Source organism: Bacillus cereus group sp. MYBK222-1 (genome assembly GCF_051916425.1).
Taxonomy (GTDB): Bacteria; Bacillota; Bacilli; order Bacillales; family Bacillaceae_G; genus Bacillus_A; species Bacillus_A paranthracis.
On record NZ_JBQAGP010000012.1, the window covers coordinates 1 to 47757 of the forward strand.

Sequence of the window (47757 nt, forward strand, 5' to 3'; positions counted from 1 at the left end):
AGGTGTCGTCCACAATTCAACACGTAGTACCGACGTATTCATTCCTTTAGGAGAACGTTGTAATATTGCTAATCGTTATGGAGCGTCATTCTTTGCTTCAATTCATGTGGATGATGCCAGTGAAGTGGGAAAGAGGTTTACAACGTATATCCATCCAAACGCTCCAAAAAGAACAAGAGATTTATCTCAAAAGCTTCATAATGAAATGTGGAATAATTTCTATTCTAAATTTGGTGTATTCACAAACGGTGAAGTACGTGAAGCAGATTATGCAGTATTACGTGGTACAAGCATGGATGCATGTCTGTTTGAGAATGGCTTTATGAATAATATGGAACATGTAAAACTTCTTTCTCAATTCAATGAAGGTGGCTTCTTAGATCAATTGGCAGCAGCGTATGCAAGGGCATTTGCGAAAGTATTCGGATTTACAGTAAGCGGAAGCGCAAATAATAATCAAGGAGTTGGAATTACAGTGAATAAATTTAGCAAAGTAGTTACTTATGAGTTCGGTACAGCGTTAGTACCTGAGATGTTAGGAATGATGGATGCTCTTGGGTATGAATCTCGTATTATCTCATATGGAGATAAACAAGGATTAGTTAGATTTGAAACAGCATATCGCCAAGGGAATGAACTAGATCGAGCAACAGCGTGGTTAGATGCGAAAGGACTTAAATACTTCTATACAAAAGAATAGTTTAATAAAAACGAAAGCCGTCCTATTGGGCGGCCTTTTTTTATTTGAATTCAACATAATATTTATTATTAATAATTCCAAACGCCACTTTTCTTGGGAAGGGTTTGTATCCTTCTAACACTGCGTTCATACAGTGCTGAACCCATTTTTCTAATTCTATTGGTAAGCGATACGCTTTAACGCTCCCATCACTATTTTTAATTGTTGCTACTTGTATGACAGTCCTTGACATTGTAATTCTATTCATTGAAACTGCTGCAACGTCGTCCTTTCCGGCAGTACCAACACTAAGAACTTCATATACTGGCGCGTCTTCTTCTTTAAGAATCATAGGTATGTTCAAATACTCAAAATCATTGATATCATCATAAATAATAGCTCCAGCTTGGTTTCTTCTTACTATATCCTTCGCCATATTCATCCCTCCTTTTTCTAATCATATCGGAATGTATTTGTTAATGCTATTCCGTTTTTTTGTTCTTATCACACAGAATATACGTTCTTTTGAAAGAATGAAAATAGCCCCGTTTTTCACGAAGCTACATCCAAAAATCATCGTAATGAACATCTTTATTTGTTATCTTTTTCAAAGCTCTCACAATCTTTTGTGCGTTCTTCATTGTTGGTGCAAATGCATCTCCCTGGCATATGCGACTTATTGTAGATTTACTTACCCCACTTTTTTCGGCTAGTTCTTGCTGAGTAACGCCGTTTTTATCTAAAAAGCGAGCTATCTTTGAACGTCTGCCTTTCCCTAAGTTAAGCCAATTCATTTTGATCACTCCTGTATTTAATCCATTAGTACAAGAATGTCCAAAAGTTTTATTTTTAAAACCTCCAGAAAATTGGAATGTTAATCAAGCAGTATGAAATACCTTTTACCATACCAAACAAATTACGATTCTCAGTTCCGAATTGATAGCCTTTTAAAACTTCGTTTTATCTATTCCTAATAGAATTCGCTCACAGAATACTGTTTCAGACATTACAAGTTTAGTATTTTCAATGATTCATAGCTGTTTTTTATCTCTTCTAATCTTCAGGGACTATTCTTGCAGAATACATAAAGAATGGTGGTGTTTGAGCATTGATATTTGAGTTAGTAAGTTCAGCTGCAGTTGGTGGTGTAGTCTTTCTATCAAAAATGCATCAAAAAGGAGCAACAAATGATGCCTCTAAGATTCAAAGGATTTGTGCGAACTGCGGATTAAAAGTAAAAGAAGGAAAAGAGACCAGGACTATACAACTGCTTCGCAAAACAAGAAATGATTGGGGAGTTGAATATGCGTATAGGATCCCTCTTGGACTTAGCTTCTCCGATTTCGAACAAAAGATGCAACATTTAGAGGATGGATTAAATCATAAGAGCAAAGTTTACGATTTTAAGCTAGCAGACTTCAAATCTCTTCGTTTACGAAAAGATATCTTTAAACAAATACAAAACATCATAAACAAGAAAAAACTCGTTAGAAAGGAAATTGAGCTGTCTTACGATGGGTTACTTAAAATACGAGTTTATGAAAGAGGGATTCCTGATTTCGTTAAATTCGAGGAAGACATGATGAAGCAATGTAAGGGGTGGGAGGTACCTATCGGTTATACAAGGGATGGGTTAGTAAAACATGACTTTGACCAGCTATCTCATATGATCTCTGCCGGTATGACGGATATGGGGAAATCAAATGTACTAAAACTCATCATTACATCTTTGGTACGCAACCAATCAGAAAATACAAAGCTATTCCTTATCGATTTGAAGGGTGGTCTCTCTTTCAACCGATACCGATTCCTAAATCAAGTCGAATCAATTGCGAAGAATCCAGAGGAAGCCCTTGAGACTCTAAGGGAATTGCAAGATAAACTGAATGCTAGAAATGAATACTTACTAGAAAAAGGATACGAAGATATAAAAGAAGCTGGGGATCCAGTCCGATACTTTGTCATTGTAGATGAAGCGGCCGACATGACGCCATATCAGGAGTGCAGGGACATCATTGTAGATATAGGTCGTCGTGGCAGGGCAGCGGGATTCCGTTTGGTATATGCGACACAGTACCCAACAAATGAAGCATTGCCATCTCAACTAAGACAAAATATTGGCGCTCGTGTTTGCTTTAGATTGCAGACAGAAGCCGGGAGCCGTGCTGTGCTAGACGAGGGCGGCGCAGAGAGTCTTCCTAACATAAAAGGAAGGGCAATATACCAAACGAATGAGAAGAAGGTCTTACAGACGGTTTATATCGATAATAAGCAAATAGATAACATCATAAAGCCACATATCAACATAAGAGCGAGGAAGGAGCATGAAGATGCAAAAACTAGCCATGAAGGAAGCAAGAACAGAAAGTATACTCTTGAGCTTGAAGAAACTCGGCTTTCTTAGTAGAAAGCAAATTCAGGTACTTCATGATCTTGGTGGTGACAGGAATGCTTCCCGTGTGATGAAAACACTAGAAGAATATGTTTCTAGCTTTAGAGCTGGGGAGAAAGTGTATTATCTCAACAAAGAAGGGCGTGAACGTATTGGAAGTAAGAAGATACTCAAGCGTTCGAATCAATTCCGTCACTATATTATGAGGAATGACATCTACATTGCTTACGAATGCCCAAAAACATGGAAGCAGGAAGTAAAGATGAATGTGAAAGGTATTGTTTCTATAATTGCAGATGCACTATTCACTGATAATGGCCGTTATCACATTGTAGAGGTGGATCACGAGCAAAAGATGAGTGCAAATCGTATCAAGATGCAGAAATATCGCAAGTTAATGGAATGCAATGTATTTGAAAAACCACCTAAATTTATTTGGTACACCACGACGGAATATAGAAGGAAGCAACTCCAGAAACTTTGTGAAGGGTTGGATTGCAACATATTTACGGTTACTGATTTCCATTAAAAATAGGGAGATGATCCATATGGCAACAGAGACAATGAGCATCAAAGATTTTATGGATGGTAACTACGGGGCAAAGAAAAAGTGGAGCTTGTTCAAAAAGAAAGCAAAAAAATACGCACCTGTCGCAGTGCGAGTGAGTATAGTAATCGGTAGTGCTATTATATTCAGCAACATTATAGATATTCCTCACGTATTTGCTGATGGAAATAATCCAGATGTGAATGAAGTATTTAAAGATGTGCAGTCCAACGATGGGAAGATAAAAAATTATATAGATGGCCAACTGTACAATCGTATTGTAAATGCGTTTGAGCCGGTTATTTTCTTGATTAAAGCAGTTTCCTATCCAATTGCATCCGTTGTAGCGTTATGCGGCGGGTTATTCATTATGGTTGGTAGCCAGGAACGAGGATTCTCGCTAATAAGTCGTGCAGGGATTGGCTATATAGTTGTTCAAATGATTCCGTTGTTTATGAGGTTGCTTGTCGAGATTGCTAAAGCTATATAAGTGTAACTCCTTATGTCATAATACAAAGTGGATTAAAATGATTAATAAAAAACATTGGATTCGTGCAGATATCATTGGTTGTAATAATCGACTGTGGATTAATGGTGATAGTGGGGCTGTATATAGAAGTATAGACAAGAAACGATGGATGTGGAGAAATAATATAGTTAATGCAAATAGCATAAATGACGCTGAGAATACCATGAGATTACTTGATTTATGTCCAACGAAGCAGAATAGAATGTTTTTATGTTTGATGAAGAAGTAACTATTCCCTAACTAAACTGCACACCCAATTGTACGGTCGAAGTTGGGAAGAGTTACAGGGGTAACAGGCAATATCTATGTTATGTGCTAGTATAAGAATATAGAATAAAAAGCCTTGTAATAGGCTTTTTTCTTTGTTTTACAAATATAACTTTAATATTATAAATACATTTAAATAACATTACGTTAACATTAATATTAACGTAATTATAACGTTTTAATAATAAAAAAATAAACCCTACAAAATGTAGAGTTTATAGCAATCCTCTCTTTTCAAAGAAATCACGGAAAATTCTATTCGCAAGTTCTGATTGTGCCCCACGTTGAGGTTTCTTACCTAATACCTTTTGGAAGGCTTGTCTTACATCTTTATCTAAATGGAACCCAACCACTTTCTTCTCTTGCTCTTCTTTCAGGAATCCAAGGATATCGTCATTCTCGATAACATCATTAATTTTATGTTTTGTTTCTGTTTTGTTATCATTATGTTTTTGTTTCTCTAACATTTCGTTAACATTATCATTAATATTAACATTAACGTTGTTTATTTCTTCTAATGTCACTTCTTCGTTTTGTTTTGGTGTATTGTTATCATCATCATTTCTAACTGCACTATCACCAAATAAATCAGCTATATTGCGGTTGCTCATGTTCATTCAGCTCCTTAAATAAACTCTTGTAGTAAAATGCAAATTCAGTATCTTTTTTTGCTAAAGTAAGAGGCAGTTTGTTATAAGCGATTGAGTTTGCGAATGAAATACTTCTCGGAATATTAGCGTTAAAGAAATGCACTTTTTCTTTAACACAGAATTGTCTCGCTTGTTTAATTGCTTCTGTATGTAGCTTCGTGTTTTTTTGAACAAGTGTAGCAACTACTCCTGCGATATCTAAATTCGGGTTATGTTTCTGTTTGAATTGATTAATTACATCAATAATCTTAATTAAAGAACGTACGCTATACTGTTCCGGTTGGAAAGGAATGATAATTCTGTCCGTGCAGCAAATAACATTACTTTGGATTAAACCTGAACTTGGTGGGCTATCGAATAGAATTACGTCGTATTCATCTTCAACAGACATTAACGCTACTTTTAGAAGCAAAAACGGATTTATGTATTTATCTAAGTTTGGTAGGATGTCGAAATCTAAGAAACTCATCATTTCGTTAGAAGGAAGAATATCAATATTTTTATAGACGTTTACAATAGCTTCCCTAGCAGGAGCAAAGTTAACTAATACATCATGTAAAGTCGTGCGATACTTATCTGGATTCTTACCGAAAGAAAGAAGAGAGTTACCTTGTTGATCGGCATCTACGATTAATACTCGCTTACCTTGTTTTGCAAAAAGACCAGCTAAGTTTACTGTCATTGAAGACTTCAAAACACCGCCTTTATTCTGTACAAAAGCTAATTTATAAGCCATTCAGGCACCTCCGTTATTTTTACGTTAATATTAACATTAACATTAATATTAACATTAATATTAACATTAATATTAACGTAATGTAATTTATACATTATTTTTATGTAGTTGTAATAATAACAAAATGAAAACATATCATTTTGTTTTTGTCAATTTAACATATTGCTTATCAATTCTGTAACAACAAGTGTTTACCTGCTATTAAAATAAAAAAAGACAAGCGCTAGGCATGTCGTCTGTCCTTGTAAGTATATGAATCTTGCGTTACAATAATTGTAGAAAAAACGGAATAAAAGACGAAAGGACCCATTCTCTCCCCGACCAAAGTTTGAGAATGGATCCTTCAAATAGTTACACAAGAAAATTCTTGGTGTTTATTAACTTCTGTCTATATAATATCAAAAACTATTAGACAGGTAAAGTGTAATATATTCTTGTGTAGCTTCCTTTTATTTGTATAAGGAGGCTATTTGTATGTCGGTGGCAATTCGGAAGCCGCAAGAGGAAACATTCATTGATTCCTGGTATGAATGTTACTTATCAGAACGGAAGAAATCAGGATATGTTGTTACGATTGATTTAAGTAACGAGCAACATAAACAAATTTGGTATGGGTTACGTGATTTGAAGCATTTGTTAAAAGCTTCAGAACGTGGTCTAAAAGATGTCTATCTATCTCTTAATGCATTTGAACACGGAAGTCGTAAAACGGCTGATTTGAAGCAAATAAGAAATATAGGCGTAGACTTGGACTTTTATAAAATAGGACTCTCAAAAGAGTATGTGATAAAACAATTGCATGATTTCGTATTCAGTGGATCATTGCCGTGCCCAAATATCATTATGAATGGTCGAGGGGTGCAATTAGTTTATAGCATAAGTGGGGGCGCTGCTCCACAAATGGCATATTTAACTCAATACATAACAAATCACTTTGTAAAAATGCTTATGCCGTTAGGTGCAGACGGATCATGTTCTGATTTATCCCGTGTATTCCGTTTGCCATATAGCACTCATGGTAAAACAGGACAACAAATTACAGTGGATCTATGGACGGAAAGAGAGTATTCGCTGCAAGAACTATATGAATATGTACCGCCACTAGAGAAAAAGCGTAAGACGAAGCGTAAAGGTACTTTAACGACGTTACCAGCACGTAAAGGGGTAATGGACCTCTACAGTTTAAATACGAAGCGTAAAGCTGATTTAGAAATGATTGTAGAGCTTAGAAACGGCGTTATAGAGAATCGAAACGATTTAACATACATTTACTCATTTACGACGGCTTTAATCGTTAAGAACCAAGCAGCGACGTTAGAAATGACGTTCCAGTTAAATGCAAAGCTTGCTGATCCGCAACCAAAAAAAGAAGTAGAGCGAACAGCAAAGAATGCGTATAAGGATGCTATGACTTTCTTCGATGAATTCGCGAAAAATGATTATAAGCGTACGGGATTACCGCCGAACATTATTAAACCAATGCGAAATGATACGGTAATTCGTAAACTTAATATTGATTTCACACAAGATGAAAAAGAAAAAATGAGTACTTTAATAGATAAAGTGGAGAAACAACGACGTGACACGGAAAGGAAACGTGCGAAGCGACGTGCTGAAGGTGTTGCCACTCGTGAAGAATACTTAGCTAAAGAACAAAAGAAAACAGAGGACAAGCTAAGTATTCTTAAAAGAGCTAAGGAACTTTATCCTGGTGCATCTATTCGTAAGTTAGTCGAGTATACAGGGTTATCCAAATCAGTTATAGGTCGACTAATGAAACAACTTTAGTAAGTGTCCCACCCTATGTCTTCTTAAACCGTAATATATGTCTGTCGTTGTGATAATTTAATTGATTTACAAAAGTGTCCCACGGTGTGTCTGCTTAAACCTGTTATTATCTGGACTACTTATATATTGTTTGTAGAACCTCCTATTTAGGGGGTTTTTATTATGGTGGGGGATGATAGAATAGGCTTTATTGTAGAATTAGGTTTTACAAATCGGATATAGTACGTGAAATTTTATGAGGGGGGATTGTTTATGGGTGCTTTTAGAACGGCTGTTTACCGTTATGCAGTATACTTGGCTGTTTTATTTATAGGAGGACCATTGTTATTATTGTTATTTGTTTATGGTGCAGATATTTTTGTTTCTTATATGAGTTACGGATTGGATAAACTTCATTTAGAGGGTTTTATGATAATCGTATATTTAATGTTTCCTTTAATTTTTTTTGGAGGATTGTTGATGATAGTCTGTAAATACTTAGAATATCTTCTAGATAAAAATAAGAAAAAAGAAAAGACACCTTTATGAGTGTCTTTTTATTATTAGAGTGCTATTACAAAAAGAACATTTTATTTCTTTTTGTTTGAATGCAAGGTGTTGTCTGTTACAAGTAGGGCAAATAACACCAACAGGAGTCAAGCTTAATCTATAACTTATAAAGCCAACTACTCCAAATATTATAGCGAATAAAATTTTTACGAACGATATTGAAGCAATAAATGCAATTATCATTATTAAGTAAAGTGGTTTAGCTATTTTTCGTGTATTAATAGTAGCTTGACTATCCCTTATCGTTATAGCGTCTACTTCCACCGTTTGAGGAGTATATGTAGGATTTTGGTAATTTAATTCTTCTATGTTTCTTGATTTATTACTTATTTGTTTTTGATAAGAAATACCTGTACCAGGAATTGAAGTGGTAACTCGTGTTCCTGAGGGGCCAAAGCTAACACGAGCACCTTTTACACCAATGCTAATTCCTATGCCTTTTTTACTTGCGTTCAACCTAATACCAGGAGCTATTTTTTTACTCTTACGAAATCTAAATCCCATAGTAATAAGTCCCTTCTATTTATAAATGCATCATTGAAAATATCATAACAAAATGTTAGAGATTATATTGTTGTATTTTGTAAATTTCATAAAGAAAAGACACCCTAAGGCGTCTTCCTCCGACTTGAACTACATTAATTTTATAAATATGTATTGGAATCCCATCCAAATATTATTTTACCATGTTAAATTATATTGTTCATTGAGAAATGTTGCTTAAATCTATATTTTAAACAAAAAGAAAAGACCTAAATACTGGAACTTTTATGTTATACTGTAATTACCTAAGTTATTATTGCACATGGGATTCCCTTTCCCTGTGCTTTTTTATTTTAAAGATTAATGATGATCTTTTTCTTACTCCAGAAATTAGGTGTGAATTGTAATTTTAATTTCTCACCGATAGGTTGTTCAAATACAATAGTTCCTGCCACTTGTCCTTTGGGCGCTAATTGGCCAGAATTAAGTGCGGTATTTTGATTGATCATTGATAAGGTCGGTCTAGTGATATTACCTTGGCTATTTCTCATTTCGAAGTCAAGAGTATTGTATGAGATATCCTCTTTTCCACCATTATAGATGTTTACTGCTACCAATATGTATTCATGCCCTTGTCTTGGTTTATCGAATTCTCCACCAGGAGATTTTTTTACTTCGGTTACAGTTAGTCTGTGATCACCTAATTTAATAGTCTCGCCAATCGAATATTCTTTTTTTGAATCTTTTTCAGCATCTTTAACTTCTTGCCCTTGGGCTGTAACCTCTTGAGCTTGGTATTTAGTTTTCGGATCACCAAATACTAATATCAAAGCACAAAAAAATAAGAAAGAACCAACTAAAATGAAGCTCCCCCATCCAATATACTCCCAAACCTTTGATTTCTTTTCAACTTCCACCCGTATTTCTCCCCTTATATATTAGATTTTTATAATAAAATAGTATCAAAATTACCAGTATTTGAGTACAAGATATTTAGAATATACAAAAAAAGAGAGCTTTGCCCTCTAATTTTGATTAACATAACGTATGATTAAGCAGATACAGCTGCTTTATCTTTACGGAAGATGCCCATTAATCCACCAATTAATAATAATACTCCTGGTAATAAGTAAATCAGAGAAATACAAATAAATCCACCAATAGCAGCAACAGTCATCATGATACCACCAACTTTAGCTTTACTTCTCACCATCACAGAACCAACGATTCCTAATACAGATAGAGCGACAGCTCCCCACCCTAAACCGATAACAGTGTTTGCACCATCAGCCTCTAAAGCAGAACCAAGCCCACCGATAAATAATGCAATAAATGCACATAGAATTCCAAAAATACCACCAATAAGTCCTAATACAAATTCAGCTGTTCGTTTCATTTTAAATTCTCCTACGTATGTATTTATTGAAGATTAACTCTAATCTCTTTTGAAGATAAGAAGTTAGGTTTAAATATTAATTGAAGTTTCGGATCGCCTTGTTTCGCTTCAAAGGCAATGCTTCCTGTAACTTTCCCGTTCGGAGCAAGTTGACCAGCATTTAATTGTGTATTTTGATTTACAGTAGTAAATGTTTCGTTCACAATATTACCTTCACTATTTTGCAAAGTGAAATCGAAGGGATTATAACTAATTTCTTCTTTACCACCATTTTCAATAGTTAAGTTAGCTATGATAAATTCATGGCCCTCTTTAGGTTTATCGAACTCTCCACCTTGAGACTTTTCAATGTTAGAAACAGTTAATTTGTGATCACCCAATTGAATTGTTTCTCCAACTTTAAATTCTTTTTTTTCTTCTTTCTTCTCACTTGTTTGCCCTGTTTTCTTTTCATTAGTAGAGACTTTCTTTGCTGATTCGCTCGTATCTCCACATGCAGCCAAGCTAAGAGCTAACGCTCCTGTTAAAGCGATTGTACCTAGTTTTTTGTACATCTCAGTTCCTCCAATAATATAAAATGTAAGATTTCCGTGATTATCATAACAAATTCAGTTATAACTATATTGTCATATTTTGTCGAATGAAAATAAAAAAAAGAGAGCCGAAGCCCTCATTGGTAAGAATGGTAAAAATATGTAAATTTTTACCTCTTTATTTTGGAAATGATTTCTTTTATTATGGATTCAAATACAATATCTTTAATTTGAAATATTGAGCGCTGCAACGCTCCGTATTTTGTTTTAGAATCTTCAATAGAGGATTCATATTACCTTGATGTTTAAAGGTGTTTATACGTTAAAATAAGGAGTGTGGAGCCTACATAAAATACTTTTTCACCAAGTATGTATATTCCACTAAGAGGTTTAGCGCTTTCTTTTGTGGTTCTGTGTCTAGTTTAGAAATTTGATCTAATATGACTTCGACTTGTGGTGGAATTCTATATTCCCTGCCAACCAAGTTGTCTAGACTAATGTTATATAGGTCAGAAAGCTTAATAAGAGTTGAAACATCAGGTTCGGATCTACCAGCTTCCCAATTGGTATATGTTGAACGAACAACATTTAAATAGTGAGCAACATCATTTTGAGTTAATTTATTTTTCTTGCGAAAATATACTAGCCGTTCATTAAGCAATGACTATTCACCGCCCTTTTTTATCTGTGACAATTATAAGCGAACGAGGGAAGTGGATGGTATATATTTGGATAAAACGATTAATTTTGTGACATTAATTCAATTAAATGACTTATTTTGAGTCTCTGTAAAATTAATTAGAACAAAAGTTCGGTTTTGTGGTAAAATATGCATGTGAGATCTTCATACGTTATATGTATAATTGCATATTCTGTTTTTTAATCAATTGAGAAACGTTGATATATCGCGATTTTAAAACTTTCTCAACAATTTTCTGATAACCACACGACTGAATTTTGGAAAAAATGTGATATTATGAAAATAATAAAATAAACGGACGTAAAAAAGACCCATGACTGTGCAAGTGGTGCTACCAACACCCTTACACCGTCCTCCCTAATGCGAGTAGGGAAAACACTTGTCATAAGTCTCATACATAATTATAACACACATCTTAGATATAGTGACGCGTTTTCCTTAAATGTAACAAATTGGGTATAACGTGTCTTTTGTTCCGGAAAAAGGGGAGCAATTTTATGCAAAAAGTGTTGAGCAAGATATCTGATGATATGGATAGTAAAAACATCAATAGAACCCAACTTGTAAAAAGAATAGACATTGATGGTGCTACACTATCAAGGTTCTTAAAAGGAAAGCATCAACTCGTTTTTAATAAGTATGGAATAATTTTAAAAGAAGTGTATCCTGATGATGTTAATGCGAGAAGGAGTTTTTGCCGTAAATATTCTAGCGTCTTGAAGAGACAGGGTAATAAAAAGATAGCTGTATATTATTTGTTAGCGCACGGAGAGTTAGATACCGTAGCAGAACTGTTAAACGAAACAACAATTAAGCACGATTGGGAAAAGGTTTGTAGATTAATATATCTACGTTACAAAGGCGATTTATCCGGGGATGGACTATTAAAGGTTTATAAAGAAAAAGTAGAGGGTATTAAATCAAAAAATGTTGAATTTGAGATTCTCAAGGGCATTGTACTTCTTCATATTAGATATGATCAGAAAAACTATAAGTCGATGATTAGGCTTTCTGAAGAATTACATGAGAAGGTCGAAGAGTTGGAAGATAACTACGCTAAGGAATTTTTGAAATTCAAAATACAAGAAGCTACTATTTACGGATTGTTAACGTGTAATGAGATTCCAAGATTAAGAAGTGTATGCCATGAAATAATCAACGATGAAAGTTCGGATATGTTATTTCCTATCTTTAAAGCAACAGCATACGGTGTGCTGGGAGAATCGTATATCTTTACGGATTACCATAAATCATTAAGATATTTAAATGCTGCTGCGAGTATCATAACGAATGGTCCTGGTAATCAAATGATGAAGAGGAAAAACATGATATTGAATACGATTGATTTCTTGAAAATCCATTGGAAGAAAGATCTGGATAATATCAACCCTAAGGATGAAGTTGAAAAAGCTTATTTAGAAATACAAAAAGGCAATTGTGAAAAGGCAATAAGTATACTAGAGAATGTAATTAAAAATAAAGGAAAACTTAGCGCTTTCGGTTTAACTTATCTGGGTATAGCGAAGGGGAATGATCCGCAGATATTAAGTGATGCCTTGGATTTATTTGAGCGATCTTCGGATATTTTTTATTCCTATTTAGCGAAGAAAAACCTAGGCATAATGTCCCAAAAATGCTATAATTTAGTTGGGTGATGCTAAATGAAAAAAGTACTATCGCTAATCACAAGCGTAGCATTAGCTGGCGGTTTTTTATTCGCTCCAGCTGATAATAAAGAGCAACCAAAACAAGTTGCTAAAGAAACACAAAACGTAATTTTATATGCAGAGGATCCTGGAACAGGGATTTAATTTTATAGATATATAAGAATGACGTCTTCTCTTGCGGAAGACGTCATTCGTCATTTTTGGGGTCATTGAACTTTTGGTAAAAAATACAGTAAAGTTCAATGAATGTGAATTAATTCACAAACTACTATGAAGATACTGGAGGATGTTGGGGATGGAAAAGTATACAGAATTAGAAGTGTTAATTATTGCAGCAAAGAGTGGGGATCAAGGGGCAATTTCAGCGTTAAATGCAATCATGGAGCAAATGAATCAATTCCAATCAGAAGGGTAAATAAAAAAATAGACGATTGTCAGCTGAATTTCGCCATCAATCGTCTAAACTGTTTACTGCACCTTTAATCATATTTAGTATCATTTTCTGTTGGTCTTCACTAAGTTTTTCGATTTTATTAATCATGTTGTTTAATTCTACTTTAACTTCTGAAGATTGATTTTCATCTAAATTTCTGTGATCAGATAGACCTAATAGATAATCTGTAGAAACGTTAAATACTTTAGCAATCTTAGTAACCGACTCTCTTGATGGAGTCTTCTTATTACCCTCGAATCGAGAAATTGTTGGTTTTGATAGTTCAGTTAAATCAGCTAATTCTTGCTGAGTGTAGTTATTTTCAATTCGTAATTGTTTCAATCGTTCATTGAACATTTTAATTTTTCCCCCTTAAGAAAAGTTACCCCTTGGGTCACCTTCTTCTATATATTAATATGAAAGTTACCTTTAAGTAAACGAAAAACAGAATATTTATATCAAACTTTTTATATTTTTCGGTGTTTTTTAATTTTAGTTATTCCCTAAAAAACAAATTAAAAACTTTTTTAAAAATATATGTTGCCTTTAGGGTAACATAGGTGTATAATCAAAATTGTAAACGAGGTGATGACAAATGAAACCAAATAAAGTCAACAACGAGTTATTACATAAACTTCGTATTCAACATAAATTGTCACAGAGTGAACTAGGAGAAAGGCTTGGCAGAGCGAAAGCAACGATTTCTAGGTATGAAACAGGAAAGAAGAACCCAAGCTTACCTACACTATGTGCATATGCAGAATATTTTGGAGTAACAGTGGATCACTTGTTGAGTAAATAGATTTTTTTTGAAACTAAGTTACCCTGAGAGTAACAAGGAGGAATAAAAATGAATCAATTACAAATCATTGGACAACAATATATCGCTGGTTATCAATTCACTGGAATAGAAGGTGGGTTCGGCGAGGATAAAAAAGCAATGCTAGTTAAGGATATCGCTGTAATTCATGGACAAGCACTGAAAGAAGTGAATAGACGAATCAATGATAACAGAAAAAGATTTAAAGATGGCGTAGATATTATCGATTTAAAAGTGAGTGGGTTTGAGCCACTGAGTTTTACGGACTTAGGATTCAGCAGACAATCTGTTGCTAATTCAAATAATATCTACCTCCTATCAGAACGAGGATACGCAAAACTTTTAAAAATCCTCGAAGATGATACAGCTTGGGAATTATACGATCAATTTGTTGACGGATACTTCAATATGAGGAAACAACAAATAGACACAACTCAACTAAGCCCAGAGCTTCAAATGTTCCAAACGCTTTTCACAACATTAGCTACTCAAGAATTAAACCAGAAGAAGTTGGAACAGAAGGTAGACAACATTAGTGAAATTGTAGCTTTGAACTCTACGGATTGGCGAAAAGATACAACGTTAATTTTAAACAAAATTGCTCGTAAACAAGGTGGTTTCGAAATGTACAGAAAGATTCGAAACGAAAGTTACGAGATCTTAGAGCAAAGAGCCAGCGCTAAATTGAGTATTCGTGTAAACAACAAGAAAAAAATCATGGCATTAGAGGGCGTTTCAAAATCCAAAATCGATAAGGTATCTAATTTAGACATCATAGGTGAAGATAAGCGGTTACTAGAGATTTACCTAGCTATTGTGAAAGAAATGGCAATTCGTTATCAAGTAAACATTAACGAGGCTATATAAAGGAGGAACAATAATGGCAAACGTAAGCATGAACTCAGTATTGAAAGCAAAACTTTTTAGCGACTTACTAAAACATTTAGATGATGTATCAACGTCATTAATGATTCAACGTGATGACATGTTAGAAAGTGATGAAAACGAGTTAAATATGGAATCTGTTGAAGAGATAAATATTTTGTTAGATAAAAATGAAGAATTTGAGTGTGATATTAAAGCACTGTTAATTACAGAAGTAGACAAAATCCATGAAGAAGTAATGGCAATCTCTTAGAACAGGAGGCGGTTTAAATGATGGAAGAAAGCACATTATCACTAGGAATCGTAGCAGCGGCAATATGTGTATTCGTATACCTGGTACATCGAATTGATGTTGTAGCAAAGAGAGCAGGATGGCTTGAAGATGACAAATAAAGAACAGCGTGATGAATACGAACAAAAGAAACTCTTGTGGATCATAAAGGATTTAAGAGCTAGAGGGATACATAACAGCGCAGATAAGGTTGAGGAAATGCATAAGGAGTTTATCACTCTGGATAAATAGAGAGGGGAATAAAAATGAATGGTAAACAGTTCTTCGGAACATATTGGGCACTTTACTTAATCATTATGTTCATAAATTTCAGCAATGCAAAAAGCTTTATACAAGCAACGATTATTTTAATCCTAGTTATCTTCATTTCAGAAGCTGATCATCGATATGGATTTTATAAAGGAAGTCAGAAAGCTAACAAGATGAAATAAGACAAGCTCTCGCTTGTCGGAATATTCAGGAATCTAATGTTAGTCCCCACCTAATTTAAAGGTTCCTGGATATTCCGATGCGTGAAAGCATCAAAACAAAATAAAACCAGCCGATTACCCCTAATCGACTGGTTCATGAAACGACGCAATAAATTGTACCTCTATTATAACACAGTCGTTTCTTCTAAGTAAATAAGGAGGAATGTGGAAATGAAAGATGTTTTAGACAAGCAAAAAGAACGTGCAATCGAAACTTTAAAACAAATGTCTGAAAAGGAACAAGACATCGTGAAGAAGTTAGATCTCGACTATGCAATCACGGTTTTAACAAATAAACCATATGGCGAAATGCCGTTCTAGGAGGATATGAAAATGAAATTATATGAACTTACTTCTAATTATAGAGAGTTGCAAATGATGATTGAGGATGGTGTAGATCCATCAGCGTTAGCAGACACATTACAAGCGATTGAAGAAAGCATTCAAGATAAAGTGCAAAACACAGCGTTAGTGATTCGCAACCTTGAAGCTGATGTAGATGCTATTAAAGCAGAAGAAAATCGCCTAGCGGAGCGCAGAAAAGCAATAGAAAACAATTGTAAGGGATTAAAAGATTACTTGTATCAACAAATGGTAGCAACTGATTTGAAACGTATCAAAGGAACAATCGTAACAGTAGGGATTCAAAAGAATCCAGCAAGCTTAGACATCGCAGAAGATGCAGTTGTACCACCAGAATACATGATTCCTCAGCCACCTAAGGTTGATAAGAAGTTATTACTTGCAGCAGTTAAAGATGGAATGCAATGGGATGGAATTACGTTGAAGCAATCTGAAGGAATTAGGATTCGTTAACCATGAGAGACGTTAAAGGATATGAAGGTCTTTATGAAATAACAGATGATGGAATTGTTTTTAGGAAAGAACGAATTACGAAAACAATCAATGGCTACGAACTTAAATTGCAAAGAAAACAAATGAAACAGTCTGATTTAAAAGGGTATCCATCTGTTGGGCTAATCAAAAACAAGGTAAAAAAAAGAGTACATGTTCACAGGATAGTTGCAGAAACATTCATTCCCAATCCTGATAACAAATTGCAAGTTAATCATATAAACGGCATAAAAACAGACAATCGTGTTTGCAATTTAGAATGGACTACTCCGAAAGAGAATACACAGCACGCGGTAAAAAACAAATTGCGTGGAGATTCTAAAGGGATGAAAAACGGGATGAGTAAAGTGAATGAATCTGATGTTAAAAGAATGAGAGAAATGTATATGAGTGGATTAAGCCAAATTAAAATTTCAAAAATATTCAATCTTAATAAGGATACGGTTTGGAAAATTATTAACAGAAAGCTTTGGGATCACGTGGAATGACAGGGGGAATGAAAAATGAATAAGAGTGAAACTATCACCGAATTAGCTAAAGCATTAGTGAAATTCAACTCAGAGGTTAACAAAATAGCAAAGGATGCAGATAATCCTTTCTTTAAAAACAATTACGCAACGCTAGACACGATTATAGATGAAATTAGACCAATCCTTTCTAAACACGGATTAAGTATTATGCAAATACCAAGTGGAGACGGTCAAAACGTAACGTTAAAAACACTTCTCTTACATGAGAGTGGCGAATGGCTTGAGTCGGACGAACTAACAATGAAACCAGTAAAGAACGATCCGCAAGCAGTAGGAAGTTGCATAACATACGCAAGACGATATTCACTAGCAGCATTCCTTAGCTTAAACACAGGTGAAGATGATGATGGTAACGGTGCTACTTATGGAAAGGACAAGCCTAAATCTAAAGGTAACAACGGACACAATCCAAGCAAACCACAAGGAAGTGGTAACGGTAAAGCATCCGAGAAACAAATGAAAATGATACATGCAAAAATAGCGCATGTAGCGACATTAACACAAACAGATAAACAAACAGTTGAAGATACTTTAAAAGGTAATATCAATGCTGAAAATTTAAGTGATTTAAGCTCACAGTTAGCATCTAAAGCGATACAAGTACTATCTGGTTGGGAAACACAATATAGCCAAGCGGGATAAGGAGTGAAAACCTATGTTAGATAAAAGCCAATCAAAAGTCGTCCTTCCGGCGTGGGTGTGGAAGGGCGCACGGAATGAAAAAGAAGCAAAGGCAAAGGCGATTGAGTACATTACTCCCGATCGCTACCCAGGATATAAAATAATCAAAATTCAAGGCGACATAGCGGTATGCGAAAGGGACGTGATGTGATGAGTTTTCAATGGAATAAGCATAATCGAGATACAAGAAAACCAATTCCGGTAAGAGGTTACAACCTCGCTAAATTACTTAAACGTGTTAGGGAATTAGAAAAAGACGGATATGAACATGTAAAGCCATATCAAAAGATTTATAAGCAAAGAAAAAGTTTTGATTATGATATGAGCCGCAACTTCGGGAACGGTGGATATAAATTTAACGGGTATACAGATACAGTTGAGTATTTGTTTGTGATGAAGAAGGTGAACTAAATGGCAGATGTTAAATGGATAAAACTCTCTACTAGCATGTTTGAAGATGAAAAGATTCGATTGATTGAAAGTTTACCAGATGCAGATACATTACTAATCATTTGGATTAAATTGTTGTCTCAAGCGGGCAGAACAAATGCTAATGGTTACATTTTCTTGAGCGAAAACATTCCTTTCACAGAAGAAATGCTCTCAACACTTTTTAATAGACCGATAGCAACAGTAAGACTTGCACTACAAACGTTCAAACAGTTTGGAATGATTGATATCACTGATGATCAGTACATTTGCATTTCGAATTGGGAAAAGCATCAAAACGTTGATGGTCTAGAGAAAATACGTGAACAAAACCGATTACGTAAGCAAAAACAAAGAGAAAAACTTAGATTAGATATGTCACGTGACAGTCACGGGACAGTCACGCAGAGTCACGCAACAGATATAGAAGAAGATAAAGAAATAGATAAAGAAATAGATAAAGAAATAGATAAAGAAAAGAATAAAAAACCTTCTTGTCAAAAGTTTTCAACTTCCGACCTGGAGAATGCGAAATTGTTATTTGAATTAATGTTACTAAACAATCCATCAGCAAAAGAACCTAACTTCGATAAATGGGCTAATGACTTCCGTTTAATGAGAGAAAAAGACGATAGAACGGATGAACAAATTAAATACCTTATCAACTGGACACAAAAGGATGACTTCTGGAGCACTAACATTCTTTCGCCAGCTAAGTTAAGAAAACAGTTTGATGCATTAGTAGTGAAGATTAAGAAAGAGAAAGCAAAAACTCAGCCTAAAGTGGTTAAAGGTAAGAAAGAGTTAAGAGAGGAGGACTTTGACCTTGAATAAGAAGCAGACGTTTGAATTATTAAAGGCAATTAGTGCGCTATATCCGATATTTGAAGTAACACAAATGAAAATTGACTTATGGACTACTATTCTATCAGAACAAGAATACGAGGAAATGCTAAAGAACCTTTCTAACTATGCGAAATACAATCAATTTCCTCCTAAACCAGCTGACTTATTAAAAGAAAATCATGAAGTGAAATATACAGGACCAACTGTTGCGGAGACAAAATCAATGTTCAATCAGTGGGATGAAAATAGCAAAGACGTGGCGCCGCCAGAGGAACGGGAAAAGCATCTAAAAGAAATAGCAAAGATATTGGGGATTAAACGGAGGGGAAGACAGTGAACCACACTTTAGATTATGAGGGATTATATAGCATTCAAGCGGAACAAGGTCTTCTGGGAGGACTGTTATTAGATCCAGACAAGATAAAAGATATCAATTTACAACCCGAGCAGATGTATCGTCCTCAGCACGTCCATATCTTCCGTACAATGCTTGAAATTGATAGCGGGAACGAACCAGTAGACTTTGTAACTTTAACCGCTAGATTGGCTGAAAAAGGGCTTATAGAGGATGTCGGTGGAATTGGATATCTCGCTCAATTATCAGAAACTACGCCAGGTACTTCTAATATTAAATACTATGAAAAAATCGTGTGGAGTAAGTGGCGAGATCGAGAAGTTGTTAGAAATACAGAAGCATTAAAACAGGCGGTTCACAGTGGGAACGATACGGAACTTGCTATACAAACTCAAATGGCAGCACTACTGAATTTAAGTAGGGAAGACAAGAACAGTGACGGGCGAATCAAGGACGGACTTATAGAAGTTTTTGGCGAGTTAGAAAATCCGGTTCGCGGATTGGCTGGAATGGATACGGGATTCACTGAACTAAACCGCATGACGGCAGGATTCAAACCGCAGGAGCTAATCATCGTAGCAGCAAGACCATCGGTAGGTAAGACGGCATTCTGTTTAAACGTAGGAAGTAATGCAGCGGGTGAGCAAGGTGAAGGTGATGTAGTTGCTATCTTCTCACTTGAGATGGGACAAAAGGAACTCCTAAAAAGAATGGTTAGCATTAACGGGAATATCGATGGGAATCGCATGAAAACAGGTGAGTTAAACCCAGAAGATTGGACAAAGTTAACGCAAGCTATGGGAGCGTTGAATAACAAAAACATTCGTATCTTTGATGATGCAGGGATTACAACGAACTTTATCTGGTCAAAAGTTAAAAAGTTATGCGATGAGTTCCCAGGCAGACAAATCATGGTGATTATCGACTACTTACAGCTTATAACAGGCAATCCGGTACATAAAGGAAACAGACAAGCAGAGATAGCGGAAATTAGCCGGACGCTGAAAACAATGGCTCGCCAATTAAATGTATGTGTAGTCGCTCTATCTCAGTTGAGCCGTGGTGTAGAACAGCGCCAAGACAAAAGACCTATGATGTCCGATTTACGCGAGAGCGGGCAAATAGAGCAGGATGCAGACGTCATAGCGTTCCTTTACCGAGAAGATTATTACGATAGAGAAACAGAAAACAAAAACACAATTGAAATCATTATAGGGAAGCAAAGGAATGGCCCGGTCGGATCAGTAGAATTGGCATTCATTAAGGAGTATGGAAAGTTCGTTAACTTGGAAAGAAGGTTTGAACAGTGAGAAGTCAACTAAGTTTTGACGACATATTGGGAACTTTTGATTACAAAGCAAAAAGTACGGCCGAGCAATTCCTAGCGAAGCCTAGCGTCATAACGTCATACGAGGTTCACTTCTTCGACCAAGACGAAAGGCAAAAGATGGACTGCTTTGATACTGATACAGAAAGTGAAGCGTGGAATGCAGCGTTAGAAGAACACGGAAAGGGTATTCAGAAGATTGAGATAAAACATTCAAATCGTACAAGGGCTGAATTTTTAGCGCTAGATTAGGAGGGAGAATATGCCGAGCTGGATAAGCGAAGAGAATTTACAAAAAGCATTAAACAACGGGATTAACTACCACACATTGTACAACAGAATTAAAAGTGGTTGGACGATAAAAGAAGCGATAACAATACCTCCTTCGCGAGGGGGAATATTCACAAAAGAAGAAAGAGAAATTTCAGAATCAAATGGAATATCTTACAAAACTGCATACGCAAGAATTGTTGTTATGGGGATGAGTGTAGAAGAAGCGATAACGACTCCATTAAGACCGCATAGAGGACGTAATCGTAAACATGGACAATGGAAGGAAATTGCATTAGAGAATGGCATTCCGGAACATAATTTTTATAACAGATTGGGATTAGGTTGGACATATCAAAATGCAGCAACTAAACCAGTGAGACGAAAAGGTGAAATAGAGAAAAAGTGGTTAGATATCGCAAAGAACAACGGCATTGGATATCATACGTTCCTTTCACGGATTTGCACTCAAAAATGGGACATTGAACGAGCGGCGACAACACCAGTAATTAATACAGGAAGACGTTGTTCTGTGAAAGATAAGGAGGGAGTATCGTGAAGCATTACGGACCTGTTATCACTGACGAAGATTATGAGAAGGCGGCTAAGAACGGCATTAGTAAGTCAAATGTATATCAACGTGTTAATGAGTACGGATGGGAGTTAGAACGCGCTATAACAGTACCGATCAGAAAGCGTAAGGGTGGAATTAACGCCGGGATGATAACTCTCGCTGAACGGAATGGGATTAGCAAGCCAACACTATTCAAAAGAATAAAAAATGGTATGGATCCATATGAAGCGGCGACGAAACCGAAAGGGTATGCAGCACACCTGGAATTAGCAAGAAAGAACGGTATTAAGGACGTTACTTTTTATCAAAGAGTTAAAAGAGGAATGAATCCTTACGAAGCAGCTACGAAGCCAGTAATGAGTCGTAAGGAAGTACAGCAGATAAGCTAGGAGGCAACATGGACAGGCAAGACGTTTTAATCAACAAATTAATTGATAATCACATATTCAAGCTACCGGATGGGCGCGACTTATTTGAAGGGAGTTGCGAGGAACTGGCGGGGCTGCTGGAAAGGGATGGGGAGAATGAGACATACAAGGAATAGACAATTATACAAGCTTACAGGTGACAAGCACTGGCAGGATACCTATAACGTTACTATTGAGTTTAATCGAAAGTGGGCCCCTTTAGATTTAGATCCTACATTCAAATGGCATCGAGAGTATAACAATGTGAGTTTTGATGTTATCCATTATTATCCGCATAAGGTGACAGTACCCTTATACGTTGACCTATACAAAGAAGATTCAGTTTATTACTAAGGAGAAAAAACAATGAAATATACAGAGCATGGCACGTTTGAAGTAACTCAACTATTAGCAGAAGCGAAGGAGACTGAAGAGAATGGCAACTAAGATCATTGTTTACACGAAAAATAATTGTCCTAACTGCATGCATGTGAAATTTGGATTAAAGGCAGCAGAGGTGGAATTTGAAGAGAGAAACATAGAGGAAAAGGAAGAATACAGAAAAGAGTTTGATACTTACGGATACAGCGCAGCGCCAGTAACGGTATTCCCAAGTGGTAATGTACTTGCGGGGTTCGAAAGGAAAGAGTTTGAGGATGAATTGGGATTCTAGGAGGGATCGCATGAAGAAAGAAACAATCGTACAAGTCAAAAGCGAAATTATAACTAATCAAGAAGAAATAAATAAGTATGAATATCATCTAGTGATGATGGATATTGAAAGAGAAAAGACAAAGAAAAAGATAGAAGAATTAAAAGAACGTAGAGAAACATTATTAAATTGCCTATAAGGAGTGGGACGGAATGAATTTAAGAGTGAAGATTAAGCGAGTAAAAGATGTGGAGTTGCCACGATATGCGAAGCCAGGAGATAGCGGTTTTGATCTTGTGGCAGCGGAAGACACGATTATCTGGCCAGGTGAAACGAAGGTTGTACAAACCGGATTAGCTTTCGAGATTCCGCCAGGATATGAATTGCAGGTGCGCCCGCGTAGCGGTATGACGCGTAATACAAAGTTGAGAGTTGTTCTTGGAACGGTGGATAGTGGATATAGATCAGAGGTAGGTATTATTGCAGAAAATATGGGAGAAGAAGCTTATGAAGTGACGCGTGGAGACAGAATCGCTCAAGGGGTAATCGCTCCAGTAATGACAGCTTGTTTTGTTGAATCAAATGAATTGAGTGAATCAGAAAGAGGGGGAAGTGGTTTTGGGAGTACAGGGATCCGATAAAAGATTTAAAGAGTGTTGCGTATGCGGGGAGGTTTTCAAGACCAAACCGAGTCATTGGGAGAGAAGGAAAGCTTGTAGTAGAAAATGTGATAACAAACGAAGAGAAACGATGTATCTAGGTAAAGATAATCCTAATTTTGAAAATAGAGGAGAAAAAAATCCGTTATTTAAAGGTGGAAGAAGAATAAATTCTCGTGGTTATGTACTGGTTTATCACCCAGAACATCCTAACTGTGATCAGGACGGATATGTGATGGAGCATCGTTACATAATGTCCCTGCATTTAGGAAGACCCTTAGAAGCTTGGGAAGTTGTACACCATAAGGATCATAACAAACAAAATAATAAAATATCTAACTTAGAAGTTATGAGTTTAGCAGATCATACAAGACTTCACAATGAAGAAAAAGAGATTATCAGGTGTGAAAAGACAGGAAGAATATTGGGTATAAACGTCATAGCGCCAGTAATAACAGCGCATTTTGAAGAAGTAGACGAGTTATCGCATAGCGAGCGTGGAACAAATGGATACGGATCTACCGGTACCAAATAAAAAAGGCTAGGATTTCACCTAGCACTCAAGCATAAGTCGCATGGAAAGCAAGTATTGTGCAAATCGGGTATTTGCAAGTTCATTATATAACGATTATTGGGTAGATAGGCTGAATCAACGTAATCTTTACGCAGGTTTTACATGATATTGAAGTTTTTGATAAAGACCAAATTTGAATTTTGTATAAAAATGAGGTGATGAAATTGGATAAAGCAAAATTGATAAAACAATTAGATAAAGAAAACGTGAATAGATGGTTCGGTAAGCCTGAATATTCTTGTTTAACATGTTCTCATTCTATGTCAAAAGATGGGCATCAACTCGTTTGTGTAGAAAATGAAAACCATAAAGATGTAGAGAACGAACATTTGTGCAAAGCGTGGAATTAATAAGTGTCATTTGAATAGAAAGCGAGGTGGTGATATGAGTCTTACTTTTATAGACTTATTCGCCGGGATTGGCGGATTTAGATTAGGAATGGAACGAGCGGGTCATAAATGTATAGGTTATGTAGAGTGGGACAAATTCGCTAGAAAATCGTACGAGGCAATCCATAACACTGAAGGAGAGTGGACAGTAAATGACATTAACGATGTTAACCCAGGAGAAATCCCAGCAGCTGACGTTTGGTGTTTTGGATTTCCTTGCACCGATATATCAATCGCAGGACCACAAAAAGGATTGTCCGGAGCAAGATCAGGATTATTTTATAAAACGATTGAGCTCCTCAAAAGCCAAAAAGAAAAAGATAAACCTAAATACCTTTTCATTGAAAACGTTAAAAACTTGTTTTCAGTTAATGGAGGATGGGACTTTGCCAGAATTCTCATTAGCCTGGACGAAGCAGGGTACGATGCAGAATGGCAATTGCTCAATTCTAAAGACTTCGGAGTCCCACAAAACAGAGAAAGAGTCTTTATTATTGGACATTCTCGAAACAAATGTGGACGAGAAGTATTTCCTATCGGAGGAAACAACAAAGAGATTAATAATGTACCCGGACAACAAATTTACGCCAATACACTCACAGCAAGATACGGATCAGCATTGGGGTCAGGAGCGTATATTCTTGAACGTGAACAGCATTAAGAAACCGAAAGTATTGGTGAAGGAAGCTACAAAGCAAGGATATGCAGTGGCAGAAGTAGGAGATAGCATTAATTTTTCGGTCCCAAATTCAAAAACGAGAAGGGGAAGAGTCGGAAAGCAAATCGCACAAACATTAGATACGGCATGTAATCAGGCAACGTTGCTAACTGATTATCGAATCAGAAAATTAACACCAAGAGAATGTTGGAGACTCCAGGGCTTTCCGGATTGGGCTTTTGATAAGGCACAGGAAGTAAACTCAGATTCTCAGCTTTATAAACAATCCGGAAACTCAGTGACTGAGACAGTCATCCATGAGATAGCAAAGAGATTAGTATAAAAATTTCATTTTGTTGAAAGGGGAATGGATATGAATTTATTAGAGCAATACATTGAAGAAGTGATCAGCGAGGAACCATACGCTGAGGAATGGACGAAAAAGTATGATAAAGAATTTGTAAAAGTTAAATTGGTTACTAATTGCTATGGTCGGAAACGCAATGAAGAACAAATCTTTGATACTGATAAATGGGAAAAGGTAAAAGAACAAGGGTATTACATGGGATAAGTAAAAGAGCAGCTAGCAAAAGCTAACTGCTCATCTCCAAGGGGGAACAAGGAGAAAAGATTATCATGGTATCTACATTATTGACGGAATATTGAGTTTTATTCAGGGAGGAAGAGAAATGGATAAGAAAATTATAATTCCTAGAGCAGTTGCTGAAGAGCTATCAAAAAAGGCTGAGAAGTACGGGAGAGAAGGATCAGCATACATGATGCTTGAAATGTGCGACATAAATAACAATTCAACTTATGAATGGTTAAGAGGAGAAGGGAATCTTGTTAAATTAGCATCTGCTATTGAGTTTGGATATGAGATTCAAGAAGATAAGTTATTAAATCGTTATCAATGGAGCAAAGGTATAGCTAAGACATCAAAAGATAATGAAGAGGTTGATACATCTTGGCATATAGGACATTACGTAGGAATAGAAGATGCGCTTGATATCTTAGGTATCACGATTAAGGGAATTAATGATCAAAACTCAACAAAATAATCCTTTTAATAGAAAGTGAGAAAAATATGCTAAGAAACAATAAGATTTACAAAGATTTATTTTCATTATTAATTGCTCTTAATATCGGATTGGCAATAATAGCGACAATAAAACAAGACTGGTGGAGTGTAGCAGAATTATTAGGTGGTGCAACGCTTTTAATAGCTATCGTAATTGTAATGTCGAACGGACAAGTGAATAAATGGGCAGCGATACTATTTACGTTTACTGCTGTAGAAAACGGATTAGAAGTTGCTAATCAATTTTTATCGCATGATTACTTAGGATCTCTTTGGGATATTGCGACAATAGTAATTTGTGTTTATTGGATGAGACAGTATTACGTTGAGGAATAGAAAGTGAGGTTAAAAGAATGGAAGGTAACGTAAAGCTATTAGGCGTAGACGGAATGTGCGGAATGGAGTTCACAGGAAGTAAGGTTAATGTCTATAACGATGAAGGACATGTGATAGAGAGTATGACAACAAGGGAGCATGTTCAGGAAGTTATTGATTTTCTTGAAGAGTGTAAAGGACAAATGGAATAGGAAGCGAGGTTAAGATAATGGCACATTGGGTAGATACATATCCTCATGATGTACATGCAAGCGTATTGCTACTAGATGGAGAGATTTATAACTGGAAGATCGGACAAAGGTATTGGAAAAGTCCTTGGGATATGACTTGGAGATTCCCGTTACCAGATAACATGGATAAATTCACTGTAGAAACAAATAAATGGACGGTTAATACCCCGGAAGAACACAGTGAAGTATTCCAAAAGCATGCAAGAGAATGGTTCAAGCAATGGGAAGTTGCTGACGATTATGTAGGAAGTAAACCATATTAAATGAAAGTGAGGTTACTAGGTGGTTAGAAGAAAGGCTGTAACCAAGAAGAAGAAAGCGCCGCGGATTAAACAAAAGAAAGTAACTTATGAGGGAATAGATTTTGATTCGCAGTCGGAAATGAACTATTACAAGTACTTAAAGGGACGGGAGGATGTTGCTCACATCGAGTGTCATCCACCTTACACCTTAGTACCATCTTTTGAGATTAAGAGCAGTATAACCAAGTCAGGGAAGTCGAAAAAAACAGCTATGAAGTTTACACCAGACTTTAAAGTAACATACTCAGATGGTCGTGTAGAGGTTGTGGATGTGAAAGGAAGTAAGAAGGCTATTAATGAAGGATTTCCGTTACGTAAAAAGTTATAGGAGTACCTAAACAAACAGGAGTTAATCGTTGTGATATGGGACAAGAAGTTAGGTGAATGGACAAGATCATGAAGGGGTGAGTGTCATTAAAAGATACGAAGGTACAAGAGAGTATACATTGTTCCGAAAAGAGCCAGGGTTTGGAGATAATCAGTACGTTACGATATTCGATGTATTTAAGTATCAGGAGTTAATAGACCATTTTAATGATGGCTGGAGAATTCATGATGAGGACAAGAAGAAAGCAGCCATAAGCAAAAGAGTACCAGCATAATGGATAACGGAACCATGCAGAGTAGATTGGTGGGGGCTACTTTACTAAGCATGTTTCCCTTATTCAACAAAGAGATAGTAAAATTTCACGTACCTGATGTGAATGTAAAAAGATAAATTCAGAAATAGGGGGATTCCTTCATGGAAACACAATTAACATTATTACCGGCTATCGATGATAAGAAGGTACAAAAGGAAGTAGTAAGCATTTTAAAAGAATATAGAGCGCTTAAGATGCGGTTTAGTAATGAAGTGGAGCAAGAAGGAATCAGTTTATTCCCTGAATTACGTGATTCAAGGGTAACAAGTAGGATGAAGGTACAACAAATTGAAAAAGCATTACACAACATCCTGGATGAAGACGAAAGAAACATCATTACTATGAAGTTCTTAGATAACAAACCAATTAAAGATTCATTCGTACAAAACGAATTGATGATGAAAAACTCATATTTTTATGAGAAGAAGAAAAGTGCAATTAAACTGATCGCTACTACATTAGGAATCATTTGAAAATGGCAGAGAAAATGCAGAGAAATAGCATATTTTTTGGGGAGTTTTTGCAAATGGGAAAAACGATAAATTATATGTACAAGCCCTTTGACAACCGCATATCGAAGAGGATTAGTACACCTATAAGTGAAACGTTCTTATGCGAGAATGTCACGGTAACGTATACCGCATAGTAGGGCGGGCAAGGCGGTAAGAACCCGCGTTAAGACGAAAAGACCAATGAATAATTATAATGACATATTCCAGTGTGGCGGGTGTGAGATAACTCGCATTCGTCATGCTGTTTCTATTATATTTACCATTCAGCCCAGAAGCGTCCCCTGGGTTGATAGTGAATATAAGTCTATTACTCTCTGTTATTTGTTTCTGGAAATGGAATGGGGTGGTTTATTTATGATTAAATGAACATCGCGTTTGTGGAAAGAAAACAAATATTAAAATAGGCTTCACTTCACCGGTACGGACGACATGCTTTACACTTTCAACGAATTACTCACATCTTTCGTTGTGCAGAGAGCTTCCGCTCTTTGTTTGAACTAACATAGTGGAGCCTCCTCTCCATCCCTTTGAAAATATGTTAGTTCAAACAAGGCGTCGGAAGAAACGTACACGTCTTGATATAAATCCTTTATAATTCGATATGGCTTGCAAAGGCGGTAGCTGAAGTATTGGCCAGCTCTACGGAGTATAAACGAGAAGATTCTTGGTCTTCTCCAGGTCACCGAACACAGGGCGTGTAGCCATACTAGTTGATGCGGTGGCTTGGAGAAGGTTGAGAGTACTCAGCCTTGATCTAAGAGAAACTTTGCCATTTGTTTTCTCTCTTCCATCCCCTGAAAAGAAAGCTGTCACTTCGGTGATGGCTTTTTTATTTCCTCAGATGAAACCAGCCAATTTGAGTGTTGGATTTTTGCTGTGTTATTATAAATGTAATCCAGGGGGGACTAAAGAATATTAAGGAGAGATGGAGAAATGTCATACTACGATAATGAGGTTAGAAAAGAACTTGAGGTTGGAGAGGTTTATAAAGAAAGAGAAATAGCTATCTTTATGGATAATGCTCGCGATAATGTAATGGTTATATGTGACCTGAATCGTTCATTTGATATGGACAGTGAAGATAAATATAAAGTTTTTGATAGATTAGATACAAATGTGCATACGCATTCTGATTATAGACACCAAGTCAATCGAAAAAGGATATACATTGTCAAAAGAGTATACTAAAAAGCATCCATAACGGGTGCTTTTTTCTTTGTTATATAGAAATTACACATTAAACGTGAAGTTGAACAAATGGATTGTTGTTAAGGAAAGATAAGGGGAAATAAAAAAGAGAGCTAATGCCCTCTTTTTGGGATGTGGTAATTAATCACAGATTGGTATTCCGAGAACTCTTAGAGCTAATGCTACTTGAAGAGAAATCTCTAATCTAGCAATTTCAATACCAGCAACTGAGAGAACTAAAAAAGGTTGTCCATTTACAAACACAACGCAACTATCCATGGTTACGCCTCCTTTCTAGTAATCTACTATAGTGTATGGATTAATCATTAATATGTAATAGTTAGATTGATTGATTTTATAGAATTGATAGATTAGCCCATTTAACAAAACAAACGAACACAACGAACGAGAAAAGCAAGAATCAAATGATTCCTGCTAGGTGGAGGACTTGGATTAAATTGACGATAGCGCAGATGCAACCGACAATATCAAATTCCCATTCTGAAATCCTAGTTCCGTTTTCTAATTCTGTCTTTTTAAGTTTCATAACAAAGCCTCCTTATATTGGATCCTACATTGCTATATACATTCAGAGGCTAATGAAGTAACAAAAGTGAACAAAAATATAGATAGTTAACAAAGTGAAATTTATGCAGGAAATAACAGTGATTAGGTGCTGAAAATGGCGTTTTTAAGCCGATGTATAAAATTATGAATACCTCTTATTCATAGGGAATCACAAAAACACTGATATCAAGGTATTTCCCGTCCATCTTATTTACATAATGCAAGTTATCGGCAGTCATTCTGTGTATATTATTCATTTCCCTGCATAAATTAGTTTTCGTTATGGATTTTTTAAAATATGATTCTTTTGAGGTGATTTGGTGCTGATCTATACAGTTATGGAACATGAATTTGATGTGGAAGACGTCATTTTAGCAACTTTGAATCGAGAAAAAGCTTTGGAAAAGTTCAAAGAATCAAATGACAATCGTTCTTTGCAGGTTTGGGAAGATGAAAAACGTCTAATTGATGTGCTGTATTTTGAAACAGAAGATGTATATAGACAACGAGGAGATTTGAAGTACTATTCAGAAGAGGAGCAGATTTTGTTAAATGAGATAATTTCACAGTTAAAGTAGCGAATCCGCTGCTTTTTTAGTTTATAAAGAAAAAAGCCCTAAACGGGGCTAGATACTTTTCTTCATGCCGCATTTACGGCACTCTCTTAAATAGATGAAATTTTTAACGGAACTTTTGAATGCGGTATTTCCGCAATTATCACAGCGACCGCTGATTTTATCAGGATGTTCTGTGTATGTGTATATCTTGCTTAGATCGTACTTTTGTTCAGGTTGTTTATTCTCCATTAGTTTCACCTACATATCAATCTGAATTAATACAGCTTTATCATAATAACATGAAGCGTTCATATAATGGATGTTTTTATTTGACAAAGAGAACCTGCAAACCTGCAGATTCTCCTGATAATGATTTATGGAGCAAGACCCGAAAATATAATACAATAATCCGAAAATCAGTTCAAGTAAATAAAAAGAACCCGCTGGAGTTTGGGTCCTTTTCACAAGTGATGATGTATTCTCCGTTTGGGAACTGAGAAAAACACAAAAATATAATAATACGAGTTTTATAGAATTTCAAGACTAAATTAGGGATTACCGCGAGGTGGTGAATATGGCTAGGCAACGTAGCCCAGATCGTGACAAAGCATTTGAAATATATAAAGCAAGTAAAGGTGAGAAGCTACTTATTGATATTGCAGCTGAGTTAAACCTCAAGCCTTCGCAAATTAGAAAGTGGAAATCACAAGATAAATGGGATGAGCAAATGAATGGTAACGTTACTATTGCGAAAAGGAGCGTTACTAATGTTAAAAACCCCAAAACGAAAGAAAAGCTAAAAGAGATTTTAGAAGATGAAGAGCTGACCGAAAAGGAACGGCTCTTTTGCTTGTATTACGTGAAATACTTTAATGGTACGCAAGCTGCACTGAAGGCTGGGTATTCCAAAGACGGCGCTCATGTGCAGGCTAGTCGGTTGTTAAGGCGTGAACGAGTTTCTTCCTATATAAAAGAGCTTAAGGGTGAGTTAGTCGAAAATGTATTTGTAGAAGCGATGGATGTACTGAAAGAGTACATTAAGATTGCTTTTGCTGATATTACTAACTATGTGACCTTTGGGCAGAAGGAAGTGCCTGTTATGGGTCTATATGGTCCTATGAAAGATGAATCCGGGAAAGAAATAACCCGCATCGTGAATTATGTAGACTTACATGAAGCTGACATGGTTGATGGTTCCATAATTACTGAGGTGAAGCTTGGAAAAGATGGTGTATCTGTTAAACTAGCTGACAAGATGAAAGCCCTGGATAAATTGGCGCAGTACTTCGATTTAGTTCCTGATAACTTTAAACGCCAAATTGAAGAGGAACGCCACAAAATGCAGATGAAAGTACAGAAAGCTCAAATCGATAAGATTAAAGCTGACACTGCTCGTATTAAAGGTGAAGACGGCGATGAGTATGAAGACGATGGTTTCAAAGAAGCGTTAGAAGGCAAGGTAGAGGAAGTGTGGGATGACCATGACGACGATTCCGAAGCGTAAAAAGAAACCTGCTCCATTCAAGTTTAAGCCATTCTCCAAGAAGCAGCTGAAGGTATTAACCTGGTGGAAACCTAACAGTCCCGTTAAAAATTATGATGGGATTATTTGCGATGGTTCCATTCGTGCCGGGAAGACAGTATCAATGGCTCTTTCTTACGTTATGTGGGCAATGGAATCATTCGAAGGCGAGAACTTTGGCATGTGTGGTAAAACGATTGGTTCGCACCGTCGTAACGTTATAACGCCACTTAAAAAGATGCTGAAGTCTCGTGGGTATAAGGTTAAGGACCATCGCAGTGAGAATATGCTTACCATTACTAAAGATGGCGTGACAAACTTCTTTTATATCTTCGGTGGTAAAGATGAAGCGTCGCAGGATCTTATCCAAGGTATCACTTTAGCGGGATGCTTCTTTGATGAAGTAGTGCTTATGGTTCGTTCATTCGTTAACCAAGCGACTGGTCGTTGTTCTGTAGAAGGTTCAAAAGTTTGGTTTAACTGTAACCCTGGTGGGCCGTATCATTGGTTTAAAACGGAATGGCTAGATAAGGCGAAAGAAAAGAACTTACTACACATTCGCTTTACGATGGATGATAATTTATCGTTGTCTGAAAAAGTAAAACATCGTTATTACAAGATGTATAGCGGCGTTTTCTTCAAGCGATATATATTAGGACTTTGGGCAGCTGCTTCCGGTCTTATATTCGATATGTTCGATGAGGATAAACACAAAGTTCCTACAATCGAAAGGGAATACGTTGAATATTTTGTTTCCTGTGACTACGGTACGCAGAACGCTATGGTATATGGTTTGTGGGGTAAATGTATCGAAAAAGGTAAAGAAGTATGGTACAAGGTGAAAGAGTACCGTTATAGCGGTAGAGAAACAGAAAAGCAGAAAACAGACCAGGAATACTACGAGGATTTTGAAAAATTCGTAGGAGATTTGCCAATCCGTGGCACTGTAGTTGACCCGTCCGCTGCTTCATTTATAGCTTTATTAGTTAGAAATAAACGAAAAGTATATAAGGCCCGAAATAATGTTAAAGAGGGTATTGGTAATGTTGGTGTTGCGCTAAACACGGGCATTATTTATTTTAACGACTGCTGCAACGAAACATTTAAAGAGTTCGCTTCTTATATATGGGATGAGAAATCAGTAGAACGTGGTGAAGATAAGCCGTTGAAAGAGAATGATCACCATATGGATGAAACAAGATACTTTGTTAATACAGTCATTTACGGATTACGCAAAAAGAAGAAAAAGAAAAGAGGTGAAGCAGCTTAATGACGAAGAAAAGACAAGTTAGCGCGAAGGTAATTAAGGCGGCAGGGACAAATACTCAAGTATTGTCTCGCCAACAAGAGAGCGAGAATGAGAAGTATGCTATTAATGATATTATCGAACCGCCTTATAGAATAGAAGACTTGCAGCAAATCAGAGAAAATAGTACGATTCTTGGTCAATGTATCGATGCATACAAGCGAAATATAGCTGGATTTGGTCATGAAATGAAGTATAAGCAAGAGGACGACAAGGAAACTCCTGAAATGAAGGCAGAGTGGACGTTAGTTGATACAGAAATCATACCTTTATTTAGTTTCGACAAGCCATTCAAAGAGATTCTTGAAACTGCTATCGATGATAAAGAGACGACTGGCAATGGCTATATTGAAGTGATTCGTAATTTAGAGGGAAAACCTGCTGAACTAATAAATATGTTGCCACAGTACATGCGAGTAACACGTAAAGACGACGAACCTCAAGAAGTAACGTATTTAGTTAACGGAAAAGAAATCAAACGAAAGAAAAGATTCCGTCGCTATGTACAACGGGTAGGAGCAGTAGATACTTACTTCAAGGAGTTTGGCGATCCGCGTTTCTTAAATAAAGAGACTGGGAAGTTTTCCGAAAAGTCTTTAGGAGAGAAAAACGCTACTGAAGTAATGCATCTAAAGATTGGTAATGGTCCTTATGGCATTCCGCGATGGGTATCACATGTTGTTCATATGGTCGGTGCTAGGAAAGCGGAAGAGTTAAATCTTCGTTATTTCAAGCAGGGCAGACATATTCCCATGGCTATTCTATTGAAGAACGGGATTTTATCAGAAGAAAGTGAAGCAGCGATAACTGATTATGTCTCGAATGTTGAAGGTGAGGATAATCAACATAAATATCTTTTGTTACAAGTAGAAAGTGCTGAAGAAGGTGTTGTAGGCGATACACCACCTAATGTAGACATTGAATTAAAATCACTAGCAGACATTCTGCAAAATGATGCTCTGTTCCTTGAGTATGATGAGAAGTCACGTCAAAAAGTACAATCGGCATTCCGATTACCTGACGTGTATGTTGGGTATATTCGTGATTTTAACAGAGCGACTGCTGAATCTGTACGTGAGATTACGGAGGAGCAGGTATTTGAACCGGAGCGAAGTGCTTTAGAATTCATTATTAACAATGTCCTGTTGCTTCCATACGGATTAAAACATGTATATGTGAACCTACGTAAGTCAGAAATTAGTAATACGGAAGATATGGTTAAAACCATTGAGGTACTGGCTGATAAGGGCGGCTTAACATTCCAAGATATACGTAACATCGCTAGTAATATGTTGAATAAAGAATTCTCGGATTATGATATCCCAGAAGCAGATCAACCAGTCGCTTTAGTTTTAGAAAGACATCGTAAGGTAAGTGGCTGGGAGAAAGGGTTAAATGAGAAGTTACAAAAATCAGCTGATAATAATTCAAACGAGGACTTAGTCAATGTAATGAAAGACTTACGTGACTTACTGGAGTCGATGCAAGATGCAGAAGATTGATAAGTTACTGGACTCATTAAATGAGTGGATTGAAAAGGCTGATACTGACGATTTCACCGCTTCATTACCTGATGATCTAGAAGTATTGGACATGTTACCTGGTTATGTTGAGGATTTCGAAAAGGAAATTGCTAAACTGCTTCGAAAACAGAAGAAATACTTTATAGATGGAATTAAGAACTATACGAAAAAGGATGCTGTAGAAAAGGGTATCAAGATAAAGGATATTATTAACTTTGTTACTGGTAGCCTATTCGGAGCAGATACATTTGCAAAAAGTTTAAGCAAAGCAGCGAGGAAGTTTCTTAATTACACGATGAAGGACATGACAAAAGCTTTCATGGATGCAATTGACCCGGATATTCAGTTTAATATCTTCTCAAAACGTACTACAAAGTGGATTGATAGTTGGTCAGATGAATTAGGTAAGATTATGAAGATTAATTCTCATAAAGCAGTAGAACGTATTTTAAATGATGGATTGGAGAAAGGGAAAGGCATAAAAGAAATAGCAAGAGAACTTGCGAAACTTCCGGAATTTGATCGGAAGAGAGCGAAGACTACAGCGCAGACAGAAGTACTCGCTGCATGCTCTGCCTCTCAATTCGAATCATATCGCCAATCCCCTGCGGTTACAGGTAAAAAGTGGCGTCATAGCGGTGCGAAGAATAACCAGCCTCGTGATAATCACGTGGCGTATGACGGTACAACGGTGCCGGTAGAGGAAGAGTTTGAATTACCTGGTTCTGGTGAGAAATGTATGTTTCCTCGTGATAGCTCTTTGTCTGCTAAAGAGAGAGTGCGTTGCAAATGCGTTATGTCTCCTGCAGTAGATAACAATATATTAGGCCTATCTAAAGAAGAGAAGCAGAAGATTAGGGAAGAAACTTTGAAGGAGTTGAGTAAGAAATGAAAACTTCTAAAATTAAGCTGATTCATATTTGAAAGGAGGTGAATAAATGAAAAAACGTAAGCTGAAGAACTTGCAAGTTTCTCACGTCTCTTATGTAGAAAATGGAGCAAATCAACGCAAGTTCTTTTTAACGAAATCAGAGGAGCAACCAAACTTCGAGAAGCCTGTGAAGGTTATTAAGTCTGAGGATGAAGCAGAACGTCTTGTATACGGAATTGTATATGAGCCAGATACAATTGATGCTCACGGAGATTTCGCAGATGCTAAGACAATCGAAAAGGCAGCGCATGAGTTTATGCTCAAATACCGCCAAATCGATAAGAATCACGATTTTGTAGCAGGAGTTGGAGAAGTTGTTGAATCATATATTGCACCTGCTGATATGGAGCTTAATGGCGAACCTGTAAAGAAAGGTACGTGGATTCTTACTACGAAAGCAGATGAGGAAACATGGGAATCTGTTAAGAAAGGTGAGTTCCAAGGTTATTCTCTTGCAGGAGTTGCTGAAACAGAAGTAATTGAGGAAGAAGTAACGAAAACTGAAGAGAAACAAATGAAGTCCTTCTTCCAATTGATGAAGGGCTTTTTTAGTGGAGAAAAAGTTGTGAAAGGTGAGGTTAGAGATAAATTTAATCAGAATAAACACCGTCGTGACGTCAATGCCTCTTTCTCTGCATTAGAAGATACTTTCTATCAATCTCTTTGGAATGCTCCTACTGCTGATGCTATCGACTTAGATCGTATTGAAACAGCTGCACTTGAATTTGTTGAAATTATCAATGAGTTGAAGGGAACAGAAGCAGTTGTAAAGGCATGGGAAAACAAACCTGTTATCTCTCTTGCTGAAGAAGTAGAAAAAGCAGGTAAGAAAATTAGTAATACAAATATGGCTGATATAGATGCAGCTATTGAATCATTAACAAATCTAAAAACACGCGTCACACCGTCACCGGAAGGCGCAGGAAGTGAGGAAAGCAATATGGAGTTTAACCAAGAACAATTTGAAAAGACATTAACTTCAGCAGTAGAAAAGGCTGTAGGGCCAATCAAGGAAGAATTAGCTTCTGTTAAGAAACACCTTAATCTTGATGAGGAAAAAACAGAAGAGGATATCAAGGTAGAGAAAGCTGTAGAAGCTGCTACTGCTCCACTACGTGAAGAAATTGAAGCGTTAAAGAAATCTCAGGGTATTAGTAATCAGCAAGATACTGATGTTGTTGAGAAAGCAGAAGTTAAAAAATCTGTATGGAATGGCTTACTGTAAGCCTGAAGGAGGAAAATATATATGACACTTAATAACAAAACAATCATTGAAAAAGCGGATGTTACTCTTGCCACATTAGCTAGTGGTGGTTTAATGAACCCTGAGCAAGCTGATACATTTTTACGTATGGTGCAAAGCGCCCCTACAATTTTAAAAGACTCTCGATTTGTTCAAATGGCTTCAGACACACGTAAAATTGAAAAAATCGGTTTTGGTTCTCGTATTCTACGTCCAGGCGTAGAAGGAACACCATTAAAAGATTCTGATCGTTCTGCTCCAACAACTAGCACAGTTACATTAAATGCAAAAGAAGTAATCGCTGAAGTGCATATTACTTATGACACGTTAGAAAATAATATTGAAGGTAATAACTTGCAAAATACGATTATGCAGATGATTGCAGAGCGCGCGGCGTTAGATATTGAAGAATTAATTATTAATGGTGACAAATCTTCTGCTGATACGTATTTAACATTACTAGATGGTTTACGTAAACAAGCGACTTCACATGTAATTGATCATGCAGCTGGTGCATTCTCTAAAGATGTATTTAAGAAAGCTTATAAAGCTGTTCCTGCGAAATACCTTCGCAATCCTAAAGATTGGAAGTTCTATACTTCACATGGATTAGAAGTTGAATGGAAAGACCAAGTTGCAGCACGACAAACAAACCTTGGTGACTTCTCACTTCAAGGTGGTTTAGCTTCAGCGTATGGTGTTCCTGTAGATGGTATTGCGATGTTACAACCATACACTAATGAAACAAATACTGTATCTGATATTCTATTAACTCATCCTAAAAACATCGTAGTTGGTATGAGCCGAAATATCCGAATTGAAGTTGATAAAGATATCCGCGCTCGTAAGTTCATCATTGTTTTAACTGCTAAAGTGGATGCTAAATTTGAAGAGGAAGATGCAGTAGCGAAAGTTATCAAAGTTAAGGAGTGATGACTTTTGAATTACTACGTTAAATTAATAGTTGGTAAAACATATGACGTCCATGAACGTCTTTTTTTATTAGGCCAAGAAGAAAAAGTTCCAAAGAAAACCTATGACTATCTAAATGGTAATGAACAATTTGAAGTTCGAAAAGAAGGTAGCAAATCTAAAGGAGAGGAGTGATAAGTATGCCACTTATTACTGCTCAAGAATTAATAGATTACACTGTATTGCCTGAAGTAAAGAATCGTCCTGTTCCTCTATTGGAGCAGGACATACTTGAGGCAGAAACAGAGATTTATAATTTATCGAAAATAGATTTTAGTGATAAGACGAAATATCCTGAGGTTCCAGCAGAAGTGAAGTTATCGTGTAAGAAGTTAGCACAGTATTATGCTTCAATAAACAGTGATACAAACGCTATGAAGGGGATTAAGTCTGAAAGTATTGGTGGTGGCGACTATTCCTATACAAAGGATAGTGCAAGTATAACGAAACCTTCCGTTTTGTATCTTCTGCAGAAATTTATGGATCATAAAGGAAAGAATAAAGTCACGTTCAAAATGAGGGCAATTTAATGTCTTTGCAAGGGATGTTTATTCACGAATGTGATATTTACCATTTGCAGAAGAAAGAGCAACCAGGTAAATATGGACAACCAGGAGAGACTGTATATTCTTACAATGAAACTCCTGATATAGCAGGACAAAGTTGTTATTTTGCTGAGAATGTAGCGATTGCTAGACCAACTGCAATTCAATCTGCACCAAATCAATTAAATGAACAGCATACACGAGTATTATTTATGCCTGGTACAGATATAAAACATAACGACAAGGTAATCAAGAAGAATACGAATGTCGTTTACTATATACGCAATCCCTTTCCGGTAGTACATCCACTTACTGGTGAGGTTTCACATATAAAAGCCACTGCGGAGAGGAAGAGTGAACCATGGCTAGCCAAATAACGACTAGAGGATTTCGTGAGTTCAGTGCTAAGTTGAACCGTATGGCAAATGGATTAGATCAGAATGTAGCTTTATGGCTAGAAGCTAGTGGGTTTCAATTTCTAGAAGAGGTACAAAATCAAATCATTTCATTAGCGGTTGTAGATACAAGACGACTGTTAAATTCGTTTGATAAAGGCGGAGACGGAAACGTATGGCGTTCCTCTGATGGTGGATTAACATTAGAGATTGGTAGCAACTTAAGCTATGCAAAATTACAAAATGATGGATGGCAGCAGGTAAGGAGATTCGTCCCAGGAAGATGGGAGGGTCATAATTTCGAGTATGATCCGCATGCGCCTACTGGAATGATGCTAACTGCTAAATTTATAGAAGGTCGCCCCTATTGGGATAATGCAGTAGCGATATATGAGCGTATGTTCCAACGTTCATTTGACCGCCAATTTAAGCAATGGGTACAGAATGGAGCGAGATAATTATGTATGAGCAAATACATGGTTCCATGAAAGCTTTTGTATACGACAGTTTACCTACTAATACATTTGCTTATCATGATCAAGTTCCAGAAGAACTAGTTATTCCATCGGTATATTATCCGATTTTATCTATAAATGATGATAAAACTTCAAAAGATCATTACACCTTACTATACACAATGGTAGTAAGGTTTTTTAATACAACGACAGATAAGGCAATGCAAGCAGCAGAAAAGGTTGCTAATAAAATCAGAAGTAACGGTTACAAAGTACATCTGCGAAATGAAGATGGTAGTGAATCGATTGATACGATTTATTGTCGAAGAGTAACAACCGCTCCAAGTGGAGTTGGTTCCGCACAATTAACGATGATTTTTGAATACCAACAAGCCTATGTAAATTAAGGAGTGTGAAATATATGGCTGAAACACCTGGAACAGTTAAGAACAAAATGTACCGTGGTGATGAGTTTATTATCGCGGCTAAAATCAAGGATCAAACTAATCAGACAATATTAGTTAGACCATTTGACCAAACTGAAGACTCTCATAATATTGAAGCTGATGAAATTGAAGCAGAGTCAAAAGATAGATCATATTCCGATTATGGAAAAAGAAAAGAAACTCGTTCGTTCTCTTGTACGTTAGCGGAAGGCGACCCGTATTATCCTGCTGTTAAGGCTGCCATTAGAAATGGTGAATATATGGAGATTTATGAAATTAATATGAGAACGAAAGAAGCAGAAGCTGGTAACTATATGATTACTTCTTTTGAACGTTCTTCATCTAACGGTGAATTTGTTTCTTATTCAGTGGAAGTAAAGTTATCCGGATCTGTAAGAACAGAAACACTCACAGAAATTCCTAAAGGTGCAGGTCAGTAAAGGGCGGTTTTTACCGTCCTTTTTAAATTTGAAAATAACATCCAATTAAAAGGAGATTGATATAAATGCGTTTTGAAATCGATAAAAAGGAATACGAATTAAAGCTTACTTTTGGAAACATCTATGAATTAAATAAAAAATATGAGGGTGGTTCAAACGAAGTTGTAATGGCTTGTATGCAAGGAGATCTAGAGTTGTTTGTCGATGCTATCTACTTTGGATTAATGCATACAAAAGAAGGATTTACTCGCGATAAAGTCATGGAGAACATCGAAAAACAATTTGAAGAGGGAAAAATCTCTCAAGAATTCATTGAAGAACTTTTAAATGAGGTGGTAGCAGAAAGTACTTTCTACCAAAAGACAACAAAAAAGTTGAGAAAACAAATGAAGAAGCAGTATCTAGCCAAGAATCCAGAAGCAGCGGAGAACCCAGAGATGATGGAAATGGTAGAGGAAATGTTCGGGAAGGTCGAAGAATAAGAGAATTTACTCGCGAGGACTTAGATAAAGTTCAACAAGATGGGTTTAGATATTTGAAATTATTACCTAGCGAGGTTATGGAGCTTACCCCTCGTGAATTCGAAAATATGATGATAGGTCGGAATGAGCAACACCTTGATGAGTTGCAAACAAATAGCGTGTTTGCACTTATGATGCGTGTAGCCTATCATCATGACCCTAAAAAGAAATTAAAACCATCTGATCTATTCGACCGAAATAAGTTGAATGGAGAAAACAATCAAGATTTAACGATAGAAGAAAAAATGCAAAAAGCGCAAGAACATATGCAATTCTTACAAACTCTCAACTTCAATTAGAAAGGAGGGAGAGATTTGGCCACACAAGAAGAATTAGTTGTTCAGTTTAGGGCTGAAACTGATCAAATGCGTCGCGAGATTCAACAGATGCGTCGTGAAATGAACGATTTCGTTACATCAACCAGTAGAAGCTCTAGAGAATATAGACGTAGCATTGAAAATATGGGGAATGCTAACAGTGAATATAGTCGTCGATTAAGGCAAATGAAATATGAACAAAGAGAAGCTATGAAGCCTCATATTGAAGAGTTAAAACGAACTAAACTCGCTTATTTAGATGCTGCTATGAGCATGGCAACATACTCTGGTAGCGCCCAGGATTTAATTGCTCAAGTTAATAGGATTGGTAAGGCAGAAAAAGCCGCAAATGATGAAATTATGAAACTAGACAGAATGAAACAAGCTAGTATTTTACAAACCATTGGTATGTTAAACAATATGTCTACAACATCAAGTAAACTACAAGGTAACTTACAACGTATGGGTAATCCATTATATAACGTTTCAAGAGGAGCTTTAGCAGCAACAAATGCAATGGAACGATTAGCGAATAGAAGTAGCGCTGCTCAGTTAGCTTTAGAATTTCTTGGACCTACCGCGAATATGAAGCAGTTAAATGATCAAATTCGTATTATTAACCAATCTGTTATGGGAATGGGACAAGCATTTTTAGTCGTTGGTGCTGGAGCAGTTATGTTTTATGGAAAATTGCATAAAGCTAATATGGAAATGAACCCTAAATACGCAAAAGCATATAAAGACATGATGGAGTCACTTACTGAAGCGTTACAGCCAATGAGGGATGCTTTTTCTGCTTTAATGATACCTATTTATAATTTTGTTAACACAATGGCAAAAATGGTCATCGCATTTAATGAAGCACATCCTACTTTAGCAAAATTCATCCAGGGGACAATGATGTTAGTTCCAGCCTTAACACTCCTATTGCTGCCATTAGGTGCAGGAATGGGATTATTAAAAGGGTATAGAGCGGCGTTTGCTGCTTTATGGATGATTATTAAACCGGCAGTAATGGTGTTAGCCATGGCGAGTCCTGTAGCATGGGCACTAGCAGCTGCGATAACCGGTTTAGCTTTAGGGTTTACTTATGCGTATAAAAATATAGAACCATTTAGGAACGCAGTTAATAACGTGATAACCGTTTTCAAAGCGTTTTGGCAAGTTTTACAAGGAAATAGTGATGGTGCAGCTAGTATGCTCACTTCACTAGGAATGTCACCAGAGAATACTAGAGCGATCATATCATTTGGTGAAACAGTTCGAGGGGTAATTGAAACAATTAAACAAGTTTTTTCAAGCTTTGCAGTATTCATGCAAGGCATTTTTGCATTGTTCGCAGGTGATGAAGAAAACGGAACAGCATTACTAAAATCGTTAGGAATGAATCAGGCAACAATTACAACGGTTGTTAATACTGTATCGTCTATCAAGCAAGCAATAAGCGAATTTTTAAGCGAAATCTGGTCCTTCATGACTGCGATCGGAACCCAAATAGCCCAGTTTTGGTTAGAAAACGGAAGTCAGATAAAACAAGCATTTTCCGATTGTTGGTCTGTAGCGAGTGAAATAATAAAATCGGTAATGCCGATTATAGTCGCGGTTTTCCAATTTGCGTGGCCGATTATTAAAGAGATTGTGATTGGAACGCTAGAAGCAATACGTGATTTTATACAAGGAATTCTAAAAGTTATACTCGGAATCGTGAAAGTTTTTTCTTCTCTTTTTACTGGCGATTGGGCTGGAGTGTGGGAAGGGGTTAAGGAAATTTGGTTCGGAGCACTAGAAGCGATTTGGGGTTACTTGCAATTATGGGGTGTTGGGAGAGTCCTAAAGTGGCTTGGTAAATTTGGAAATGACATAGGTCGGTTATTCGGTAAGTTTTGGGGAGATATAAAGAAAATTTGGAATGATGCCCTTGCAGATTTATATGTATTCTTCGGTTCAAAATTAGAAACTATAACCCGTCTAGCACAAAGTTGGGGCGGTATGTTCAAAAATTTCTTTGTTGGAATTTGGGACGCTATTATAGGCGGAATACAAAACAAAATGAACAATGTAGTTTCAGCTATTGGATGGGTGCTAGGGCAAGCGGTAAATACAGTCCAGCGTTTTGTAGGCTACTTTTTCACGATTGGTCAGCAAATAATCTCCGGAATGATTAATGGTATTTACAGTTATGCCAATAAACTCATAGATCAGGTGTTTAATATTGGTCGTTCCATAAAAGATACTATTACTGGATTTTTCCGTATCCACTCTCCTTCACGTGTGATGAGAGATATAGGTGTATACGTAGGACAAGGTTTAGATCAAGGGATGGACAGCATGATAAACCCGCTAGTACGTACTGCGTTAGATATGGCATCTGCTGTTAAAGATGGATTTTCTAGTTTGACCGATTCAATTCAAATGGGTGATATTCTTCCTGGTAGTGTAGTAGCTCCTGTGATTCCTTCTATTTCAGGAAGTTATAAAGCTCCATCGTATGTATCTGGTGTTAATTCCTCATCAGATTTCGGGCAACAAGCAATGATTAACTCCCAATCAGCTAATGTCGCAAGTCAAAATGATAATAGATTAGTGGCAGCTGCAGTTAAAAATCTAGGTGACAAATTAGATAATCTACAAGTTGTTATGGAAGGTGAAACAGTAGGACGTATTGTACGACCTCATGTAAATGAAGGAAATGCAGTCGAAAACACAGTAAGGAGGTACTTTTAATGGACGTACAAATCACAAGAATGAATGGACAAACTATGAAACTATCTGACATAAACGTTCAGGTGCAGGACTTCCGTGTGGGCTCGATTGAAATGCGTCCTACCTATATAGATGTAGAAGGAGCAAACGGAAGAATTAACACAGGATCTACTTATGGGGTACGGACTATAACCGTACCCTTTTGTTTTAAAGCACAGGATTTATTAGATGTAGCGATAACACGAGATAAACTATTTGAAATAATATTAAGTACAGAACCTTTCTATATTCGTGAATTACGACGATTAGAGTATCAAAATGGAGATAATCTGATTGTTAGTGGCAAACGATATAAAGTAAATATCTCCTCTACATTCGATATAGATCAGCAACTCAAATATGGATTTGGTGAATTGGAATTTGAAACAGCAGACTTACCATTTGCTGAATCAATTGGAAAATCATCTGATATCCAACGTGATGGTATAGATGTGTCGAGTGGACTTTGGGGGGCAGGAATGGGCATTATAGTTGATCCTGTTTCGCACAAGTATAAGCATAATATCGTACCAGGTCAGAAATTTAAAATTTACAATCCTGGTAATATACCAGTTCATCCTTTTGAACAAGAATTAAAGATAGTTATTAGTGATGTTGTAGGTGGTTCTACAGGTTTTATGGTGAAAAATCTAACGAATTTTAGTACTGTTACAATTAATTATGCCCTTTCTAGTTCCGATATAGTAATTTATAACGGCCCGAATATTGGAAGAAACGGATTAGAATTTTTAAGAAATACCAAAAAAGATTTCATTGAGTTAGTTCCGGGTTGGAATACTTTTGAAGTGTTTAATTGCGCCTCAGCAACGATAGAATTTGATTTTAGATTTTACTACAAGTGAGGTGACTTATTATGTATGTACGTGATTTGGAGAATAAGGAGTATATTACACAGGTAACTTACCTCATCGAAGAAGAATTAAATGGGAATTGTGTATTTTCTGCAAAGATATCTCCCAATAAAGTGAATTTACTATTTCTTAATAAACTCTCAGAAATGTGGACTCTAGTCGATGATAATGAAACAGAATATAAAGTTGTTTATCTGAAAAAACAGGGTGAAGGGAAAACATTAACCGCTGAGATTAAAGCAGTACCGAAATTTTATGATGACTTCGACAATGGTCGCGTATATGAAGAATATAATCAATCCTTTACTGCGAATGCTTGCTTTGCAACTATTTTTAGTGGCAGCGGCTATGTTTATCAATTGAATGGAAGTTACAACTCATTACAATGGGAAGGATTTGGTGGTGGGTCTACCCGACTTGAAATGTTTAAAGATGCATTGAATCGTTATGGAGCAGAGTTCAGGATTCTGGGGAAGGTTGTAACGATTGAACCTCAAATTGGATCTGACTTAAACGTTATGTACCGTCATAGATTGAATGCTTCCAATATAGTTCAAGAAGTTGATGCGTCAGGATTTTGGACATACGCTAAAGGTTATGGCGATTTCACTGAAGAGGATGGATGGCAAGGTGCTAAATTGATTCGTGAGTATACATCACCGCTTGCAAGTATTCCTGGAATCGGAGTGCGTCACGCGCCACCTTTAAAAGACGGTCGTATAAAATTAAATGCAACAATGGAAAACAGTTTAAAAAAGATTGTGAATGAAAGTTTAAAAATGAGCGTAACTGCCGATATACATGATTTAACGAAACAGAAATACCCGATTGCTCAGAGTGGACTTGGTGATCGGGTATTTCTAATTGATGAAAGAATTGGACTGGATGCAGAAGTACGTGTTGTGAATCGAAGCGTATTACGTGATTGGCGCGGGAATATACTGGATGTTCAATTGACCTTTGGGAATCAAGACATTACCAAAAGGTATCAGTCTAATTTAGATCATGCTGCTAAAACAATTAATGATTTGATAGAGGGAAGAGAAAAACTTCCTATCAATGCGATGGCACAAGAAGTTGCAAATGTTACAAGTATGATTTTAGGAGTAACTAGTGAATTAGATATCACGCCACAAGGATTAATCGCGAAGGATAAGAACAATCCGAATTATGTTGTAGTCTTGAACAGTGCCGGATTAGGCGTAAGCACTGATGGAGGCACAACGTTTAGGAATGCAATTACAGGCAGAGGTATTGTTGCAGAGCGGATTTTAGCAGGAGAAATTAAGGGTTCTACACTGCGCACTGATAGTGGATCTAACTACGTTCATATCGAAAAACAATTTATCCGCCTAATGGAATCGAATTTAAATCGAATGTTCCTTGGTTACTACTGGAATAAAGACGGTAGAATACAACCTACAATTTTGCTTCATGAGAATGTTGATACTAGTAGATTTTCTGATGGGACATTAGTAATCGCACAACTAAACATTGGAAGTTATTATACCGGAAGTATAGGGGTGGTAAAAGGGGAAACAGCTCTCGGCGAACCGTATTATCCAAGTAAACTTAACCTTAATTCAGATGGGAATACCCTTCTATTCGGAGATAACAAGACAACAATCGAAGGGCAAAATGGAATTGATTTTCGTTCGTTTAAACAGATAACATTCAATACTGGTGGGGCAGTGTCGTTCAATACTCAAATAAGTACACAAGGAGTAAATATTGCTGGTGGAGGTCCGGACTCTTTAGGAACTATCAAATACATGAACGGAAGTAAAGGATGGGGTGCTTATCTTCACATAGGTTCACAAGGATGGGCATTTATGAACATTTCAATATAGGAGGTATTTATGGCATATCAATATTTAGGTGTTACAGTAACGATTTCTGAAGACGGTACAGTAAAAGTACCGTTAGATAAATTAGCCGATATCGGCGTGAAACCTGGTGATGTTATTGAGATTTTCTCAGATCATGACCAGGTTTATTTGCGTAAAACAGATACATTTTGTGACGTGTGCAAAAAGAATGCTCATTTGCATAAGTTAGGCACGTTAAATGTATGCTCAGATTGTTTAGCTAACTTGCAGCAACAAGCAGTACAAGTATCACAACAATAAACGATTTAACCAAAAGCGTGCACAAGCAGGCTTTTTTATTTTGAACAAAAGGAGTGATCCATTTGGCTGGACTACAAAAAGTAAGAGAGCTAACAGTAGACACAATGATTCCTAGAAACTTTTCGCAAAATGAAGTGGATTTAAAAACTTATTATTTCTATCAAGGAGATATAAACAGTGCGAAGTTTTTATTAAACATTACACATGAGGGCGCAGAACAAGATCTTTCAACGGCAACTAAAGTGCAAATTGCTTTTTTAAAACCAGATGGAAAACGTGTATTCCAAGATTGTAGTAATGTTAATCCAACTAAAGGTAAGTATTATGTTGTTCTTAATACACAGTCAATTACTACTGTTGGTAATGTTGTTGCACAGATAAGGATTACTTTCCCTGATACAGTAGTTGAAACTACAAAATTTGTATTTTCAGTAGCAGAATCCATTATGTCAGACGAGGCAGTTGAATCTTCGGACGAGTTTCCAGCGATTCAAAAAGCAATTGAAGCTGGAGAAAAACTTGAAGGAAAAGATATCGATGGAATCATTGCAGCAGGAGCGAAAGCTGACGCAGCATTAGTAGAAGTAAACAAAAATAAAGACCAAATTGGGATTTTGTCCAATAATGTTACTGAACAATCAAAGAAAACAGATGAAAGACCCGGTGTTATTCCGCCTCCAGCTAAATTCCCTTGGAAAAACCCACCGATAATGATAAAGAAAGATATATTCGGTAGGTATAATGTGGTTTTTGATATTGAAAAATTCGTACCTGCTGTTGGTAAAGCTTACTATGTTGATGTTAACGTAGGAATTGATACAAATGATGGGTTAACACAAACAACAGCTTTTAAATCTTTTTCAAAAGCACTACAACAAGCAGACGCTAAGATTATCTATGTTGCTCCAGGTGTTTATGATCGTAATAGAGGGTGGATAAAAACCAATCCGGCTTCGAACACA

The 47757-nt window shown here is 36.5% G+C and carries 77 protein-coding genes; 64 read left to right on the forward strand and 13 right to left on the reverse strand.

The annotated features are described in order from the left end of the window. Positions 1-700: N-acetylmuramoyl-L-alanine amidase (locus ACTFR9_RS26545; protein ID WP_440049038.1), on the forward strand; the 700-nt coding region annotated here is incomplete at its 5' end. Between the two features lie 40 nt (positions 701-740). On the opposite strand, the gene ACTFR9_RS26550 is transcribed toward ACTFR9_RS26545, so the two are convergent. Together ACTFR9_RS26550 and ACTFR9_RS26555 are read right to left on the reverse strand one after the other, a co-directional pair. Beyond that, entirely contained in the window at positions 741-1115 is a 375-nt protein-coding gene (locus ACTFR9_RS26550) for a hypothetical protein (RefSeq protein ID WP_440049039.1), read from the reverse strand. Positions 1116-1239: 124 nt separating this feature from the next. Next, entirely contained in the window at positions 1240-1473 is a 234-nt protein-coding gene (locus ACTFR9_RS26555; protein ID WP_033693619.1) for a helix-turn-helix domain-containing protein, read from the reverse strand. A gap of 314 nt (positions 1474-1787) precedes the next feature. On the opposite strand from ACTFR9_RS26555, the gene ACTFR9_RS26560 reads away from it, so the two are divergent. The 3 genes from ACTFR9_RS26560 to ACTFR9_RS26570 are packed head-to-tail and all read left to right on the forward strand — an operon-like array spanning position 1788 to position 4108. Continuing rightward, the gene (locus ACTFR9_RS26560; protein ID WP_440049040.1) at positions 1788-3083 is read left to right on the forward strand and encodes an FtsK/SpoIIIE domain-containing protein; all 1296 of its coding nucleotides are present in this window, start codon (positions 1788-1790) and stop codon (positions 3081-3083) included. Next, on the forward strand, positions 3055-3600 hold the full coding sequence (locus ACTFR9_RS26565) for a replication-relaxation family protein (RefSeq protein WP_440049076.1): 546 nt from the start codon (positions 3055-3057) through the stop codon (positions 3598-3600). The genes ACTFR9_RS26560 and ACTFR9_RS26565 overlap by 29 nt, the downstream gene beginning before the upstream one ends. Positions 3601-3619: 19 nt before the next feature. Continuing rightward, positions 3620-4108: a hypothetical protein gene (locus ACTFR9_RS26570; protein WP_033693623.1), complete on the forward strand. Its 489-nt coding sequence runs from the start codon at positions 3620-3622 to the stop codon at positions 4106-4108. Between the two features lie 521 nt (positions 4109-4629). On the opposite strand, the gene ACTFR9_RS26575 is transcribed toward ACTFR9_RS26570, so the two are convergent. Next, the gene (locus ACTFR9_RS26575; protein ID WP_440049041.1) at positions 4630-5025 is read right to left on the reverse strand and encodes a hypothetical protein; all 396 of its coding nucleotides are present in this window, start codon (positions 5023-5025) and stop codon (positions 4630-4632) included. Then, positions 5003-5800 carry a ParA family protein gene (locus ACTFR9_RS26580; RefSeq protein WP_440049042.1) on the reverse strand — a complete coding sequence of 266 codons (798 nt, stop codon included), beginning with the start codon at positions 5798-5800 and terminating at the stop codon, positions 5003-5005. The genes ACTFR9_RS26575 and ACTFR9_RS26580 overlap by 23 nt, the downstream gene beginning before the upstream one ends. Before the next feature lie 474 nt (positions 5801-6274). Here ACTFR9_RS26580 and ACTFR9_RS26585 point away from each other — a divergent pair, with 474 nt between their 5' ends. Together ACTFR9_RS26585 and ACTFR9_RS26590 are read left to right on the forward strand one after the other, a co-directional pair. After that, positions 6275-7588 carry an AsnC family protein gene (locus ACTFR9_RS26585; RefSeq protein WP_440049043.1) on the forward strand — a complete coding sequence of 438 codons (1314 nt, stop codon included), beginning with the start codon at positions 6275-6277 and terminating at the stop codon, positions 7586-7588. Between the two features lie 252 nt (positions 7589-7840). Then, on the forward strand, positions 7841-8116 hold the full coding sequence (locus tag ACTFR9_RS26590; protein WP_440049044.1) for a hypothetical protein: 276 nt from the start codon (positions 7841-7843) through the stop codon (positions 8114-8116). Here the strand turns inward: ACTFR9_RS26590 and ACTFR9_RS26595 are convergent. The 5 genes from ACTFR9_RS26595 to ACTFR9_RS26615 all read right to left on the reverse strand — a co-directional run bounded on the left by ACTFR9_RS26595 (position 8111) and on the right by ACTFR9_RS26615 (position 11210). Then, positions 8111-8641 (reverse strand): DUF4236 domain-containing protein, encoded by a 531-nt coding sequence (locus ACTFR9_RS26595; RefSeq protein ID WP_086729760.1) that lies wholly within the window; start codon positions 8639-8641, stop codon positions 8111-8113. The genes ACTFR9_RS26590 and ACTFR9_RS26595 overlap by 6 nt on opposite strands. Before the next feature lie 332 nt (positions 8642-8973). Continuing rightward, positions 8974-9537: a DUF4352 domain-containing protein gene (locus tag ACTFR9_RS26600; RefSeq protein ID WP_000451518.1), complete on the reverse strand. Its 564-nt coding sequence runs from the start codon at positions 9535-9537 to the stop codon at positions 8974-8976. Between the two features lie 134 nt (positions 9538-9671). Beyond that, positions 9672-10016 (reverse strand): DUF4064 domain-containing protein, encoded by a 345-nt coding sequence (locus tag ACTFR9_RS26605; RefSeq protein WP_097927749.1) that lies wholly within the window; start codon positions 10014-10016, stop codon positions 9672-9674. 23 nt (positions 10017-10039) lie between these two features. Beyond that, positions 10040-10570 carry a DUF4352 domain-containing protein gene (locus ACTFR9_RS26610; protein WP_163258446.1) on the reverse strand — a complete coding sequence of 177 codons (531 nt, stop codon included), beginning with the start codon at positions 10568-10570 and terminating at the stop codon, positions 10040-10042. Between the two features lie 322 nt (positions 10571-10892). Further along, on the reverse strand, positions 10893-11210 hold the full coding sequence (locus ACTFR9_RS26615; protein ID WP_440049045.1) for a helix-turn-helix domain-containing protein: 318 nt from the start codon (positions 11208-11210) through the stop codon (positions 10893-10895). Positions 11211-11746: 536 nt separating this feature from the next. Between ACTFR9_RS26615 and ACTFR9_RS26620 the strand changes: the two genes are divergently transcribed. From ACTFR9_RS26620 to ACTFR9_RS26630, 3 genes are all read left to right on the forward strand, one after another. After that, the gene (locus tag ACTFR9_RS26620) at positions 11747-12904 is read left to right on the forward strand and encodes an AimR family lysis-lysogeny pheromone receptor (RefSeq protein ID WP_242302956.1); all 1158 of its coding nucleotides are present in this window, start codon (positions 11747-11749) and stop codon (positions 12902-12904) included. A gap of 6 nt (positions 12905-12910) precedes the next feature. Beyond that, the gene (locus ACTFR9_RS26625; RefSeq protein ID WP_000757192.1) at positions 12911-13060 is read left to right on the forward strand and encodes a hypothetical protein; all 150 of its coding nucleotides are present in this window, start codon (positions 12911-12913) and stop codon (positions 13058-13060) included. Positions 13061-13211: 151 nt separating this feature from the next. Further along, entirely contained in the window at positions 13212-13331 is a 120-nt protein-coding gene (locus ACTFR9_RS26630; protein WP_074540326.1) for a DNA polymerase III subunit delta', read from the forward strand. A 36-nt stretch (positions 13332-13367) separates the two neighbouring features. Here ACTFR9_RS26630 and ACTFR9_RS26635 read toward each other — a convergent pair whose 3' ends face one another. After that, the gene (locus ACTFR9_RS26635) at positions 13368-13706 is read right to left on the reverse strand and encodes a helix-turn-helix domain-containing protein (RefSeq protein WP_074540327.1); all 339 of its coding nucleotides are present in this window, start codon (positions 13704-13706) and stop codon (positions 13368-13370) included. Positions 13707-13944: 238 nt separating this feature from the next. Between ACTFR9_RS26635 and ACTFR9_RS26640 the strand changes: the two genes are divergently transcribed. The 35 genes from ACTFR9_RS26640 (at position 13945) to ACTFR9_RS26810 (ending at position 29312) form a co-directional block, all read left to right on the forward strand. Beyond that, entirely contained in the window at positions 13945-14151 is a 207-nt protein-coding gene (locus ACTFR9_RS26640; RefSeq protein ID WP_074540328.1) for a helix-turn-helix domain-containing protein, read from the forward strand. Between the two features lie 48 nt (positions 14152-14199). Then, positions 14200-15036: an ORF6N domain-containing protein gene (locus tag ACTFR9_RS26645; RefSeq protein WP_262718122.1), complete on the forward strand. Its 837-nt coding sequence runs from the start codon at positions 14200-14202 to the stop codon at positions 15034-15036. A gap of 13 nt (positions 15037-15049) precedes the next feature. Then, positions 15050-15307 carry a hypothetical protein gene (locus ACTFR9_RS26650; protein WP_440049046.1) on the forward strand — a complete coding sequence of 86 codons (258 nt, stop codon included), beginning with the start codon at positions 15050-15052 and terminating at the stop codon, positions 15305-15307. Between the two features lie 17 nt (positions 15308-15324). Further along, positions 15325-15447 (forward strand): hypothetical protein, encoded by a 123-nt coding sequence (locus ACTFR9_RS26655; RefSeq protein ID WP_001992058.1) that lies wholly within the window; start codon positions 15325-15327, stop codon positions 15445-15447. Next, positions 15437-15577 carry a hypothetical protein gene (locus ACTFR9_RS26660; RefSeq protein WP_440049047.1) on the forward strand — a complete coding sequence of 47 codons (141 nt, stop codon included), beginning with the start codon at positions 15437-15439 and terminating at the stop codon, positions 15575-15577. The genes ACTFR9_RS26655 and ACTFR9_RS26660 overlap by 11 nt, the downstream gene beginning before the upstream one ends. A gap of 14 nt (positions 15578-15591) precedes the next feature. Beyond that, the gene (locus ACTFR9_RS26665) at positions 15592-15777 is read left to right on the forward strand and encodes a hypothetical protein (protein ID WP_368500962.1); all 186 of its coding nucleotides are present in this window, start codon (positions 15592-15594) and stop codon (positions 15775-15777) included. Positions 15778-15987: 210 nt separating this feature from the next. Next, the gene (locus ACTFR9_RS26670; protein WP_163258454.1) at positions 15988-16137 is read left to right on the forward strand and encodes a hypothetical protein; all 150 of its coding nucleotides are present in this window, start codon (positions 15988-15990) and stop codon (positions 16135-16137) included. A 12-nt stretch (positions 16138-16149) separates the two neighbouring features. Next, on the forward strand, positions 16150-16632 hold the full coding sequence (locus tag ACTFR9_RS26675) for a siphovirus Gp157 family protein (RefSeq protein WP_416504681.1): 483 nt from the start codon (positions 16150-16152) through the stop codon (positions 16630-16632). Between the two features lie 2 nt (positions 16633-16634). Continuing rightward, a complete protein-coding gene (locus ACTFR9_RS26680) occupies positions 16635-17159 on the forward strand; it encodes an HNH endonuclease (RefSeq protein ID WP_416504680.1) in 525 nt (174 codons plus the stop codon). Positions 17160-17174: 15 nt separating this feature from the next. Next, positions 17175-17843: an ERF family protein gene (locus ACTFR9_RS26685; RefSeq protein WP_440049048.1), complete on the forward strand. Its 669-nt coding sequence runs from the start codon at positions 17175-17177 to the stop codon at positions 17841-17843. A gap of 13 nt (positions 17844-17856) precedes the next feature. After that, on the forward strand, positions 17857-18033 hold the full coding sequence (locus ACTFR9_RS26690) for a hypothetical protein (RefSeq protein ID WP_000884829.1): 177 nt from the start codon (positions 17857-17859) through the stop codon (positions 18031-18033). Next, positions 18033-18293 (forward strand): hypothetical protein, encoded by a 261-nt coding sequence (locus ACTFR9_RS26695; RefSeq protein ID WP_242302946.1) that lies wholly within the window; start codon positions 18033-18035, stop codon positions 18291-18293. Before ACTFR9_RS26690 ends, ACTFR9_RS26695 begins: the two co-directional genes overlap by 1 nt. Then, positions 18294-19145: a phage replisome organizer N-terminal domain-containing protein gene (locus ACTFR9_RS26700; protein ID WP_440049049.1), complete on the forward strand. Its 852-nt coding sequence runs from the start codon at positions 18294-18296 to the stop codon at positions 19143-19145. It abuts the gene before it with no gap. Continuing rightward, positions 19138-19494 carry a hypothetical protein gene (locus ACTFR9_RS26705; RefSeq protein ID WP_440049050.1) on the forward strand — a complete coding sequence of 119 codons (357 nt, stop codon included), beginning with the start codon at positions 19138-19140 and terminating at the stop codon, positions 19492-19494. Before ACTFR9_RS26700 ends, ACTFR9_RS26705 begins: the two co-directional genes overlap by 8 nt. Further along, a complete protein-coding gene (dnaB, locus tag ACTFR9_RS26710) occupies positions 19491-20822 on the forward strand; it encodes a replicative DNA helicase (protein WP_440049051.1) in 1332 nt (443 codons plus the stop codon). Before ACTFR9_RS26705 ends, dnaB begins: the two co-directional genes overlap by 4 nt. Next, a complete protein-coding gene (locus tag ACTFR9_RS26715; protein WP_440049052.1) occupies positions 20819-21091 on the forward strand; it encodes a hypothetical protein in 273 nt (90 codons plus the stop codon). Before dnaB ends, ACTFR9_RS26715 begins: the two co-directional genes overlap by 4 nt. A gap of 10 nt (positions 21092-21101) precedes the next feature. After that, positions 21102-21668, forward strand: a complete 567-nt coding sequence (locus tag ACTFR9_RS26720) for a nucleoside permease (protein ID WP_440049053.1) — start codon at positions 21102-21104, stop codon at positions 21666-21668. Then, positions 21665-22072 carry a hypothetical protein gene (locus ACTFR9_RS26725; RefSeq protein ID WP_440049054.1) on the forward strand — a complete coding sequence of 136 codons (408 nt, stop codon included), beginning with the start codon at positions 21665-21667 and terminating at the stop codon, positions 22070-22072. The genes ACTFR9_RS26720 and ACTFR9_RS26725 overlap by 4 nt, the downstream gene beginning before the upstream one ends. A gap of 8 nt (positions 22073-22080) precedes the next feature. Next, on the forward strand, positions 22081-22227 hold the full coding sequence (gene fbpA / locus ACTFR9_RS26730) for a Fur-regulated basic protein FbpA (RefSeq protein ID WP_438906811.1): 147 nt from the start codon (positions 22081-22083) through the stop codon (positions 22225-22227). 299 nt (positions 22228-22526) lie between these two features. Continuing rightward, positions 22527-22763, forward strand: a complete 237-nt coding sequence (locus tag ACTFR9_RS26735; protein ID WP_047387716.1) for a glutaredoxin domain-containing protein — start codon at positions 22527-22529, stop codon at positions 22761-22763. Positions 22764-22773: 10 nt separating this feature from the next. Continuing rightward, positions 22774-22941, forward strand: a complete 168-nt coding sequence (locus tag ACTFR9_RS26740) for a hypothetical protein (protein ID WP_440049055.1) — start codon at positions 22774-22776, stop codon at positions 22939-22941. A 13-nt stretch (positions 22942-22954) separates the two neighbouring features. After that, positions 22955-23383 carry a dUTP diphosphatase gene (gene dut, locus ACTFR9_RS26745; protein ID WP_440049056.1) on the forward strand — a complete coding sequence of 143 codons (429 nt, stop codon included), beginning with the start codon at positions 22955-22957 and terminating at the stop codon, positions 23381-23383. Continuing rightward, positions 23355-23936 (forward strand): HNH endonuclease, encoded by a 582-nt coding sequence (locus tag ACTFR9_RS26750; protein WP_440049057.1) that lies wholly within the window; start codon positions 23355-23357, stop codon positions 23934-23936. The genes dut and ACTFR9_RS26750 overlap by 29 nt, the downstream gene beginning before the upstream one ends. Before the next feature lie 197 nt (positions 23937-24133). Further along, positions 24134-24325, forward strand: a complete 192-nt coding sequence (locus ACTFR9_RS26755) for a hypothetical protein (protein WP_440049058.1) — start codon at positions 24134-24136, stop codon at positions 24323-24325. Between the two features lie 34 nt (positions 24326-24359). Next, on the forward strand, positions 24360-25025 hold the full coding sequence (locus ACTFR9_RS26760) for a DNA cytosine methyltransferase (protein ID WP_194793025.1): 666 nt from the start codon (positions 24360-24362) through the stop codon (positions 25023-25025). Continuing rightward, positions 25006-25365 carry a DNA cytosine methyltransferase gene (locus tag ACTFR9_RS26765; RefSeq protein ID WP_194793026.1) on the forward strand — a complete coding sequence of 120 codons (360 nt, stop codon included), beginning with the start codon at positions 25006-25008 and terminating at the stop codon, positions 25363-25365. Before ACTFR9_RS26760 ends, ACTFR9_RS26765 begins: the two co-directional genes overlap by 20 nt. A gap of 30 nt (positions 25366-25395) precedes the next feature. Then, positions 25396-25593: a hypothetical protein gene (locus ACTFR9_RS26770; protein WP_440049059.1), complete on the forward strand. Its 198-nt coding sequence runs from the start codon at positions 25396-25398 to the stop codon at positions 25591-25593. Between the two features lie 118 nt (positions 25594-25711). Then, complete coding sequence (locus ACTFR9_RS26775; RefSeq protein ID WP_440049060.1) at positions 25712-26083, forward strand: hypothetical protein; 372 nt, start codon at positions 25712-25714, stop codon at positions 26081-26083. 26 nt (positions 26084-26109) lie between these two features. Then, positions 26110-26439 (forward strand): permease, encoded by a 330-nt coding sequence (locus tag ACTFR9_RS26780; protein WP_440049061.1) that lies wholly within the window; start codon positions 26110-26112, stop codon positions 26437-26439. A 17-nt stretch (positions 26440-26456) separates the two neighbouring features. Further along, positions 26457-26630 (forward strand): hypothetical protein, encoded by a 174-nt coding sequence (locus ACTFR9_RS26785; RefSeq protein ID WP_440049062.1) that lies wholly within the window; start codon positions 26457-26459, stop codon positions 26628-26630. A gap of 17 nt (positions 26631-26647) precedes the next feature. Further along, a complete protein-coding gene (locus ACTFR9_RS26790) occupies positions 26648-26932 on the forward strand; it encodes a hypothetical protein (RefSeq protein WP_440049063.1) in 285 nt (94 codons plus the stop codon). Between the two features lie 19 nt (positions 26933-26951). Continuing rightward, positions 26952-27299: a DUF1064 domain-containing protein gene (locus ACTFR9_RS26795; RefSeq protein WP_440049064.1), complete on the forward strand. Its 348-nt coding sequence runs from the start codon at positions 26952-26954 to the stop codon at positions 27297-27299. Positions 27300-27351: 52 nt separating this feature from the next. Beyond that, positions 27352-27573: a hypothetical protein gene (locus ACTFR9_RS26800; RefSeq protein WP_254847060.1), complete on the forward strand. Its 222-nt coding sequence runs from the start codon at positions 27352-27354 to the stop codon at positions 27571-27573. A gap of 140 nt (positions 27574-27713) precedes the next feature. Next, a complete protein-coding gene (locus tag ACTFR9_RS26805) occupies positions 27714-28085 on the forward strand; it encodes an ArpU family phage packaging/lysis transcriptional regulator (protein ID WP_440049065.1) in 372 nt (123 codons plus the stop codon). A gap of 972 nt (positions 28086-29057) precedes the next feature. Further along, on the forward strand, positions 29058-29312 hold the full coding sequence (locus ACTFR9_RS26810) for a hypothetical protein (RefSeq protein WP_440049066.1): 255 nt from the start codon (positions 29058-29060) through the stop codon (positions 29310-29312). Between the two features lie 141 nt (positions 29313-29453). Here ACTFR9_RS26810 and ACTFR9_RS26815 read toward each other — a convergent pair whose 3' ends face one another. Together ACTFR9_RS26815 and ACTFR9_RS26820 are read right to left on the reverse strand one after the other, a co-directional pair. Beyond that, positions 29454-29591, reverse strand: a complete 138-nt coding sequence (locus tag ACTFR9_RS26815) for a DUF3956 domain-containing protein (RefSeq protein ID WP_000376554.1) — start codon at positions 29589-29591, stop codon at positions 29454-29456. A gap of 142 nt (positions 29592-29733) precedes the next feature. Continuing rightward, a complete protein-coding gene (locus ACTFR9_RS26820; RefSeq protein ID WP_440049067.1) occupies positions 29734-29859 on the reverse strand; it encodes a hypothetical protein in 126 nt (41 codons plus the stop codon). Positions 29860-30199: 340 nt separating this feature from the next. On the opposite strand from ACTFR9_RS26820, the gene ACTFR9_RS26825 reads away from it, so the two are divergent. Then, positions 30200-30457, forward strand: a complete 258-nt coding sequence (locus ACTFR9_RS26825; RefSeq protein WP_440049068.1) for a hypothetical protein — start codon at positions 30200-30202, stop codon at positions 30455-30457. A gap of 48 nt (positions 30458-30505) precedes the next feature. Here the strand turns inward: ACTFR9_RS26825 and ACTFR9_RS26830 are convergent, their stop codons facing one another. Beyond that, entirely contained in the window at positions 30506-30685 is a 180-nt protein-coding gene (locus ACTFR9_RS26830) for a hypothetical protein (protein ID WP_071742293.1), read from the reverse strand. A 325-nt stretch (positions 30686-31010) separates the two neighbouring features. Here ACTFR9_RS26830 and ACTFR9_RS26835 point away from each other — a divergent pair, with 325 nt between their 5' ends. The 19 genes from ACTFR9_RS26835 to ACTFR9_RS26925 all read left to right on the forward strand — a co-directional run. Beyond that, positions 31011-31940, forward strand: coding sequence for a terminase small subunit (locus ACTFR9_RS26835; RefSeq protein ID WP_440049069.1), 930 nt, complete (start codon positions 31011-31013; stop codon positions 31938-31940). Further along, a complete protein-coding gene (locus tag ACTFR9_RS26840; RefSeq protein WP_429682645.1) occupies positions 31912-33228 on the forward strand; it encodes a PBSX family phage terminase large subunit in 1317 nt (438 codons plus the stop codon). Before ACTFR9_RS26835 ends, ACTFR9_RS26840 begins: the two co-directional genes overlap by 29 nt. Further along, positions 33228-34766 (forward strand): phage portal protein, encoded by a 1539-nt coding sequence (locus ACTFR9_RS26845; RefSeq protein ID WP_440049070.1) that lies wholly within the window; start codon positions 33228-33230, stop codon positions 34764-34766. The genes ACTFR9_RS26840 and ACTFR9_RS26845 overlap by 1 nt, the downstream gene beginning before the upstream one ends. Then, on the forward strand, positions 34753-35679 hold the full coding sequence (locus ACTFR9_RS26850) for a phage minor head protein (protein WP_229143673.1): 927 nt from the start codon (positions 34753-34755) through the stop codon (positions 35677-35679). The genes ACTFR9_RS26845 and ACTFR9_RS26850 overlap by 14 nt, the downstream gene beginning before the upstream one ends. Positions 35680-35725: 46 nt before the next feature. Further along, a complete protein-coding gene (locus ACTFR9_RS26855) occupies positions 35726-36943 on the forward strand; it encodes an XkdF-like putative serine protease domain-containing protein (protein WP_229143666.1) in 1218 nt (405 codons plus the stop codon). 21 nt (positions 36944-36964) lie between these two features. Beyond that, positions 36965-37894: a phage major capsid protein gene (locus ACTFR9_RS26860; protein ID WP_229143665.1), complete on the forward strand. Its 930-nt coding sequence runs from the start codon at positions 36965-36967 to the stop codon at positions 37892-37894. Between the two features lie 6 nt (positions 37895-37900). Continuing rightward, complete coding sequence (locus ACTFR9_RS26865; protein ID WP_080493267.1) at positions 37901-38068, forward strand: YqbF domain-containing protein; 168 nt, start codon at positions 37901-37903, stop codon at positions 38066-38068. Positions 38069-38073: 5 nt separating this feature from the next. Beyond that, positions 38074-38463 (forward strand): protein YqbG, encoded by a 390-nt coding sequence (gene yqbG / locus ACTFR9_RS26870; RefSeq protein WP_229143664.1) that lies wholly within the window; start codon positions 38074-38076, stop codon positions 38461-38463. After that, on the forward strand, positions 38463-38855 hold the full coding sequence (locus ACTFR9_RS26875; protein ID WP_229143663.1) for a DUF3599 family protein: 393 nt from the start codon (positions 38463-38465) through the stop codon (positions 38853-38855). The genes yqbG and ACTFR9_RS26875 overlap by 1 nt, the downstream gene beginning before the upstream one ends. After that, positions 38840-39331 carry an HK97 gp10 family phage protein gene (locus ACTFR9_RS26880; protein ID WP_000168162.1) on the forward strand — a complete coding sequence of 164 codons (492 nt, stop codon included), beginning with the start codon at positions 38840-38842 and terminating at the stop codon, positions 39329-39331. The genes ACTFR9_RS26875 and ACTFR9_RS26880 overlap by 16 nt, the downstream gene beginning before the upstream one ends. A gap of 2 nt (positions 39332-39333) precedes the next feature. Next, positions 39334-39735: a phage tail terminator family protein gene (locus ACTFR9_RS26885; RefSeq protein ID WP_440049071.1), complete on the forward strand. Its 402-nt coding sequence runs from the start codon at positions 39334-39336 to the stop codon at positions 39733-39735. A gap of 14 nt (positions 39736-39749) precedes the next feature. After that, positions 39750-40214 carry a phage major tail protein, TP901-1 family gene (locus ACTFR9_RS26890; RefSeq protein WP_000852367.1) on the forward strand — a complete coding sequence of 155 codons (465 nt, stop codon included), beginning with the start codon at positions 39750-39752 and terminating at the stop codon, positions 40212-40214. 65 nt (positions 40215-40279) lie between these two features. Further along, entirely contained in the window at positions 40280-40696 is a 417-nt protein-coding gene (locus tag ACTFR9_RS26895; RefSeq protein WP_001210040.1) for a tail assembly chaperone, read from the forward strand. Between the two features lie 77 nt (positions 40697-40773). Then, the gene (locus tag ACTFR9_RS26900; protein WP_000424144.1) at positions 40774-41034 is read left to right on the forward strand and encodes a hypothetical protein; all 261 of its coding nucleotides are present in this window, start codon (positions 40774-40776) and stop codon (positions 41032-41034) included. 15 nt (positions 41035-41049) lie between these two features. Next, positions 41050-43776 (forward strand): phage tail protein, encoded by a 2727-nt coding sequence (locus ACTFR9_RS26905; protein WP_440049072.1) that lies wholly within the window; start codon positions 41050-41052, stop codon positions 43774-43776. Next, positions 43776-44657 (forward strand): phage tail domain-containing protein, encoded by an 882-nt coding sequence (locus ACTFR9_RS26910; RefSeq protein ID WP_440049073.1) that lies wholly within the window; start codon positions 43776-43778, stop codon positions 44655-44657. The genes ACTFR9_RS26905 and ACTFR9_RS26910 overlap by 1 nt, the downstream gene beginning before the upstream one ends. A gap of 11 nt (positions 44658-44668) precedes the next feature. Next, positions 44669-46516, forward strand: coding sequence for a phage tail protein (locus ACTFR9_RS26915; RefSeq protein WP_440049074.1), 1848 nt, complete (start codon positions 44669-44671; stop codon positions 46514-46516). Between the two features lie 9 nt (positions 46517-46525). Continuing rightward, on the forward strand, positions 46526-46795 hold the full coding sequence (locus ACTFR9_RS26920) for a transcriptional regulator (protein ID WP_438906785.1): 270 nt from the start codon (positions 46526-46528) through the stop codon (positions 46793-46795). A 53-nt stretch (positions 46796-46848) separates the two neighbouring features. Next, positions 46849-47757, forward strand: a 909-nt coding sequence (locus ACTFR9_RS26925; RefSeq protein ID WP_440049075.1) for a BppU family phage baseplate upper protein, incomplete at its 3' end; no start/stop codon positions are given.

Coding starts and splice junctions, on each gene's coding strand:
- ACTFR9_RS26550 (WP_440049039.1), bottom strand. CDS start 1,115: ATGGCGAAGGATATAGTAAGAAGAAACCAAGCTGGAGCTATTATTTAT.
- ACTFR9_RS26555 (WP_033693619.1), bottom strand. CDS start 1,473: ATGAATTGGCTTAACTTAGGGAAAGGCAGACGTTCAAAGATAGCTCGC.
- ACTFR9_RS26570 (WP_033693623.1), top strand. CDS start 3,620: ATGGCAACAGAGACAATGAGCATCAAAGATTTTATGGATGGTAACTAC.
- ACTFR9_RS26575 (WP_440049041.1), bottom strand. CDS start 5,025: ATGAGCAACCGCAATATAGCTGATTTATTTGGTGATAGTGCAGTTAGA.
- ACTFR9_RS26580 (WP_440049042.1), bottom strand. CDS start 5,800: ATGGCTTATAAATTAGCTTTTGTACAGAATAAAGGCGGTGTTTTGAAG.
- ACTFR9_RS26585 (WP_440049043.1), top strand. CDS start 6,275: ATGTCGGTGGCAATTCGGAAGCCGCAAGAGGAAACATTCATTGATTCC.
- ACTFR9_RS26590 (WP_440049044.1), top strand. CDS start 7,841: ATGGGTGCTTTTAGAACGGCTGTTTACCGTTATGCAGTATACTTGGCT.
- ACTFR9_RS26595 (WP_086729760.1), bottom strand. CDS start 8,641: ATGGGATTTAGATTTCGTAAGAGTAAAAAAATAGCTCCTGGTATTAGG.
- ACTFR9_RS26605 (WP_097927749.1), bottom strand. CDS start 10,016: ATGAAACGAACAGCTGAATTTGTATTAGGACTTATTGGTGGTATTTTT.
- ACTFR9_RS26610 (WP_163258446.1), bottom strand. CDS start 10,570: ATGTACAAAAAACTAGGTACAATCGCTTTAACAGGAGCGTTAGCTCTT.
- ACTFR9_RS26620 (WP_242302956.1), top strand. CDS start 11,747: ATGCAAAAAGTGTTGAGCAAGATATCTGATGATATGGATAGTAAAAAC.
- ACTFR9_RS26625 (WP_000757192.1), top strand. CDS start 12,911: ATGAAAAAAGTACTATCGCTAATCACAAGCGTAGCATTAGCTGGCGGT.
- ACTFR9_RS26630 (WP_074540326.1), top strand. CDS start 13,212: ATGGAAAAGTATACAGAATTAGAAGTGTTAATTATTGCAGCAAAGAGT.
- ACTFR9_RS26635 (WP_074540327.1), bottom strand. CDS start 13,706: ATGTTCAATGAACGATTGAAACAATTACGAATTGAAAATAACTACACT.
- ACTFR9_RS26640 (WP_074540328.1), top strand. CDS start 13,945: ATGAAACCAAATAAAGTCAACAACGAGTTATTACATAAACTTCGTATT.
- ACTFR9_RS26645 (WP_262718122.1), top strand. CDS start 14,200: ATGAATCAATTACAAATCATTGGACAACAATATATCGCTGGTTATCAA.
- ACTFR9_RS26650 (WP_440049046.1), top strand. CDS start 15,050: ATGGCAAACGTAAGCATGAACTCAGTATTGAAAGCAAAACTTTTTAGC.
- ACTFR9_RS26655 (WP_001992058.1), top strand. CDS start 15,325: ATGATGGAAGAAAGCACATTATCACTAGGAATCGTAGCAGCGGCAATA.
- ACTFR9_RS26660 (WP_440049047.1), top strand. CDS start 15,437: ATGACAAATAAAGAACAGCGTGATGAATACGAACAAAAGAAACTCTTG.
- ACTFR9_RS26665 (WP_368500962.1), top strand. CDS start 15,592: ATGAATGGTAAACAGTTCTTCGGAACATATTGGGCACTTTACTTAATC.
- ACTFR9_RS26670 (WP_163258454.1), top strand. CDS start 15,988: ATGAAAGATGTTTTAGACAAGCAAAAAGAACGTGCAATCGAAACTTTA.
- ACTFR9_RS26675 (WP_416504681.1), top strand. CDS start 16,150: ATGAAATTATATGAACTTACTTCTAATTATAGAGAGTTGCAAATGATG.
- ACTFR9_RS26680 (WP_416504680.1), top strand. CDS start 16,635: ATGAGAGACGTTAAAGGATATGAAGGTCTTTATGAAATAACAGATGAT.
- ACTFR9_RS26685 (WP_440049048.1), top strand. CDS start 17,175: ATGAATAAGAGTGAAACTATCACCGAATTAGCTAAAGCATTAGTGAAA.
- ACTFR9_RS26690 (WP_000884829.1), top strand. CDS start 17,857: ATGTTAGATAAAAGCCAATCAAAAGTCGTCCTTCCGGCGTGGGTGTGG.
- ACTFR9_RS26695 (WP_242302946.1), top strand. CDS start 18,033: ATGAGTTTTCAATGGAATAAGCATAATCGAGATACAAGAAAACCAATT.
- ACTFR9_RS26700 (WP_440049049.1), top strand. CDS start 18,294: ATGGCAGATGTTAAATGGATAAAACTCTCTACTAGCATGTTTGAAGAT.
- ACTFR9_RS26720 (WP_440049053.1), top strand. CDS start 21,102: ATGCCGAGCTGGATAAGCGAAGAGAATTTACAAAAAGCATTAAACAAC.
- fbpA (WP_438906811.1), top strand. CDS start 22,081: ATGGACAGGCAAGACGTTTTAATCAACAAATTAATTGATAATCACATA.
- ACTFR9_RS26735 (WP_047387716.1), top strand. CDS start 22,527: ATGGCAACTAAGATCATTGTTTACACGAAAAATAATTGTCCTAACTGC.
- ACTFR9_RS26740 (WP_440049055.1), top strand. CDS start 22,774: ATGAAGAAAGAAACAATCGTACAAGTCAAAAGCGAAATTATAACTAAT.
- dut (WP_440049056.1), top strand. CDS start 22,955: ATGAATTTAAGAGTGAAGATTAAGCGAGTAAAAGATGTGGAGTTGCCA.
- ACTFR9_RS26755 (WP_440049058.1), top strand. CDS start 24,134: ATGAAATTGGATAAAGCAAAATTGATAAAACAATTAGATAAAGAAAAC.
- ACTFR9_RS26760 (WP_194793025.1), top strand. CDS start 24,360: ATGAGTCTTACTTTTATAGACTTATTCGCCGGGATTGGCGGATTTAGA.
- ACTFR9_RS26770 (WP_440049059.1), top strand. CDS start 25,396: ATGAATTTATTAGAGCAATACATTGAAGAAGTGATCAGCGAGGAACCA.
- ACTFR9_RS26775 (WP_440049060.1), top strand. CDS start 25,712: ATGGATAAGAAAATTATAATTCCTAGAGCAGTTGCTGAAGAGCTATCA.
- ACTFR9_RS26780 (WP_440049061.1), top strand. CDS start 26,110: ATGCTAAGAAACAATAAGATTTACAAAGATTTATTTTCATTATTAATT.
- ACTFR9_RS26785 (WP_440049062.1), top strand. CDS start 26,457: ATGGAAGGTAACGTAAAGCTATTAGGCGTAGACGGAATGTGCGGAATG.
- ACTFR9_RS26790 (WP_440049063.1), top strand. CDS start 26,648: ATGGCACATTGGGTAGATACATATCCTCATGATGTACATGCAAGCGTA.
- ACTFR9_RS26805 (WP_440049065.1), top strand. CDS start 27,714: ATGGAAACACAATTAACATTATTACCGGCTATCGATGATAAGAAGGTA.
- ACTFR9_RS26810 (WP_440049066.1), top strand. CDS start 29,058: ATGTCATACTACGATAATGAGGTTAGAAAAGAACTTGAGGTTGGAGAG.
- ACTFR9_RS26815 (WP_000376554.1), bottom strand. CDS start 29,591: ATGGATAGTTGCGTTGTGTTTGTAAATGGACAACCTTTTTTAGTTCTC.
- ACTFR9_RS26820 (WP_440049067.1), bottom strand. CDS start 29,859: ATGAAACTTAAAAAGACAGAATTAGAAAACGGAACTAGGATTTCAGAA.
- ACTFR9_RS26830 (WP_071742293.1), bottom strand. CDS start 30,685: ATGGAGAATAAACAACCTGAACAAAAGTACGATCTAAGCAAGATATAC.
- ACTFR9_RS26835 (WP_440049069.1), top strand. CDS start 31,011: ATGGCTAGGCAACGTAGCCCAGATCGTGACAAAGCATTTGAAATATAT.
- ACTFR9_RS26840 (WP_429682645.1), top strand. CDS start 31,912: ATGACCATGACGACGATTCCGAAGCGTAAAAAGAAACCTGCTCCATTC.
- ACTFR9_RS26845 (WP_440049070.1), top strand. CDS start 33,228: ATGACGAAGAAAAGACAAGTTAGCGCGAAGGTAATTAAGGCGGCAGGG.
- ACTFR9_RS26850 (WP_229143673.1), top strand. CDS start 34,753: ATGCAGAAGATTGATAAGTTACTGGACTCATTAAATGAGTGGATTGAA.
- ACTFR9_RS26855 (WP_229143666.1), top strand. CDS start 35,726: ATGAAAAAACGTAAGCTGAAGAACTTGCAAGTTTCTCACGTCTCTTAT.
- ACTFR9_RS26860 (WP_229143665.1), top strand. CDS start 36,965: ATGACACTTAATAACAAAACAATCATTGAAAAAGCGGATGTTACTCTT.
- yqbG (WP_229143664.1), top strand. CDS start 38,074: ATGCCACTTATTACTGCTCAAGAATTAATAGATTACACTGTATTGCCT.
- ACTFR9_RS26875 (WP_229143663.1), top strand. CDS start 38,463: ATGTCTTTGCAAGGGATGTTTATTCACGAATGTGATATTTACCATTTG.
- ACTFR9_RS26880 (WP_000168162.1), top strand. CDS start 38,840: ATGGCTAGCCAAATAACGACTAGAGGATTTCGTGAGTTCAGTGCTAAG.
- ACTFR9_RS26885 (WP_440049071.1), top strand. CDS start 39,334: ATGTATGAGCAAATACATGGTTCCATGAAAGCTTTTGTATACGACAGT.
- ACTFR9_RS26890 (WP_000852367.1), top strand. CDS start 39,750: ATGGCTGAAACACCTGGAACAGTTAAGAACAAAATGTACCGTGGTGAT.
- ACTFR9_RS26895 (WP_001210040.1), top strand. CDS start 40,280: ATGCGTTTTGAAATCGATAAAAAGGAATACGAATTAAAGCTTACTTTT.
- ACTFR9_RS26900 (WP_000424144.1), top strand. CDS start 40,774: ATGGAGCTTACCCCTCGTGAATTCGAAAATATGATGATAGGTCGGAAT.
- ACTFR9_RS26910 (WP_440049073.1), top strand. CDS start 43,776: ATGGACGTACAAATCACAAGAATGAATGGACAAACTATGAAACTATCT.
- ACTFR9_RS26915 (WP_440049074.1), top strand. CDS start 44,669: ATGTATGTACGTGATTTGGAGAATAAGGAGTATATTACACAGGTAACT.
- ACTFR9_RS26920 (WP_438906785.1), top strand. CDS start 46,526: ATGGCATATCAATATTTAGGTGTTACAGTAACGATTTCTGAAGACGGT.